The organism is uncultured Veillonella sp. (assembly GCF_937981445.1).
Classification (GTDB): Bacteria; Bacillota; Negativicutes; order Veillonellales; family Veillonellaceae; genus Veillonella_A.
Map to the genome: position 1 here is coordinate 1 of NZ_CALJON010000036.1, position 42,762 is coordinate 42,762.

A 42,762-nucleotide genomic window follows, 5' to 3' on the forward strand; every position below is an offset into this window, starting at 1 on the left:
ATCCCGCATTAGTGCCTTGACTCCATATATATAGGCCTCTCTGCCATTTATATTATATGTAATTCTCCTACAAGTCAGATAAGACCATTAAAAATCTAGATAAATCCGGTATTCATTAAACTGTAAGTCTCATCAATAATTCATTTATGACAACGAATAATTACACGATAAGTGTAATTACAAAATAAAAAAACAGTTGCGAATATGACTATCACAACTGCTTTTTATAAAATATCTATATTTTATTATTACTATTGACATAAAATACACTTATTTTTAAGTGTATTAAAAGCATTATATCACTTATATTATCTTAATCAAACCTAATTGATCATCTTAACATATCCTCGGCACCTGGTCTTCTCCCAGTTCATCTAGCAATCGTATGCCTCCCAAGGTGGTTTTCAATCCTACTTTGCCAGCATTGGCGCTTAACACCTCGCCTATGCACGCGGCTTCTTTACCATATGGTTGGTTGTGTAATATATGAAGCACCTCATCTACAGCGACTTCCTCAACTACAAAAACAGCCTTGCCTTCATTAGCTAAGTACAAAGGATCATAGCCTAGGATATTGCATACGGATTGTACTTCATCATGGATGGGTAGCCGCACTTCATCTACACGAATGCCTACTTCACTTTGGTTGGCAATTTCATGCAATGTAGTCGCTAAGCCCCCACGGGTTGGGTCACGCATGAGTGCCACTTTGGGTCCTACAGCCTCTAGTACAGCCATAACCATGTGATTAAGGGGGGCACAATCTGTTTTAATACTAGCCGGCAAAGTCAAATCATAGCGACTACCCATAACGGCAATAGCATGGTCACCAAGGGACCCAGAAAGAATGATTTTCATGCCAGGCTTAACCCGTACTGGGTCAATATCAATAGCATGTGGAATACAACCTACGCCAGATGTATTAATATAAATGCCGTCAACGGCGCCTTTTTCAACGACCTTAGTATCCCCCGTTACAATGGACACGCCCGCTTCTTCAGCCATCTGTGCCATTGTTGTTAACACAGTGTCTAAGGTAGCAAGCCCTAAGCCTTCCTCTAAAATGAGTCCACAGCTTAGATACAAGGGTTTCGCCCCATTCATGGCTAAGTCATTAACTGTGCCACATACGGCCAATTTACCAATATTGCCACCAGGAAAGAATTGCGGTGTTACTACATAGGAGTCTGTTGTAAATGCCATGCGACCTGCCGGCACTTCAAACTGAGCACCATCATGTAATTTAGCTAACACATCATTTTTAAAATGTGGCATAATATATTGCTTCATCAATTCATGACTGAAACGACCGCCATTACCATGGACTAAGCGAATTGACTCTTCCATACAAACTCCTTACTTTTTATATTACTCCATTACTCTTCCCACGTAAGACCGCCACTAGAACGGCCATATTTATACCACGCAGCGCAGCTTCCTTCAACGGATACCATGCAGGCTCCTACGGGATGGTCTGCTGTGCAAAGGGTACCAAAAAGACCACATTCATCTGGGCGAATTAAGCCTTGAAGAACGCGACCACATTGGCAACCTTTAGGGGCGCCACCACTTTCAATAGGTCCTAAGGGAATCATTTGTTCTACATCATACTTAGCATATTCACCTTTAAGACGAAGTCCCGAATTAGGGATGGTCCCGATGCCACGCCATGTATCATCAATGGGTTCATATAGTTCATGCATTAAGGCAACGGCCACAGGATTCCCTGTTTTAGCCACCACTGATTTATATTGATTGCCCACATAATACTGACCACTCTTACGCTGCTGCAAAATGTCTCGTATAGCGGCTAAAATCTCTAAACCATCAAAGCCAGCTATACAAGAAGGCATTTTACATTCGGCAGGAAGAAATTGATACGGCTCTTCCCCAATAATTACACTTACATGGCCAGGCAGGATAAAGCCGTCTAAGCGACTTTCCTCTTGATTAGCCAAGGCTCTAAGAGCTGGTGGCACTAATTTATGAGACACTAAGAAAAAGACATTCGTCACCCCTGACATAGCCACCGCTTTAACTGCTGCCGCTATGACCGCAATGGTTGTTTCAAAGCCAATGGCTAAGAACACTATCATTTTATCTGGATGGGCTTTGCCTAGTTCAATAATCTCAAGGGGACTATAGATAATATGAATCTGTGCCCCCTTGCTCTTCGCTTCCCACAAATTACTATGCGTGCCTGGCACTTTTAGCATGTCCCCAAAGGTGGCAATGATTACATTATCCATGGCCGCATAAGCCAAGGCTTTATCCATATATACTTGGTCAGTCACACACACAGGGCAGCCGGGGCCGCTCACAAGTTCAATGCCCTTAGGTAAGACTTGGCGAATCCCTTCTCTAAAAATAGCCACCGTATGAGTGCCACATACTTCCATGAGTCGAACTGTTTCCCCTTCCTTATGAAGGGCTTTTATATCCTCAAGCAGTTCTTTAGCGATCTGCGATTTTTCCTCTAAAGTAATCTTGTTCAAGTTCTTCCAGCTCCTTAAATGCCTCCATAGTGGCCTTCGCTTCTTCTTCATCTACGACTTGCACTGCACAACCGGCATGAACAAGTACAAAATCGCCTACCTTAGCTTCTGGTACTAGCATGAGATTCACATCCCGTGTTACCCCAGTAAGCTCTATAGTGCCAACAAATTCATTGACTGCCACTAATTGCGCTGGTACAGCTAAACACATTTTACTTGCCTCCTAACTTCTGGTGGCCTAGCCACAATTGTCCTAAAGCCAATCCACCATCATTGGTCGATACATGTTTAGGTCTTAATATATCATGTACTTCATTGAGAAGGATTAATCCTTTTACAAGGCGATGGTTCTGAAATACACCGCCGCTTAATACGACTTTCTTAATGCCATAAATACCACATAAATGATCCATCACTTCACTTATACCATATGTTAAGGTGCGATGGAATGATGCGGCTAATACCCGCTTAGACACCCCTTGGGCCAATTGTTCCACCAGACATGCAATGGCTGGTGAAAAATCTAGTTCATTGCCATTATAGGTAAACTCTAATAAATTACCGCGTTCGCCATAAGCTAATTGTTCAAGTCCCATGGCCACTTGACCATCAAAGGAATGACTATAACCTAAGCCCAATAATGATCCTACAGCATCAAAAAGACGTCCACCGCTACTTGCCTGTATCATGGAAACACCTTTTATTAAATGCGTTTCTAGTTCTGGTACATCAAAGCTTTCTCGTAAAGGTCCTTCTAATTTACCTTCTGGTTTAGCAGCTTCTTTCTTTTTATAATCTATTAAATGTTCATGTATGACTTGGTCTAAAATCTGCCATTGTGGTGGCAATCCTGCTAGCCAAGGATCTAATACGGAAGGAATGTGATCCCCATACAAATAGCGCAAATACCAAAGGGCTTGGCGCCAAGGCTCCCGTGCTGCGATTTCACCACCTGGCAAAGGTACTGATGTAATGTGGGCGAGTCGCTTCATGCCTACACCTTGGCAAAGCAAGAATTCACCGCCCCAAATCGTTCCGTCTGTACCATAGCCAGTACCATCAAAACAAATTCCTAGAACTGGTTCAGTTACATTATGTTCTGCCATTACTGCGGCAATATGAGCATGATGATGCTGCACGTCTACATAGGGAATCCCATGAGCTGCAGCATATTCCTTACCATACTGAGAGGAGTAATAATTAGGATGGTAATCACCTATGACAGCCTCTGGCACAACACCAAATAAATCAGTAAACCGGTCAATATTATGACGCAATGATTCATTCATGGCCGCATTAGCTAAATCACCAATATGAGGCCCCATTAACACATCAGTGCCCCTATTCATGGCAAAGGCATTTTTTAAATCACTGCCCATAGCAAGCAAAGAATGTGCCCCTTTATTAGGTAAGGCTACAGAAAATGAAGTAGGCACATAGCCTCTGCTGCGGCGAATAAAATGAGGTTCTTCTTCTATAATTTGAACTACTGAGTCATCTACGGAAGCCACAATATGGCGATTATGCACCAAAAAGGCATCTGCCACATCAGCTAATTCCTCAAAAGCACGGGCTTCTTCATAAATCACAGGGTCTCCACTGCGGTTCCCACTGGTCATAACCCAGATACTGTTTTTAGGAAGTAATACATAGTGAATCGGCGCATAAGGAAGCATAATACCAATATAATGATTTTGAGGTGTTACCCCATCCCAAGCGACCGGTCCCTCTTCACGGCGTGGCACTAGCACAATAGGGCGTGCCGGTGAGGTCAACTGCTCTATGGCCGTATCCGAAAGCTCACCAATTAACGCCGCTGTTTCTATAGAATCAACCATAACAGCTAACGGCTTTTTAGGTCTATTTTTACGAGTCCGAAGACGTGCCACAGCCTCGCCATTGGTGGCATCGCAAGCGAGATGATAGCCGCCAATCCCTTTAATAGCTATAATTTGCCCTGCCGCTATAAGCCGTTGCGTCTCGTCTATAACAACTTGGGCCGTTCTATCTATATCCTGCCCTAAAGCCTCTCTCAGTACCTCTGTTACGCTAGGTAATACTTCGTCATGCTTTGACACCAAGCGATACTGAGGGCCACATACAGAACAAGCATTAGGTTCTGCGTGATAGCGCCGATTGGCCTCATCATGATATTCCTTAGCGCACTCAGGACACATGGGGAATTCCTTCATGGAAGTAAATTTTCTATCATAAGGAACTTGTTCCACTATGGTATAGCGAGGACCACAATGGGTACAATTAATAAAACTATAATGATACCTACGATTGTCTGAGTTTATCAGTTCTTTTACGCAAGCCTCGCAAGGTGCTGTATCAGGACCAATAAAGGTGGCCGGTACAGTCCCGTCTGGAGACGGGGCAATCACAAAGTCCATTTCCTCCTCTATAAGGGGGCGAGATGAAACTGATGCAGAATCAATACGACATATAGGGGCTTTACAAGATTCTAACAATGGAATAAATTGACTTAGATTATCTGGTGTACCCTGTATTTCTACATATACGCCTTGGCTGTCATTATATACATATCCAGTCAAATTAAGCTCACGAGCTATAATAGCAACAAGGGGGCGAAAACCTACCCCCTGTACAATGCCCGTAAATCGAATACCTTGTCTCTCCATACATAATCCTTTCTGATGAAATATGGTGAAGTACAAACGAATTCCTTACATCCAATTATGTTGTTTTCGCTCTTGGAAGGCTGGATCGTCTTTTGGAACTACGCCTTGTTCACGAAGTTCATCAAGTTCAGCCTGAATCATAATGGCACATTCAATGCGTTTTTTCTGTAATTCACAGCCTAGTGCATAAGGCTCGTGAATGGTACCGCTAAATGTTTCATTATTGGCATGGCAACCACCGGAGCAGAAGAACTTAGCCCAGCAAGCAGCACAAGTTGGTTTAGTAAATACATGGGTATTTCTAAATTCACGAGGAATATCAAAGTTTTTAAGCCCTTCATACACATTGCCTAATACATAGCCATCGCGACCAACAAATTGGTGACATGGATAAATATCACCATTTGGAACCACTGCCATATATTCATGACCAGCACCGCAGCCACGCAAACGTTTAGCCATACATGGGCCACGATATAAATCCATGCGGAAATGGAAGAAGTTAAACTTCTCACCCCAACCAGCTTTTTGACGCTCTAAGTACAAATCAGCTAATTTTTCGTATTCTTTCATAAGCGCTGGTAAGTCTTCTTCGCGAAGAACATAGTCCCCTTCTTCACCGACTACCGGCTCCATAGATAGATGTTCAAAGCCAAGGTCAGACATGGCAATGACATCTTTTGTAAAATCTAAATTGTTGTGCGTATAGGTGCCACGAGCATAATACTCAAGACCATTACGTTGTTTTACAGCATTAACTAAATTCTTAGCCACTGTTTTATACGTATCAGTGCCACCTGCACTAGGACGCATATGATTGTGAACTTCTTCACGACCATCAATGGAAAGAACCATGCTCAATTTATGTTCATTTAAATAATCAATTTTTTCTTGCGTTAAGAGCATACCATTTGTAGTCATGGTCATTTTGAAAATCTTGCCATGCTTTGCACCCTGCTCTTCAGCATACTCAATAGTTTGTTTTACTACGTCCCAGTTCATAAGTGGTTCGCCGCCAAAGAAGTCGATTTCTAAATGCTTACGTGGACCACTCATAGAAATAAGAAAGTCTACAGCGCGCTTTGCCACATCAAAGCTCATCATTTCTCGTTTGACTCCGCCGTAATCACCTTGGCTAGCAAAACAATATTTACAAGCTAAATTGCAGTCATGAGCAATATTTAAACAAAGAGCTTTTACGATAGGCTCTTCCGATGCTACCAATTTAAAATCTTCTGACATTGGTGCGTAGAGCATTTCGTCTTTAATTAACTGATCTAATTCATCCAGTAATTCGTCAATCTCTGCTGGTGACTCCACCCCATCAAATGCTGTATGTACAGCTTCACGATTGGTGCCATCATAAATATCTAATACTTTATCTGTAAATTCATCAATTACATGAATAATTCCGCTATTAACATCTAAGCAAAAATACTTATCTTTTAACTTAAACTTATGAATCATTGGTTTTAATTCTAACATGGTACCTCCATATCTTTACTAGTTCTTACTATCCTATATTATACAACATTTATCACATTTTATCCTAAAAAAAAGATTATATTATATATGTAAGAAAGGTATATTAAAAAGCCCGATGCCAATGCATCGGGCTTCATTACTAAACTTTTATTTCTGTTTGCAAACTTGGTTACCAACAGTGCAGCTTGTTTTGCAAGCGGATTGGCAGGAAGTTTGGCATTCGCCACAACCACCAGTTTTTGCAGTTTTTTGTAAAGATTCAGTATTAATTGTACGAATTCGTTTGGACATGTAAGTCGACCTCCTTTACCTTGCTTCTCGTGTGAATATTTTACCATAAGTTATACAATTTCGGCAAGTATTAGGACCAAGAAAAGCCTTATAGCAAGCCTATTGATAAGCATTTTCACATTTATAAATTTCGATATTTTTCGAAATTTTATAACTACTGCGCTAACGCTTTTTTCAAAGTCTCTAGATTGGTCTCCATTATAGTTAAGTATGTATCCCCTGCTTTCATTTGTTCCTCAGTGAGGCCTTCTACAGGATTTAAGGTATAAATAGTAACACCCGTTTCCTTTGCCATGGCATTGGCTAATTTAGGATTGACTAACGCTTCACTAAAAATGGCCTTTACTTCATGTGTTTTAATAAAATTTACTAAACTTGCCATTTTTTCAGGCGTAGGCTCTGCATCAGGAGACAAGCCCATAATACCTTCTTGTTTAAATCCATATTGATCCGCTAAATAGCCAAAAGCCTCATGGGTAACTACCAAGTTATTATTACTTATTGTTTGGGCAAATTCTTTATACTTAGTATCTAATGCTTGGAGCTTTTCTTTGTAGGCCTTACCATTGGCTTCATAATAGGCCTTATTTGCTGGATCTACTTCACTCAAAGTAGCCACCACAAGGTCTACTTCTTTCATTACATTTTCTGGATTTAACCATATATGGGGATCCACGGAACCGGGCTCATGAGTATGTCCATCGTGATGATGGGCTTTTTCTTCACCTTCATGGTGATGGGCATCTTCTTCACCCTCATGATGATGGGCGTCTTCTTCACCAACATAGCGAAGGTCTACAACCTTGGCTAATTCCACGGGCTTAGCTTTTTGCAAAATATCAGGAGTCAATAATTTTTCCGTAGGCTCTAGGCCGGCACCATTATAAAAGAATACTTTAGCCTTACCAATGCTCTTTAAATCACTCACTGTAGGTTCCCAATCATGAGGTTCTGCACCGGGAGGCACAAGCAATTGTACGTCCACCTTATCACCACCCACAACTTTCGCCACATCGTAAGCAGGATATACGGTAGCCACTACTTGTAATTTTTCACTATCCCCACGAGAACCCGCACTGCCACAACCGACCAGACCTACGGTGGCCAATGCCACTAAGCCTAGTACTAGACCTTTTTTTAAATTAAACATAATCTCATCCTTTCTCTTATATTACATAAAAGTATATTCATATGTCCATATATACATTTCATACAGTAAAAAGCCCCGACATTTTGTCGGGGCCTCACTTGATGCTAACTTAATCTTATATTGATACTAATTTAATGTTAACTTGATGTTAACTTAATGCTAACTTGATGCTAACTTAATGCTAACGCTAAATAAGTACATATCATGCTCTATTATTTTTTAAGTTTAGCCCGTAATGCTACAACGATTGGTGTACCTACGAGAACGGCCCCAAGGGCTTCAATAGGACCATGGAAAATGGCCACACCGAGGACAATATTCAATACATTTTCCACTGGAATATTGCTAGCCTGAGCATAGGGCTCAGCGTAAATTATATAAATTAGGCCCATAACCATAATGGTATGCATCATAGTGCCTAAAAATAAACCAAGTACAATACGAATCACTTCGCTCTTAAGCGGTAATAAGCGATACACATAATAGCAAATCGGCCCAATTAACATACGTGGTAACACCGACACAATAGGGTTTAAAAATGCAAAAGACATAACATTTGGCGCCATAATGTTTTGCACAATGCTATAGCCACCAAAGATAGTCCCTACAATCATACCTACTCGTGGACCTTCTACTAAGGCGCCGATTAAAGTAGGAATATGCAAAATCGTAAAGTTAATAGGCGGGATACGAATAAATCCAAAGCCGGTTATGCCCAATATAACCGTAATAGCAGCTAACAAGCCAACAACTGTTAGTTGCCTCACATTAAAACGCTTGCGCGCATATGGCGATGCCGTAGGCTTACTACTGTTCGCGCGTTCTGCGTTTTTTATATCTATATTGTTTTCTTTATCTGCCATGTGTACTTCCTCCGTTCTTATTCCCTGCGGATATAAGTCGAACAAAAAAATAGATGGTCTATCTTGCTATCATCGTTCTGTTCACTCGATACAGACTGTCATAGGCTAATAAACCATCTATTATATTAAATTATTACTATCTTGCTGTCAAGATTTCTCTAATTATTTATTTTTTGCTCCTGATTGTTTCTTTTGTGCCTTTTTCTCTGCTTTGCGCTTTGCTTTAGCTTCCGCTGCTTCACGAATATCATCAGACTCAGGTGCATTAGTCTTCATTACCTCTTCTACCTTATTGCGCACTAAATCTTCTTGAGATTTAAAACGACTTTGCAAGGCTGTTAATGCTTTTTCAGCGCCCATACCTACACCATTGGCCACGCCGATAATAATAAGTTGAATCAACGCCGGCGTTACATAGACTAGAGGATTGCCTCTAAAGGCAGGGAAAATATAATCTGCCGAGTTTTTAACGAACTCTGGCAACCACCCACCAGCAAAGATATGACCATTAATAGCCAACCACGCAAAGGCTGTAATTAAAATACGAAGTAAGCGGAAGGCTTTACGTACCTCGTGGCGAGGGAATAAGTAAAAGGCAATGGAGCCCATTGTCCACACCACTAACAAAAGAATGAATAAGTTGAGCGTATCTAATATCATAGCCTGTGTTTCTACAGATACACTGAGACCGCCCAAGTTCATAAATAAAATATCGCCAATTAATAACAAAGGAATTGGCAAGGCATATACAGCAATGTCTAAAGTTTCATCAAGCCAAGTATTAATTCGTGGACGATTAAAGAAGGCCGTTAAAATAGCCGCCGTAAGTCCCATGCCAATATAGCCAGCCAAGAAAATGCCCCCCCAGATTAAGAGCAATTCACTCATTGTTTGGCCTGCCATTTTAATAGGCGCTACCCGTTCGCCCATATAAAAGAAAATAAACCAACCAAACCAGCTATAAAAATAGAGGCCGCCACGCCATGGATAGGTAACATACGGTTTTAATCGCTCTTGACGGCGAAGCCAAAATGGCATAAATAAAGCTAAACCTACATACAATGGAATACCGGTTAACATACCACCCACTGCCATAGCAATGATAGAAATAGGAACTACTATGAGCGCTCCCAGCAGAGTTATACGTAATAGATTTTTCAATTCAGTTCCCCTTTCTAAGGATACGTGTTAAACAATAGCTAAAGGATAAAGATAATACCACTTGTATATACATAACTAAAATAAAGGCCACATCACGACCAATGGTCGGCAAATTCCATAAAAAGGAAAAATCACCTACAAAAAATGATTTATATGTAAAAATCTGCACAGCCAACCAAGCCACAACATATAACACACGACCAATGCGCTTTTGCTCAGGCCCAAACCCACTTTTCGAAGACGATAAATAGCAAAGTGGGATGAATACCGATAAAAACAAATAGCTAACGAGCGCAACCATAGCACTAGAGCCATTATGTATTGTATAGGCTCCTAAGGGAACTAATAAAATAAAAAAGCTCATATATAAAGTACGCCCCATAATATCGGCAAGGACTTTCATAATCTAACCTCCTAGTAAATCAACTCAATAGTTTTATTCTACTATAGGTACGGCTAAAACTCAATAAAAAAGACCTCTTAAAGTCAGTGTTACCAACTTAAGAGGTCTTGTATTAGTATTAAGCTACTGTAGTAGCTTCTACAGTAATAGCATCATCATTACCAACTAGCGACGTATTCTTCGCCTTAGGTAATAAAGGCGTCATACTGCGAAGGCCAATGACCAATGTAAATATATTATGCATCCAAGCTGTTGTACTAGGCGTTAAAATTTGGAATAAACCAAGCCCAACTAGGCCACCATTTACACCAACAATGGAATTATAATTAAACTGAATGCGGTCCATAAGCTTCATAGCAATGCGACGTAAATCAACGATGCTTGTTAAATCATCCGAAGACACCGTTATATTGGCAATTTTTTGTGCAATAGGAGCCCCTTCATTCATAGCGACGCCTACATGTGCTTCAGATAAAGCTGGGGAGTCATTAATACCATCCCCTACCATCATCACCGTATAGCCTTCACTCTTAGCTTGCTTTACATAAGCCGCTTTGTCGCCAGGCAATACTTCAGCATGCACTTCATCTATGCCAATTTCACGAGCAACCCGTTCTGCATTGCGTTTACTGTCTCCCGTCATCATGACAATTTTCTTAACACCTAACTCATGTAATTCCTCAACTACTTGAGCCGCTTCTTCGCGCACTGGATCTTTAATGCAAAGCACTGCTGCCAAGCGACCACTAATAGCTAAGTATAAATGAGATGATGAATCTGGTAAATTATTAAACGTATCCATTTCATCTGGTGGTATTACTGTTTTTTCATCGTCAAAAATAAAATGCGCACTGCCGATACGGCATTTACGATTGCCCACTTTAGAGGCAATGCCATGAGCTACGATATATTCTAATTTAGAAGAATGTTTTTCCTTATGAGGTAAATTGTGCTGTTCCGCTGCATTCACAACAGCTTTCGCCATGGAATGAGGGAAATGCTCTTCTAAACAAGCGGCGAGCATTAACATGTCATCAGGATCATGACCTTCAAAAGTAATAATCTGTTCAAACACAGGCTCTGCCTTAGTTAAAGTACCGGTTTTATCAAATACGATAACATCCGCTGCAGCAATCTGTTCCAAGAATTTGCCGCCCTTAACTGTAATGCCTCGTTTAGACGCTTCTTCCATAGCCGATAATACAGCTAATGGAATACTCAATTTTAAAGCACAAGAGAAATCAACCATCAAGAAAGACAAGGCTTTCATAGTGTTACGGGTTAACAAATATGTTAAGGCTGTACCAGCAAAAGTGATAGGCACTAATTTGTCTGCCATATGGAAGGCTTTTTGTTCCATACCTGATTTCATTTGCTCTGATTCTTCAATGAGACTTACAATTTGTTCATATCGAGAGGATTTAGAATTACCACGCACTTCGATGATACAGGATCCTTCATCTACAACAGTACCGGCATATACAGCGGTACCTTCATCGCGACGAACAGGTTCCGGTTCACCTGTCATGGAGCTTTCATTTACAAGGACGACACCCTCTACTACAATGCCGTCTAAAGGAACGACTTCGCCTTGACGTAAAACGACTTGGTCTCCTTCTTTTACCTCAGCCACTGGACGACTTACTTCTACACCATCCACTTTAACCCATACTTTGTCAACATTTAATGACATGCTTTCTGCTAGGTTAAGAACCGATTTGCGAAGAGTCCACTCTTCAAGAGTTTCACCAATGCCTAATAAGTACATAATAGCACCAGCTGTTGAGAAATCACCGCGAAGCATGGATACGGTAATCGCCACGCCATCTAGGACTTCTACAGTCAACTTGCGATGCCATAACATAGTAACTGCTTGTTTTACAAATTTTACTGCACTTACCCAATTCCATGCTATCCTAACAGGCATTGGCAAGAAAACGCGTTTACCAATGTATAATAAGGTTTGACCAATCATGGATTCACGATACTTGCGATTTACAAGTCGTGGGGAATATTCCGTCAATGCAGGGGCTGCCGTTAAGTCAAGGGAACGAAGTGCTAATAAGGCATCGCGCACGGCAAGTTCATCGCCATTATGAGTGATGATTAAGTCGCGCGAGCGAGTGAAAAATTTCACCTTAGTAATCGCCGCGCATTTCATGAGCTCTTCTTCAACATATGCAGCCTGTGCATCGTCAAATAACCATCCTGATACTTTTACGTGAAGTCGTTTCGATAATCTTTGACTAACCGAAAACTTCAACATTATTTTTCTTCACTTTCTTCCACTTCTAATAATGCGTCTTCTTGACGGCGTTTTTCATTAATTTCTTGTGCATCAGCTAAAATGCTATCGCTAGAAGCTTGTACTTTTTCAGCTGTTTGCATAATGCTGTCTTTAGCGCGAATACCAGCAGCTACTACATTAGCATATACTTTCTTAGCATCTTTGCTTGTTAATACTTTTAAACCTACAGTACCAAGAGCTAAACCAGCAGCGAATAAGTTTGCATTTTTTACTTTTGTTTTGTCTACGTTAAACATACTAAATCAACCTTTCTTTTGGGAATTAAATGTAATAAAACTGTAAAACACCTTAATTTATAAAAATAGCCAAGGATCAAAGAACAATGAACCTTGGCTACTTACACCATATCTCAAAACGATTTACGCTTTTTTATCTGGCATAGCACCACTGCAGCAACCACAGCCCACGCTAGCAGTATTAACCGTATTTTTACCGCCTTTACCACCACAGCCACAACTACAACCACCTTTACCAGTCATAGTTTTATACGCTTTTTTTACAACAAATAGTACTGCAATTAATCCAATGAGATATACTATTAGGTTCTCCATTATCATACACCATCCTTCTAGTTTTATCAATAGCATTCTCTATGCAAATATCACCAAACAACGCTCCACTACTGAATTCTCAATGAATTATCATAAATCTATTATCATTTAGAATTTGTATTTTACATTGTGGATTCTCAATATCCATAAAGAGTTCTACATTACTCAATTTATCGATAATCCCATAATACGGGCATTATACTTTGTAATAAATGAGTAAAATATTAGTAAAGCTCCAAAAGGGTATTTGATATACATTCTTACCCTATATTACTAAAAATTTTTTTAAATTTATGCAAGAAAGACCTATGCATCACGCATAGGCCTTTACTCTACCTAATTAAATAGGAACTCATAATTGCTCTTACGAGCAGGCCCTATTCAATTATTGAAATCCTAATAAATGACCTACATGATATACCAAGAAGGCCGCACCCCACGCAAGAGCACAGGAGTAAAGAATGAAGAAGCTAAGCCATGCCCAGCCGCCTGCCTCACGTTTAAATACTGCCATTGCCGCAAAACATGGAGGGTAAATAAGTACGAACATCATTAAACCTACCGCTACTAATGGCGTGAAGGATTCATCTTGACGTAAGTATTCTTGTAATGGTTGTTCATTGTCTTCGTCAGCTGTTACAGCATAAATTGTACCTAATGTACTTACCATAACTTCTTTAGCAGCTAATGCTGTGATTAAAGATACACTCATCTTCCAGTCAAAGCCAAGTGGACGCATAATTGGTTCAATAGTACGACCAATCATAGCAGCATAAGAACCTTGGATTTTTTCAGATGCTTCTTGTTCATCAATTTGACCTAACTCTTCATCTCTTAGAAGATCATTTTGGTAAACAGACCAAGCTACTGGGAAGAGATTTGCATTGCCCGCTTCTAATTGTTTGAAGTAGTCTGGTACTTCTAATGCATCAGCACCAGTAGCCTGAGCGGCATCTTCATTAGCATTGGCTTCATTAGTTGTAGCCTCTGCTGTCGTTGCTTCAGCAGCTTCTTCAGGTGCTTCCTCTTCAGCTGCGTCTTGTTCTTCTTGAATCGCTGCCATTTGATCAACTAAATCCATTACTGGTTGTTTTTGTTCATCACTAGTCAAACCAGCTTGTGCTAAAATGGCATCAGCTTTTGCATCATAGCTTTCTGTCACGGTAGCACGAGCCGCATCAAAATCTTGAGAATATTGTACATCTTGTGGATAGGATGCAAGGAACCAAATAATAACAGACGCTGCTAAAATGAATGTACCTGCTTTCTTTAAGTACAATACAGCGCGCTCCCACATATGAAGAAGTACACTCTTTAAAGTTGGCATATGATATGGTGGTAATTCCATAACAAATGGTTCGGATTCACCAGGGAATAAGAATTTGCGGAATACTTTAGCCATGATTACAGCTAACACAATACCGGCCAAGTAAATGGCAAATAAAGCGGTACCACGCTGCCCTACTGGGAAGAAGGCACCGATAAACAAGGTGTATACCGGCAAACGAGCACTACATGTCATAAATTGGGATACCAATATAGTAATCATGCGGTCGCGACGATTATCTAAGATACGAGCCCCCATGATGGCTGGAATACTACAACCATAACCAATCAATAAAGGAATGAAAGATTTACCATGCAAACCACAAGCGCGCATCACACGGTCCATGACGAACGCTGCACGAGCCATATAACCAGTGTCTTCTAAGAAGGCAATGCCTAAGAATAAGAGCACAATAAGAGGTACGAAACTCATTACGGCGCCCACACCGGCAATAATACCATCCACAACTAAGGATTGTAATTGACCTTCCGGGATTACTGTTGCAGCCCATTCGCCTAAGGCTGTAAAGCCATCTTCAATCCAACCTTGTGGATAGGCCCCTAATTCGTTTACGAAGTTGAATAGGAGCCACATAATACCCAAGAAAATAGGAAGGCCGAAAACGCGATGAGTTAAAATCTTATCAATGCGATCTGATTTAGTTTCAAGTTCTTTAGGTTCTCCTTGCAAGCTAGCATTAAAAGTCGCTACAGCAAAACGATGGCGGTATTCTTGGAAAATAATATCTAAATCTACTTTGCCTTCTAGTTCGCTGCGAAGTTTTTCTGCTTCCGCAAGAACAGTCTGTGTATTTTCAAATGCTTTTACTTTGTTAACTACATCAGGGTCATTTTCTAATAATTTAATAGCTACCCAGCGCAATGGATATGTAATGGTGCCAGCGTCCTCGATTTTTTGAACTAAATCAGCGATGGCCGGCTCAAGAATTTCACCATAATCAACTGTTGCTAGTTGAATCTCTTCTTTTTTTGTTACATCCACTACGGCTTGAAGTAATTCACTAGTACCTACATTGTTACGACCTACTGTTTTAACAATGCTTGCACCAGTTAATTCGCTGAGCTTTTTCACGTCAATATTAACGCCCATTTCTTCTGCAATATCAGACATGTTAAGGGCCAATACGAGAGGTCGCTCAAGTTCAAGCAATTGAGCTGCTAAGTATAAATTACGCTCTAAATTAGAAGCATCTAATACATTAACAATTACATCAGGTTCATCATTGATAATCGTATTACGTGCTACTAATTCATCTAATGAACGAGCTGTTAAGCTATATGTACCTGGTAAGTCAATGAATAGTAAATCACTACCATTAAACTTACATTCCCCTTCTTTTTTTTCTACCGTAGCACCTGGATAGTTACCAACATGTTGTTTTGATCCGGTAATATTATTAAAAATTGTTGTTTTACCACAGTTCGGATTCCCTGCTAAGGCAATACGAATGGTAGTGGCAGTTTGGTCACTCATTCTAAGCCTCCTGACTTGTATCTACGTCTATTGTTGCTGCTTCACTTACACGTAAAGCTAAGTCAAAGTTTTTCACTTTAATTTCCACAGGGTCTCCTAGTGGAGCAAATTTCATTACACGCACCGCTGTGCCCGGTACTAATCCCATATCGATTAAGCGGTGTTTAATATTCCCAGTTCCTCGTAGGTTGGTAATAACACCAGCTTCGCCTGGCTTAAGTTGCGCCAATTGTTTTATCATCCCTACACCTCCTTGTTGGCAAAACGCAATACGGTTCATCCCTAAACTTATAGGTATTACATTTTCACTATGCCAATAATGATAAATAATTACATTTTGATTATAGCACAAAGGGCCATAAATTCAATAACCACTTTCATTTTCGCCATTTTGAGGCTATATCGAATTCTATAAATTTTCATTCTCAATCTCTTATACCGCAACAGTTTAATATGTGAAAAGGGTTCAGGTTATTTTCATTTTCATTTGAGATTTCTTATCTATTGAGAATGGAGTAATGAAAATTACAAGATTTATCAAAATAGACTATAACAAATAGTCATTTTCAATACATTTTCAATATACAAATTTCACAAAACATATATCACTTTTAGTAAATCATGGCCATATACATGAAATTTTCTGCCTATAAATCATAATTTTTATAGTATACAGTTTTAAACTATATACCTTTAACTGCCTATCTTGTTTCTATATATGTTATAATGATAGAGATAATATTGATACATATAAATATAGTGAAATATAGCAAATTCGGTAATATGAGCAACACTACTGCATTGCTACCTATAGAAAGGACAATACTATGAAATCATTTAAAACATTAGGCGTCACAGAGAGCCTTATTGACTTATTAGCCAAGCAAGGCATCAAAGAACCTACGCCGATTCAAGAAGAAGCGATTCCACCTGCCTTTAAAGGGGTGGATTTAATTGCCAAAGCTCAAACAGGTACTGGTAAGACCTTAGCCTTCTTACTACCAATTCTCCAACGTATACATACGGATGTATTCCAAGAACAAGCTTTAATCATCGCCCCTACGAGAGAGCTAGTAAAACAAATCTCTGACACCGCTAAAGGTTTAGGCGATGCATTAGGCGTTGATATTTTACCACTCATTGGTGGTCGCACCATTGAAGGCCAATTACAGCAATTAGGACGCCGTCCTCATGTCATCCTAGGTACACCAGGTCGTCTTCTCGACCATGTAAGCCGTGGCTCGTTGCAATTAGAAAATGTACGCCGCGTGGTGCTAGACGAAGCGGATCAAATGCTACACATGGGATTCCTTCCCGATGTAGAATCCCTCATTGAACATACCAATCCAAATCGCCAACTACTCCTCTTCTCGGCTACCATTCCAGACCGTATTCGTGCGTTAGCAAAAACCTATATGAATAAACCCATGTCTGTAACAATCAAAGGAGCCAATGTAACCTTAGACTCCATTGAGCAACGCGTACTCATGGTATCACCAGAGGAAAAACTTAAGCGCTTAATCACTCAATTACAAGAAGACAATCCGTACTTAGCCATTGTTTTCTGTAATAAAAAAGAAGGGGCTATTCGCCTCTCCTATGAATTAACTGCCGCTGGTTTTAATATTGGTGAACTCCATGGCGATTTAAGCCAAGGACGGCGCACACAAATTTTAAAAGACTTTGCTCGCGCTCGTACACAAATCCTAGTAGCTACAGATATTGCCGCCCGTGGCATTGATATTGAAGGCATTAGTCATGTATACAACTATGATGTGCCTCATGATGTGGACTACTATATTCATCGCATTGGCCGCACTGGCCGCGCTGGTACCTCTGGTATCGCCATTACATTTGCAACGCCAGCTGATGAAAGTTGGTTGCGTCGTATTGAACGTGCCATTGAAGCCACCTTGACCAAATATACAGCCGATGGTCAGGTAAAAACAAAAGGTAAAGCCAAAGCACCTAAGAAGGAAACGGTTTCTAAAAAACCAAAAATCACGTCTAACTACCAAGCAACTAAGGCTAAACGCCACAAGGCAACAGGTCATAAAGGCGCTAACACACGTCAACGTCGCTCTAGATAACCGTATTACATAAATAATCTACATAAAAATAAAGCAGTCTCCTCAACAAGCTTAGCTGGCTTTCTTGAAGAAGGGACTGCTTTTTTTATATTTAAAGGACCGCTCTTTTTATATTTTATTTTTTTATATTTTATTTTTTTATATTTTATTTTTTTATAGTAACTTAATTTTACTTAGACCCATGGTAAATGCTTGGTTGCCCCTCTACATCAGCAACACTGGTTCTACAATTTGGAAAATTACTACAACGCCAAGTAGATCTACCTTGTTCATTCGTATTAACAAGTTGTCCTGTTTTACATCTTGGACAGGTGTAATTAGGCTGATCTGTTTGCTTTTGTGTTTGCGCCGCATCAGCAATGGCCTTTGCTACACGATCTTCTTGAGCACTCGTGTATTCCTCAGGATTAAATGTACTGCCTAAATTGCGTCCTCTTCCCCCATCAACAGGTTTTGTAAAACGGCAATTAGGATAATTAGTACAGCCATAGAAGGCCCCGAATTTACCATTACGCTTTTGCAAAATTCCTTTGCCACATTTTGGACAGGGCTCTGCTGGACCGGTCTGTTCATCCGAAACTCCACCAAAACGAGCCGCATTGGCCTCCATGCCATGCTGACTACTCTGCTGATTCTCACGCTTTACAACGCGCACTGTATTGGCAATATTAAAACCATCTGTATCAAGGCCTTCCGCTTGTCCCCAAAGGCCAGTAGCATTAGCTTTTTGAATTAAACGGCGCAAAAAGTCGACTTGGTCCTTTAAAAAGGAATCTAAGGTACCTTCCCCTTCACTCATGGCAGCCAATCGCTCTTCCCAAACGGCCGTTTCATCAGGATATAGCATCTCCTCTGGCAAGGCATCAACGAGTAAATAGCCTAAATCTGTAGGTTGAATAACTTTTTTCTTGCCTTTTACAGACATAAATTTGCGATTAATTAACTCATCAATAATGGTTGCTCTGGTGGCTTCTGTACCGATACCTGATACAGCTTTCAATTGCTTTTTAAGGTCTTCATTTTTTACATATTTATGAATTTCCTTCATGGCCTGTAATAAGGTTGCTGCTGTAAAACGACTTGGCGGCTTAGTTTGCTTCGCATCAATGGCAATATTTTCAACTGTAACTGTATCGCCTTTTTTTACTGCAGGTAATTCGCCACTCTCTTCGATAGGTTGTTGCTTTCGACTTCTCTTAGTGCTCCCCTCGTTAGTCTCGCCGAGAGTGCCGCCTTCATGTGTATCATCACCGAGAACCATTTCATCTGCATCAGTAGAATCACCTGCTTCATCAGCACCTGAAGAAGTACTCTTCTTGGACTTTTGGAACAATTCCTTCCATCCCAATACAGTGACTACACGGCCATGAGCAACAAAATGTTCCTCATTTTGCAATACGGTCAATTTCGTTTGCTCATATTCATGTTCAGGATAAAATTGAGCAATATAGGACTGTGCTATAAGAAAGTAAATATTGCGTTCCATTGGCGGTAAGGTATCCACCTTGCAAGGCACAGTCGTGGGTATAATGGCATGGTGAGCCGTAATTTTCTTATCATTCCATGCCCGCGACTTTATAGTTAAGTCCGCCTTACTAGCCCAAGTTCCCAATTTACCGGCATTATGACTTAAATTACCTATGATTGTCTTTTTATCAGCATATTGGTTCTGTGGCAAATAATCACAATCTGAACGAGGATAGGTAGTCAATTTTTTCTCATAGAGCTTTTGTGCCGTATCAAGTACTTGTTGCGGATCATAGCCATAGGCCTTGCCTGCTGCTACTTGGAGCGCCGATAAAGATAAAGGTAAACGCTGGGCTTCCTTTTTCTTATTCTTTTCCCGCTTTTCAATAATACCCTCGTGACTATCCATCAAGCGATTAGCAAGCTCTTGGGCTATCTCTCGTTTTAAAAGACGACCTTCCGGATCTAACCCAACCTGCTCGTCCTTTGGCTGCCAGGTAGCCCAAAACTGCCCCTTTTCATGACCATATAAAACCTTTAAGGTGTAATAGTCAAGGGGTACGAAATTCTCTAGTTCACGCTCTCTTCGCACTACTAAGGCCAAAGTAGGCGTTTTAACGCGCCCAATAGGAAAGGTTACTTTATGCCCCATGCGGCGCTGTGCCAATGTATAAGCACGAGATAGATTCATGCCAATGAGCCAATCAGCGCGAGCTCTGGCTAAAGCCGATTGTTGTAAATTATAAAAATCTTTATTATCACGCAAATCATCTAAGGCGGCTCGAATTGATTTCTCGTCTAGTGCATTTAACAAAATACGCTGTACGGGCTTATTATTATTCACATAGAGTAAAATTTCATCAATTAAAAGCTGCCCTTCTCGGTCCGGGTCACCTGCATTGACAATGACATCGGCCTTTTCAATGAGGTCTTTGATGGTATGAAATTGCTTTTCACTGCTTTTAGTAATGAGCAACTTCCACTCATCCGGCACAATTGGTAAATCAGCGGCATTCCATCGCTTATAGCGCGGATTATAATCACCTGGTTCCGCCTGTTCTAGTACATGACCAAAGGCCCAAGTTACTACATCATCACCTTGTATGATATAGCCATCACGGCGCTGTACACGCTGTTGCTCTGGCAAATATTTACTTATTTCTCGCCCCATACTTGGTTTTTCTGCAATAAATAATCTCATAGGACCTCCTTTGTATCCTATTTATTATACAATAAAGTGCTCTGAAACGTAACAAAAAAGTACGCTGAAACGCATCAAAAGATTTATAAACTCCCTGTTCTTTGTAATGACAAACACCGCCTAGGTAGTATATAATTTTAAAGATAGATATTTATAATTTGAGGTGACAACATGACATTTTTAGATGAAGTAAAACGTCGTCGTACGTTTGCTATTATATCTCACCCGGATGCGGGTAAAACAACCTTAACAGAAAAACTCTTGCTATACGGTGGTGCCATTCACTTAGCAGGTTCTGTTAAGTCTCGTAAAACTCAAAAATATGCAGTGTCCGACTGGATGGAAATTGAAAAGCAACGCGGTATTTCCGTTACCAGTTCCGTGCTTCAATTTGACTATGACGGCTGTCGTGTCAATATTCTAGACACCCCTGGTCACCAAGACTTCTCTGAAGATACATATCGTACGCTCATGGCTGCAGACAGTGCGGTCATGCTCATCGACGTGGCTAAAGGTGTGGAAGCACAAACAAAAAAACTCTTTGCTGTTTGTAAAGAGCGTGGTATTCCTATCTTCACTTTTGTCAACAAAATTGACCATTTTGGTCGCAATCCTTTTGATTTGATGGAAGAAATTGAAAACTCCCTTGGCATTCGCGCCGTTCCTATGAACTGGCCTGTAGGGATTAATGGTGAATACCAAGGCATTTATGACCGTGAAACCCATACGGTTGATCTATTTGCCAAAGATGAAACTCATGGTCAAAAGAAATTAGCCTCCACAAAAGAGTCTGTTGATGATCCCGCATTCAGGGAGCTCCTCGGCGAAGAAGTTCATCAATCCCTTATTGATGACATTGAGCTTCTCGATGTCGCAGGCGATGAATTTGATTTTGACAAAGTACGCGCTGGTGAATTAACCCCTATGTTCTTTGGCTCTGCTATGACAAATTTTGGCGTTAAGCCATTTCTAGAAAAATTCTTGGACCTCGCGCCGGCCCCAGCACCTCGCCAAGCTTTAGAGGAAACTGTGGAGGCTACAGGTGAAGACTTCTCTGCCTTCGTATTCAAAATCCAGGCCAATATGAATCCTAATCACCATGATCGCATTGTATTTATGCGCATCTGTTCTGGTAAGTTTGAAAAAGGTATGTCCGTACTACACCGTCAATCCGGCAAATCCATTCGTTTGGCCAGCCACAACAATTCCTGGCTACGGAACGGACCATTATTGATGAGGCCTATCCTGGCGATATAATTGGTGTCTTTGATGCTGGTACTATGGGCGTGGGCGACACACTATGTGCATCGAATCACAAAGTAACATTCAGCGATTTCCCTGTATTCCCACCAGAATTTTTTGCCCGCGTAAGTCCTAAGGATACGATGAAGCGCAAACAATTCCAAAAAGGCATGACTCAATTGGCACAAGAAGGGGCCGTCCAAATTTTTGAACAGCCTCATTCCCTCGATTCTTTCATTGTAGGCGCCGTAGGTATGCTCCAGTTTGAAGTATTACAATATCGCCTTCGCAATGAATATGGTGTAGAACCTATTACAGATTCTCTCCCTTATAGCGTAGCTCGTTGGGTAAAAGGCAATGTAGATATTAAATCCCTAAAGGGTTTAGACAATGCCATGGCTGTAAAAGACAATCGGGATCGCACGGTTATCCTCATCAGCAATGAATGGCAAATGGGCTGGGTTGAAGAACGTAACCCAGACGTAACATTCTTAAAAACACCATCCCTTAACGAACATTTAGAAAACGAATAATTCACAACAAAAAGCCCCAGTGCTCTTAATGCTGTGCGACTTAAGATTAGATTTCATTAATCTAATCTTAAAAGACTCGCAACAGCTCCAGGAACACTGGGGTATTTTTTATTAAAATAAAGGAACAAGATTAGCTAGGCGCGTATAGCCATTATCTCGCAAATTGTCGCGCAAGTTCCAACTCGCCTCAATCAATTCAATATAATGTAATCGCCACGTAAAGCTCGTGTAGGAATTCATGCCTTCAAAAACAGCTACGCGCGGTAGATTATACATATTCTCGCCACGCTTCGCATTACCTGCTTCCACAGTAACGGCCATTTTATAACCAGCTGCTTTAGTAAAATTTTCAATTCTACCATCACTAAAACCACATGGAAAGGCAATATACTCGATAGGATGATGCAATGTAGCCTCTAAAATTTGCTTAGACAAGGTCAATTCCTTCTGCACATCACTATCAGACAATTGACGTAAATCCTTATGCGAATATGTATGAGACTCTACAGTCATCCCCGCTGCTTCTAAGGCTTGTAATTGGTCAGCATTCATAAATCGTGGCTGTCCAATGGAGTCCGCAATCATGAAAAATGTAGCCTTCATGCCATACTTTTGCAGTATGGGCAAGGCATTTTTATAATTATCTTCATAACCATCGTCAAAGGTAATGAGCACGGGCTTATCTGGTAACGCCGTCCCCTGAGATAGATAGGCATTTAATTGGTCCATAGTTATCGTATGGTAGCCATTATTTTTTAAATACGCCATTTGATCATCAAAATCCCAAGTACGCATAGTCAAAGGTGATAATAGGTCATCATTGACTTGGTGATAATTTAGTACTGGCACGCCGCGTATGGCATAGCTTGTAGCCGTTGTCCAGCAAAATGATAAATATGTGCCTATGCAAATAATAAGTCCTAATACGGCACAGGAAAGACCTATAATTATATTTTGTTTCTTCATGAGTTACCTAACTCCAATATGACTCCATTCAAAATGTAATGAATTGACTTTGATACTTGGCTATTATGTCTTTGCCTTTATCACTTTTCCTTTAGCACTTGCCCTTTAATTCACTCCAAGCATTGGCAATATGGGCAAATTCTTGTAAATCAAAGGTTTCACCACGGCGATTGCCATCAATTTGAGCTCGATTTAAAATCGCTTCAATCTCTTCTTTTTTAAGCCCCGTGGTCTTCATTGTATTGCTAAAGGTTTTGCGACGCTGCGCAAAAGCCGCCTTGATAACTCTAAATAAAATGGCCTCATCAGCTACTGATACTGGTGGCTCCTTGCGAAGCTTACAGCGTACTACTGAACTCGTCACCTCAGGTGCTGGTAAAAAGGACTTCGGCAATACATCCAATACAATCTCCGGTTCAGTATAATACTGCACAGCCACTGATAAAGCACCATAGGCTTTTGTTCCTGGTGTAGCTACCATGCGCTGGGCCACTTCTTTTTGCACCATCACAACTAAGCGCTCAATGGGTAATTTCATTTCTAATAATGACATAATAATAGGAGTTGTAATATAGTATGGCAAATTAGCCACTACTTTAAAAGGCTTGTGGTTCATAATCTCAGGAATATTTACTTTTAAAATATCGCCATGAATAATACGCACATTGTCATAACCTTCTAATGTGTGATCTAATACGTCTAACAGACGACGGTCTAATTCTACGGCCGTCACATCAGCACCACTTTGTGCGAGTCCTTGGGTCAATGTACCAATGCCAGGACCTACTTCCAGTACTGGTTCCCCCGGCTCCAATTGGGCGGCTTTAACAATATCGTCCACTACACGGCGAGATATGAGAAAATTCTGCCCTAACTTTTTACTCATGTGAATGCCAAATCGTTTGCAAATATAATGCACCACTTCCGGACTGGCAATAACTGACTCTAATATGCTCAATGCTATCTCCTTTTACTTATAGTTATAACTCCAATATGGCCGCTTCAAATTCATCACGGCTGATGCCATAATGATTTAAGCGATATAAAAATTGCTTACTATTGCCATAGCCAATGCCCAGTAGGGCTCCTAGCTTATCCCGTTGGGCCACACTATTAGGGCGACCTGATAAGCCATGACGAATTATGTCTTGTATGGTAAATTCATTGGACGATTCCATCGTATGCGTATGAAGGCTTTCTAAGGCTTTACGAATAGCCTCAGGAGAGGCTTGTTCTACCCCTAAATCATTATTGGCAATGGCTTCTTCACGGGGAATAAAGGCATGTTGAGCATTAGGAAATCGTTTACTTAAAAACCGGCGAATCCGCTCACCTGCTGTATCAGGATCCGTAAGAATAATGATACCTCTTTTTTCATAGGCATATTGGATTTGCTTTAGCACTGCTTTACGTAGGGTAAATCCTTCTGTCATAATGCAATCCGCTTCCATAGCTTTAGCTATTTGTTGCACATCAGATTTACCTTCTACTACTAATACTTCTTTTAACATAGCCCTATCCTTTCTCTATTACATCCATACTATTTTACCAAATAATAAAGGAGCGGTAAACCATAATAGTTTACCGCTCCTTTATGCATTTAAATTAACGTGGAAATATATGTAAGTGTCGTATCATTACCTACACTTACCTAAATATACTTATATAAATATATTTAGCTAAGCGTAGTAATTCATCCAACTTATTGCAATACATATACTTCTATGGACTGTCTACCAAATTCCATTGCTTCACTATAGGAGTCCATCAGTAAATCAATGCGATGTCCTGAAATGGCGCCCCCTGTATCCGCTGCTATGGCCATGCCATAACCAGGAATGTATAGACGTGTTCCTAATGGAATTACATCAGGATCCACTGCCACTACACCACGTCTTGCTACCATGCCTGTAGCTGTGATGCCTCGACCATCACCATCAGTAGGTAAATACGCGCTCGCTTCCATTGTAAGCACCTCGCGGTAGCGTACTGTGCCTCGAGATGTTTCTACAACTGTTTCTCGAGAGCCCACTTTAATAATAGTCGGTACCATCTGTTTAATTGCCTTCTGATTAAGAAGTTGTCGTTTTATTTCTTTACCATCTTGATAGAAAATTTCTTCTTCTACTGATTCCACGCCAGCAACGCCTTCTTGAACAACTTGTTCTTCGCCCATTGCCATGGTGTCATCACGTTGTCGAATGACCTGTGGTTCTACAGGTCGTTCATAATTTTTTACAGAACGACTGGTTACTCGAGCAATGGCCACTTCACTATTAGCAGTAATGTGTGTATTGCCATCCTCTAATGGTACATAATTAGGTGCCTTATATCCCAACTCATCAGCTAAGCCTTGGGCTGTTGTTTGTACAGTCATAACAGTGTTTGTTTGACCATCAACAGTTACTTTTACAGGAAATGCTCTGACTACAGTTACTACTGTGCCGTTCTCTAACGATGTGGTACTAAGAAGTATAGCATCTTTAGGATTGAGCGAAATCTTGGCATCGCGTAAAATTCCCTCCGCTGAGTTGAGGTGTGTCTTAACAATCTGTGTTTGACCATCAACATTAATAGTCACTGTCTTTTCGTTCCAAGCAAAACCTGAAACACTGACGAACACGACTGCTAAGAGTATCAGAAACAGGAACATGTGACGCTTTGCAAGAGTCACAATATTACTCTTCTGAATTACTAGATATTTTGTCATCTAATCCCTCCTGCTTTGCCATTCTACCACAAGAGGATATATTAAGTCAAACAAACGAACTAGTATAAAGAAACTATCAAGCATTTACCGCCTTCTTCATAATTTTCATAATTTATTTTCTAACGGCCTATGTCTTTTTACAAGAGACACTTTTTTCAGTCGTTTCTTTTTTTCATTATTTTTTCTAACTCATCTCATTCACTTGTTATTCACTTTAGTAATAATAGAGGACATACTGAGTCTACTATCTCAAAAGCTAGTCTCTCACTTACTTAACAGGACCTATGAAAATTATAAAAAAAGAGAGCTAAGAAAAATTCTTCTTAACTCTCTTATAACTTTTTATTTGTTAACCTAGCAATATTTTTGATAAGTCGAAAAACGAGATTAAAACCGCATTAAAATGAAGCAATCCTCTTCAACCATCTTCAATGTCATTTAATATATGTTTTTCAACGAATCGTTAATTTTCGACACTCCATTTAAGATTGCGCTTAGATTTTTTTGTACATTGGTTGCATCTGCTCAATGACTGTAAGCTTTGGCTTTTCACTGGCTTGCTTAGCTACTTTCATTAACAAACTTTGAGCCGAAATAGGATTTTCACGAGCAACAATTTTACGATATGAACCATCAGTATTCATAATATGAGCCTTTTGATTATCCGCTAAATAGATTTTCAAAATCCCCACAATGCGCTCTTTATGGCGTTTTTCTTCAATAGGAATCATCAATTCCACCCGTTCATTCAGATTCCGTGGCATCCAGTCAGCACTAGATAAGAACACTTCATCCTTCCCACCATGACGGAAATAGAATAATCTGTGATGCTCCAAGAAGCGCCCAATAATGGAGCGCACTTGAATCGTATCACTAACGCCCGGAATGCCAGGGCGAAGTGTACAGATGCCGCGCACGATAAGATCGATTTTAACACCTTGGGACGAGGCTTCGTACAGCTTGGCCACCACTTCTTTATCTAATAAAGAGTTCATTTTACCAATAATATAGGCCTCTTCGCCACGTTTAGCACATTCAATTTCTTCATCAATATGAGCTAAAATCTTCTCTCTTAAATTAAGCGGTGCCACAATAAATTTATTCCACATTGGTGGATCAGAATAACCAGAAATAAGGTTAAAGAATGACGATGCGTCTTCACCATATTGATCATTACAAGTAAAAATACCACAGTCTGTATATAGACGAGCTGTTTTACCATTGTAATTGCCTGTAGCCAAATGCACATACCGACGAATGGCATCATCTTCACGGCGTACAACCATAGTAATCTTAGAATGTGTTTTAAGACCTTTTAAACCATATATAACATGACAGCCCGCCTTTTCTAAGCGTCGAGCCATGAGAATATTATTGGCTTCATCAAATCGCGCTTTAACTTCCATGAGCACAGTGACTTGCTTGCCATTATCAGCGGCCTTAATTAAGGACGAGATAATCGGTGAATTACCACTCACGCGATACAAGGTTTGCTTAATGGCTAACACTTGTGGATCTTGCGCTGCCTGTGCTACAAAGTCTTCCACAGCCTTAAAGGTTTCAAATGGATGATGCACAAAAATATCTTCTCTGCGGATGACATCAAATACACTTTCTTCTTCATGACCTACTAAATCAGCTGGTTCACATGGCTCAAATGGAGTGTAACGCAAATGGTCATACCCATCAATGTCGCAGAAGCCAAAATACATACACAAATCTAATGGACCATTTAATTTAAAAGCATCCTGTGGCTTTAACTGCAAGCTATTTAAAATAAACTCCAATAAGCCTTCATCGCCCTCTCCAGCTACTTCTAAGCGGACAGAGGCCCCACGACGACGGCGACGCAACGATTCTTCCATTTCGCGAAGCAAATCCTGTGCTTCTTCTTCATCGATTTCAAGGTCCGCATCACGAGTCACACGGAAGGTCATGCTTTTTAAAATTTCATAGCCCACGAAAAAGGCTTCAGAATAGTACGTAATAATATCTTCTAAGTAAATAAAATAACGTTTTTCTGTATAAGTTGGTACTTCCACAATGCGATTTAGCACTGAAGGAATAGGTAAAATGGCAATCTTAACCTCTTTGTCTTCTTCCGATTCCTCCACGGCACGTTTGATCTGTACCACTGTATTCATCGTCTTATTAGCCAAAAATGGGAATGGATGCCCCGAATCCACCGCTAATGGCGTTACTACAGGATATATAACTTGTTCAAAATACTGGTGAAGCCAATCCAATTGAGTGCTCGTTAGGTCGGCTGGTTTTACGAAGAATATATTTTCTTCTTCTAATTGCTTTAATACATGCTGTAAATACGTATATTGCACGCGCACTAAGCGCTTAGCGGATTCATCAATGGCTTTTAATTGCGCCTTTGCATCCATGTGAGCAGCATCATATTTTACAATGCCATTCTCTTCTTGATGTCTTAAGCCAGCCACGCGAATCATAAAAAATTCGTCTAAATTAGAGCTCGTAATGGCTAGAAAACGTAAGCGTTCTAACAATGGATTGGTTGTATCAATGGATTCTTGTAATACTCTTTGATTAAATTTTAACCAAGATAATTCTCGATTAAAATAATATGTATGGTCTTGGAACATCATTATTTGCCTCCCACTTTGAGTTTTACTTGAAGCCCAAAGATTTCACTAAAATATTCTGTTTCTCGTTCAAATGTCCAGCTTTCTAAAGAAATATCTTGATCCGTATGTGCTTCAATGACGAGTGCTTTCTCCTTATGTTTTATAGATATGCGACTGATTTTATACTTGTGACTTACATCAAGGGCCCGCGCTAAACGCAAGATAGCTACCAATTTAGTAACCCAGATTTTTTGAATTTCTTTCAAATATCTAAAGTTTTCATCATCATTATCTGGTCGACCCTTGTAATGATAATACACAACATTAGCGACTACTTCTTTTTCCTTGTCTGATAAGCCGAATAAATCCGTGCCCATAATAATGTGGTAAGCATGTTCGCTATGATTGCGAAGACTAACAAATTTCCCCACCTCTGCCAAAATAGCCGCAATGCGCATCATAAAGGACATGCGGTCTGTAATGCCATGTTCGACTAAGGCATCACAAAGCTGGAGTGAAAAGCGTTCCACTTCGCGTGCATGATGTTCATCCACTTGAAAGCGTCTCGCAATGGCGCGAGCTAATTGCATATTTTGTTCCCGCATCATATACAAATAATTATTCGGATAGGTTTCCGAGCCATAATACAAAATAACCCCATCTACAAAGCTAGACGAGCTAACTAGCAAACATTGAGGCTGTACCATCTTAAGAAGCTCTTTATAAAGGACAATCGTAGGCATAAGGATATTAGCACGAAACTCTGGTATATGATAGCGATTTACTAATTTCGTAGCTGAAATACCATGGAAGCTTTCCACAAATTCATCAAATTGTTTTGGCAATAAGGACAAGGTTTCTTTGCCCTGTGCCACAAAGCCCATGAGGCCCGCCACTTCCCGCGCTTCATCACCAGATAAGACTAGGTATTTTACATTAAATCGACTCACTTCTTCTTGTACAGGCGATAACATACTGTGCAAATATTCCCCTACAGCATCAGGGAAACTTAAAGAAGACCGTTGATTGCGATTAAAGGATTCCATTACGCGCAATGTGCCGAGATGCACATTCTCTTGGAAGAGCAAAGCACCGCCCTTCCACACAGTAATGCCGACCCCACCAGAGGTAATATCTAAGAATAAAGCCGCATCTTCTGTGTCAGTAAGGCCTTGGCGCATCATATGATAATATAGGCCAAAGTATTTGTAATAAATTTCCTTTGGCATATCCACTACTTCTACTTTAAAACCGGTTTGAATGAATATTTGATCTAAAATACTCAAGCGATTTTCTGCTTCTCTTACAATGGCGGTGGCATATACCTTATATTCAGTAACCCCATATTCTTCCATTAAGCGTTTATAACCTTTTAATAAACGGCATAATTCCTCGATAGTATTAAAGGATAGTCGTTTATTGTGAAATAATTCCTCCCCAAAGGTTACATTTTTCGAAGCATATTCAATGACTTTTACTTCGTCTATTGATGTATATTCAACAATGGTAATGCTCATACTACTTGCGCCTAAATGGATAATACCAAATAAGTGCGATTTACTTTTGCCCATACGATACCCTCCTTATAGGGACTCGTGCCACCTTACTACTAAATTCTTTTTGAAATCTTTTTTACATTGTTTGTTGAGCTTTGAAATCATCACCTCAGCCATAGACATATTATTATTGGCCTTAGTCCATACATTGACTATAATATCTTTCGCCGTAAACTCTGTATTTACAGACACCGCTGCTTGTTCATGGCTTTCGTCAATCGCTTCAGCAATGGCTAATAAAAGAGACACTTGATTCAATATCACTATATCATCGCCTTGTAATAAACGACCATAAGGTGAGTTTTTAATGTATTTATTATTAGATCCATGAGAGCTAGACGCCATAAAACCGCAAATAGCTTGTTCTCGATGAGTTAAGCCATATAAATTGCTATTGGCGATAATATAGGCACTATGACGGGCATGGCTATAATAATTAACTACTTTACCTATATCATGCAAGAGGGCGGTAACGCGCAATAAATCACGCATGCGTTGTGGCCAATTATACTCCTGACTCCATTGATCAAATAAGGCATCACTCAAACGAGCAATATATTTAGAATGAATTAAATCAATCTTGTTCATACCTAAAAGAATATTTTCAGCGGAATGAATTAAAATATTATCCATAATGCCATTAGGATTGAGATAATGTTCGCCATAATATCGATAGAATAAACCATCGCGAAGACCGCAGCCACTCACAATCATAACATCGGAGTCCGTATATAACATGAGTTCACGAACTACAGCCGCACCGGCAATGATAATGTCCGCGCGTTCTTGGGAGAGGCCATTAATTTTCTTGCGTTGTGCCAAAGTCTTAGAACATACTGAATTATAAATCTCTTCTAAACGTGTAAAAGATAATTCATAATTATGAAGCTTTGCAATAGGATAATTATGGGCTCGTTGGTCAATTTTAGCTAAGTTACGAGCTGTACCACCAATGCCAATAAGCGGTAATTTCTTATCCTTAAGCCATTTCTGTTCTTTTAATAAGGCCTGTATATGTGTCAACATGGATTTTAATTCCTTGTCGGACATTTCAGCTCCTTCTTGGTAAAGACCTGTCAAAGTCAAAGCCCCCATAGGTAAGCTAACAGACTCTACAATGGAGCGATTATTGACCAAGGTTACTTCCACGCTGGCACCACCTAAGTCAAAGAGAATAAAATCATCTAAGCCAATTGTATTGACAACGCCTAAAAAGCCCAAATGTGCTTCTTCTAAACCATCAATACACACTAAATTAATACCCGTTTGTTTTTTTACTAATTCAATAAATTCCGCACCATTCGTTGCCAAGCGCACCGCTGCGGTCGCTACGGCAATAATCTCATCACTCTCCATGGCGCTGGCCATATGCGAAAAAGCATTTAAAGTCTTAATGGCCCGATTAATCGCTTCATCCGTAAGGCGATTGTGATCCCACATATTTTCACTTAAACGAATGCTCTCTTTTTGTTGATAAATTAGCTGGTAACTGCCACTATCTTTAATTTCCGTAATAACAAAACGTACGGAGTTTGAGCCCAAATCTATAAATGAAACACGTTTCATGTTAACATCCTCTCATTTAAAATAATATATACTCTAATCTTACATAAAGTATTCTATTATTTCAAGGTAAAAAGCTCTCTTACCTTTATAGTAAAGTCTTGGCTTTTTGTACAGTAAATTTTTAGTAAGTTCTTGTAATATTTTTGTAAATGGTAATAATCAATTATAATAAAAAGCGCATGGTTCTTACGCTTTCATAAGACAGCTTGTTTAGCCACGTGCTGCTCCTATCTTAGCATATAACCATGCGCCTCACGTACTGCTCTTCTACTTAGCGTACCATGCGCTTCATATTCAATTATAAATCGACCTATAAACCTTCACATCTGACCTACACATGAGTCAGTTGGCCATGTTTTACATCAATAGTCCCAATCTACTCAATATGGAAAATTCGTTTGCCATTTTCTAATGCCATAGCTGCAAACTCGTCCACATCCATGCCTTTTAACTTAGCAATTTCTTCTGCCACAAATTGCGTTTTGCTAGGGTCATTGCGGCGCCCTCTAAAAGGTGGTGGCGTTAAGTAAGGCGAATCAGTTTCTATCAAGATGCGATCTAAGGGCACTTCCTTGGCCACTTCCTTTAATTTTGTTGACTTAGGGAATACAACGGGCCCTGCAAAGGAAATGTAATAACCTAATTTAATACATTCTTTAGCCATTTCCCAACTTCCCGAATAGCAATGGAAAATACCAAAATTTCCCTTACCATGTTCTTTTAAAGTGACTAAAATATCACCATGAGCATCGCGGTCATGAATAATAATTGGTAAATTCACTTCACGAGCTAATTCCAATTGATATATGAACTCACGCATCTGTGTTTCTTTATCGGAAAAATCATAGTAATAATCTAAACCAATCTCCCCAATAGCTTTTACCTTTGGATTATGTAAGGCTTGTTCTTTAAAATAGTCATAGTCATCCGCTGTTACATCTTTTGATTCGTGAGGATGCACGCCTACTGCTGCATATACTTGATCATATTTAGCCGCCAAAGCAATGGCCGATTCTGCTGTACCGCGATCTACAGCAGGGCACATAATATACTCTACGCCAGCATCAACGCAAAGCTGTAACATCTCTTCGCGATCATTATCAAAGCGTCCATCATTAATATGGGCGTGCGTGTCAAATAAACGCATTATTTCACCAAACTTCCTGGAATTAATGATTGAATTTGAGTCACTTCTAAATTATCGGCAAAATCAAAGGCAGATAAAATCATGCCATACGATTCTATGCCCATCAATTTTTTAGGTGCTAAATTAGCTAGGTAAATTACTTTTTTGCCAATCATCTCTTCTGGCTCATAATACTGAGAAATACCACTTACTACAGTGCGTTCTTCTACACCTACATTGAGGACAAATTTTAATAATTTTTTAGATTTCTTAACTTTTTCACAAGAAATAACTTCTGCTACACGAAGGTCAAGACGAGCAAAATCATCATACTCAATATTTTCTTTAATCGGTGGAATCTCTTGTTCAGCACCTGCCTTATTGTCTGCTCCTTGACCTTCGGCAGTAGGAGATTCACCAGTAGTGGCACTAGCGCCTTTACCTGCGACTGCAGATGCATCAGCTGGTTTAGCACCTTCTTTTGCAGTATCTGCTTGCGGTGCTTCAATCATTTCAGGCATATCAAAGCGAGGGTAAATGGGAGCCCCTTTAACTACCTTAGTGCCATCATGAAGACCGCCCCAAGTGCGTACATCATCGAGTTTTGCCTCAGCAAAGCCACTGATGCCCAATTGCTCCCAAATCTTAGGAGCCCCTGTTGGAATCACTGGGGCAACTAATACAGCAATGATGCGAAGGGCTTCAGCTAAATGGTACATAACCGCCTGTAAACGTGCTTCATCACCGGCTTGTTGCTTCTTAGCCAAAATCCATGGCATCGTTTCATCAATATATTTATTGGTGCGACCAATAAATTGCCATACTGCTTTTAATGCTTTATTGAGCTCATAGCTTTCCATATACGTTTCATAGTCTTTCACAGTTTGTTCTGCGAGCTTAACTAAATCAGTGTCATATGGACCTTCAGAAGCTGTTTTCGTAATAATGCCACCATGATATTTTTCAATCATTGCAATGGTGCGGTTCAATAAATTACCTAGGTCATTAGCCAAGTCAGAATTGACACGTTGCACAAAATTAGGCAAAGTGAAATTGCCATCATTGCCCAAGTGAATTTCACTTAATAAGTAATAACGAAGCGCATCAGAGCCATACGTTTCAATCAATGGAATTGGGTCAATTACATTGCCTAAGGATTTACTCATCTTAGTGCCATCTACAATTAACCAGCCATGACCAAATACCTTCTTAGGTAATGGCAAGCCTAGGCTCATGAGCATAATAGGCCAAATAATTGTATGGAAACGCACGATTTCCTTGCCCACTAAATGTAAATCAGCAGGCCAGAAGCGTTCATATAAACTCTTGTCATCATCCAGTGGCCCTAGAGCACTAATATAATTTACAAGTGCATCAAACCATACATACACAACATGCTCTTTATCAAATGGCACCTGAATGCCCCAGTCAAAGCTTGTACGGGACACACAAAGATCTTCAAGGCCTTGCTTTACGAACTGAATCATTTCATTACGGCGTGATTCTGGTTGAATAAAATCAGGATTCTCTTCAATGAATTGTAACCAACGATCAGCATATTTACTCATCTTGAAGAAATAGGCATCTTCTTCAATGCGTTCTACAGGGCGACCACAATCTGGGCACGTGTGATTAGGACCTAGTTTCTGCTCAGTCCAGAAAGATTCATCTGGTGTGCAGTACCAGCCGGTATATTTCCCCTTATAAATGTCGCCATTATCATAAGCTTTTTGGAATAAGTCCTGTACGACCTTTTCATGACGCTTATCAGTAGTACGAATAAAATCATCATTAGAGATATTCATAATCTCCCACAAATGTTTAAAGCCATCTACGATTTTAGTTGTATATTCTAATGGTGTAATTCCCATGTCCTTAGCAATGCGTTCAATTTTTTGACCATGTTCATCAGAACCAGTCAAAAATCGTACATCATAGCCAGCACGGCGTTTAAAGCGCGCAATTGTATCAGCAATGGCTGTACAATAGGTATGACCAATGTGCAATTTAGCACTTGGATAATAAATTGGTGTTGTAATATAGTAAGACTTTCTCTTAGTGTCTGTCATTCATATTCCTCCTCCATAACACCATACTATGTATATATTGTATAATGTATCACTTTGTTTCTACAGAAACTACCTAAGCTGAAGCGATTCACCTAATTTTTATACAAATTAAGTCCTCTACAGAATTAAAGTAATTCCTCTACAGCATTATATACCAAACGGCGCGAAACACCTAATTTTTTAGCTATTTCGCGGATTGCTTCTTTTTTATGTACGCCCTGTTCCATTAATTGTCCTACAAGCTGAGCATAGTCATTAGGCGTTGCTCCATGAGTCACGCCTAGAGTTATACCCACCTCAGCCTCCAAGGCGCCATGAATCGCCGCATCATAGCCGCCCACTAATAATACGAATTCGCCTTTTTGCGTTATAAGACTTTCAAAATCACGAGTTACCGTTTCTAAATCAGTGCGCACAAATTCCTCAAAACGCTTTGTAAGCTCTCGCGCTAATACCAACGAACGATTGCCTAATCCTTCGTATAAAGCTCGTAAGGTACTCTCTAAGCGATGAGGAGCCTCATAAAAAATGAGCGTCCCTTCATAGCCTCTAATGCGCTGCAATACTTCGTTTTGATGGGCACTTTTTTTAGGCAAAAATCCAATAAAGGTAAACTCTCTAGCTGGTAAACCCGATGCAATTAAAGCAGTCAGTGCCGCATTAGGCCCTGGCAAAGGAACAACTGGCACTTGCGCCTCAATAGCTAGTTCCACAAGCTCCGCCCCAGGGTCTGAAATGGCGGGCATCCCCGCATCACTCACAAGGGCTACATCATTACCTTGTAATAATTCCCCTACAAGCTGAGGGCCTTTGACGAGTTTATTATGTTCATGATAGGAAATAAGAGGCCTATTAATGCCTAAATGCTTCAACAATACGCCTGTATGACGTGTATCTTCTGCAGCGATAAGAGCTGCCTCTTGTAAAATGCGCACCGCCCGATATGTAATATCTTCTAAATTGCCTATAGGTGTTGGTACTAAATACAAAGTACCTATATCCTTTGTTATATTATTTGCCATACCAAGTACGCACCTCCTCACTATACACATTAAGATCTTCATAAATATATAAAGGTGGCATAGTCTGTAAGCCCCCTCGACCACCTTTACGGGCTTCAATGAGAACTAATTTTGCATCTCGGTGTGAAAAACTATGTACAAAGCGCAGGCGCTTAGGCGTCAATTTTGCCGTCTCTAATGCCATAAGAGCCTTCATAAGTCGCTCCGCACCATATATCATGCAAAACATACCACCAAATTTCACTAAACGACTGGCTGCTTGCGCTACTTCCTCTATAGTAGTATGACTCTCATGAAGAGCCACTTGCCGATCCTTTGACATTGGTGCCTTACCATGTTCTACATCAAAATAGGGTGGATTTGCTACGATACAATCAAAGGCTCCATTATATGTGGTCATAGGTAATTGACAATAATCACCTTGCACAATCGTAATGGAGTCCTCTTTTTTATTAAGTCGTCTATTGCGCTCCGCTAAATCTGCCGTAATGGGATTGAGCTCAAAGCCCACCACTTGTTTGGCCCCCCGTGCCGTTAAAATCAAAGGCAACACGCCCGTACCAGTGCCTAAATCAGCATAAGTAAAACGCTGTTTAATAGGTACAAAATGGGCCAATATGACGGCATCGATGGAAAAACAAAATTGATCAGTTCGCTGCCAAAGTTTCATGTCATCTAGAATTAAATTATCTAAACGCTCTAAGGGGTGCTGAGGCAAGAAAGGCTCAGAATCAATAGTGTTATCTTTAGCAGAATCAATAGTGTTATCTTTACCAAAATCAATAGTGTTATCTTTAGCAGAAACCTCTTTAGTCTTCATCAGGTAATACAATCTCCGACCATGGTAAATCAATAGTACGCCCTTCATCAAGCTGTACTTTTACCATTTTCTTATTACGATTAATTTTTAATACCTTGCCAAGACCTTCATCCGTAACAACTTCACGGCCAATTCCTGGTGGTTCTACCACAATAGGTGCCGCTTTTTCTTTTTGTACATATAAATCGCCGCCCTTAGTGTATAAATCATTTTCATAATTTAAGCAACACATAAGGCGTCCACATACGCCGGAAATTTTAGTTGGATTTAAACTTAAATTTTGGTCCTTTGCCATGCGAATGGATACAGGTGAAAAATCACCTAAAAATGTGGCACAGCATAAAGGTCGGCCACAGGCACCAATACCATTTAAAATCTTAGCCTCATCGCGCACACCCACTTGTCTAAGTTCGATACGCGTACGGAATACAGTGGCTAAGTCTTTAACTAAATCTCTAAAATCAATGCGTCCATCAGCGGTAAAGAAAAAAATAATTTTATTCATATCAAATGTATATTCCACATTGATAAGCTTCATAGGTAATTTGCGATTGGCAATTTTTTCTAAGCAAATATCAAAGGCTTTTTCTTCCCTCTGCTTATTTTTCTCTACTTGCTTATAATCCTTTGGCGTAGCCTTGCGAATTACGCTTTTTAAAGGTTGCACTACAGAGTCTTCTTCCACTTGACGTGGGGCAATCACAACATCGCCAAACTCAAGGCCGCGCGCTGTTTCAACAATAACGCCGTCCCCTAACTCAAGGGTAGCGCCGCCAGGGGCAAAATAATATATTTTACCAGCTTTTTTAAAACGAATACCGACTATGGTAATCACTGGGTATCCTCCTTTATAATTTGTCTTAGTGCAATTAATACACCATCCATAACTAAATTAGCTTTTATATATAAACGAAGTGCCTCTTCTGCATTGAGGGTCTCACTTTGCACCTTTAATAGGGCACGAGCACTCCACTTCGGCAATAAACGCAACATGCGCTCTTTAAATAGTACACATTGCAATACATCATCACCACTGCCAAACCGCAGCGCCATCATATCGCGACTAAGTAGTCGCATCCAACTCATGAGCTCTTTTAATTCATCACGAGTAAGCTGTTCTGTTAAAAAGGATCCTTTAGAGAAAAACAAAGGCTCTGGCAATAGTTCTAATAAGTCCATAGCCAGATGTAACAAAGGCACCGTACTTTCTGTTGCAAATTGTCGCACCATTTTAGGATTTCCCTGTCCCGCCCCTAAGGCTAGACTTAAATCTCCCGTGATACCCTCTTTGCGCAGTGCCGCTTCAATGACGGCATCTTCCACAGGACCAAAAGAAAGGCTCATACACCGCGATAAAATCGTAGGCAATACATTGGCAATCTGATTGGTAATAATAATAAAATATGTATTCCGTGGTGGTTCTTCTATAGTCTTCAACATAGCATTAGCCATAACAGCATTGGCCGTTTGAAAATCCTCTACAATAACCACTCGATTGTTATCACTGACTTTATTTAAATATTCGCTAAGTAATTCATACCATTGCTCAACTTTTAGACTCGCCTTCATAGGGCGTAACCAAAACGCATCGCCCTTGTCCATATAAATGGGTAAGCCTTGCGCTTCACTGGCCTTTTCGGACTCGCCATCCATCATACGCGCCTGCTTTACAGCATCTAAATAAGTCTGACCATTGTCAGGCGAAAACACAGGCCGTCCAATCAATAATGATGCTAGGCCTATAGCAACTTGTAATTTGCCTAAACCAGATTCACCATAAAAAAGCAAGCTATGAGGTAAGGTTTGCCGTTTTACTAGGTCACTTACATGGGCAATAATATCTTGTTGTCCTATGACTTGTTCAAAATACGACATATCCCTCTCCTATTATAAAATAATGCAGTATAACATAATTATTATACGGCATATAGCGGTTCTATGTCTAATAATTGTCGGACTTTTGTAAGACTGTTGTCTAATGACTGTTATTTTTTTTGTCTAATGATTATTCACCGTTTGTCTGACAATTATTCACCGTTTGTCTGACGATTATTAACTATTTGCCTGACACAGCATAACCGTATGTCTGACGATTATTCACCATTTGCCTGATTTTATTCACCGTTTGTCTCACGATTGTTACTCTTTTACTTCATAAGTAGTAAGCTTGTCTCTGAGGACAATTAAATTTTATCTAGCGATAGCTTTATTAATATCAAATTCTTTGTACGCCTAGGGTCATACTCGTAAGATGCTCATTACTATATAAAAATAAGGCAGTTGTAGCCTCCCATATCTTTGTAGAAACTACAAGCGCCTTATATAACTCTGTACTTTGTTTAGTCAAAATATGATTCTTGATTTATTGGGTAAAAATATGCTTCTTAATCTATTTTGATAAAATATACCTCTTACTTTATTTTGCCAAAATATGCCTCTTAATTTATTTTGTTAAAAGGGGTTTTATAGCCTCATACACATCTTCGTGAATGCTAGCTATAGAGCGTAACTGTCCGTCATCATCAACACATGATACACGCTTCCAATCATAGGCCTTAACTAACTCATCATAGGCTGCATGCACACGATGCAAATATTCATGGTCATGTTCGTGAATATCCCCCGTTGCACCTCCTGTTTTATGTGCTCGCTCCTTCATCAAAGCTTCGCTTGTGCGCAAGGGCATATCCAATAAGCAAACACAGTCTGGACGAGGTAAACCAAATTTTTCAAACTCTAAATCTTCTAGCCATTTTAAGAAATCTTGGCGCCCTTCTTGATCATCATATTTTACCATTTGATGGATCATATTAGAGGTTGTATACCGATCAGCTAATATAATGCCCCCTTCTTGGTAAAATGCTTCCCAGTCCATCCGATAAGACGCAAAGCGATCTACAGCATATAAAGTACTAGCTACAAAAGGATTCACATCTGATGGCTGTTTACCAAAATCACCAGCTAAATACATTTTTACGGGCATAGCAGCAGGGCTGTCATAATTTGGAAAACTCACTGTTCGCACCTTATATCCTTCATGTAAAAGGCGCGCTTCCAAAGCCTTTGTTTGGGTCGCTTTACCACTACCATCGCCGCCTTCAATAATAATTAATGTTCCCATCATAGCTCCTTATTAACTTTAACTACTACGCCTTAAAAGTATCTACAAAGTAATGACGTAATTCCTGCCCTTTTTCACTAGACTCTTGAATATTTTCTAAAGCCTTACGCAAAGAATCTTGTAGGCGATATTTATAAAATTCGCTCGGTTTCACCCACGCAAAATCAGTATGCTCATCTGAAAGCACTACTTCTTTACTTTTAGCCTTAGCTATAAAGATTAGGCCTGTCAAAAACTGTAACTTACTGCGCTTATATGACCAAAGGCCAGCTACATCTAATATTTCTACAGTAAGTCCCGTTTCTTCTCGTACTTCCCGAAGGGCTGCATCCTGTAAATCTTCCCCAAATTCTAGGCCGCCACCAGGAAACTCCCAAGGTCTTAACCCTTCTCGGTCTTTCTTTTGTAATAATAATATATCACCATCACAAAATACCATACATTTTACGGACATCCCCATACGTTCCGTTGGGTAACGCCGATTCGTAAGTGTTCGTGTTTTTCTTTGCTTATTATTAGATGATCTTGCGAACATGAAGGCCTCCCTCTCTATAAAAAAAGAGACTATACTCCGTATAGTCTCTTTGTAGTTCTACACTCGCTTATTTACTATAAGCAGCCGCAAATTGCGTGCCAAGTGTTACATATTTTTCCATTTGACTGATAACATGACGTAGCTGTTTGCCACTTAATGTTGTCAATTGTTTGCCGCCAGCGGCATTATTAATAATGTGAGAAATCTCGAAACCACTATATCCCAGCACCGATAAGCGGTTCGATAAACTTTTAATCTTGTTCATAATCGAACCTCCTTGTAATTAAATAACTACAGTGGTTGGGTCAAACCTACTGTCAAAAAGTGGTTGGGTTATTACCACCTACCCTTTTCGATTGTAGAGACTCAAGTTCAGATTATGACATTTTGGGCTTATAAGTTCATCCTCCTCAGCATTTACTCTAACAATCTAATACGGATAATAGAGTAATTATAACAAAGTTGAGATTTCTTGTCAATAACTTTATGGCCAATGTATAAACTTAGCGTGGACGACGTTTAGGATTATATAAATTCATTCCTCGATCAATCCCCACTTCTAAGGTTCCTACAATAGCGTTAGCCATAGACTTAATACCTGATTCCACTTTATCTTGCTGATCTTCAGGAAATGGTGTAAGCACATGGTCAATAACAGTCCATTGTGGTAAAGGTCGTCCTATACCAAAACGAAAATGAGGAAACTCATTTGTTCCCATATGAGCTATTAAGGATTTTATACCATTATGCCCACCAGCACTACCATTCGGACGAATACGAATCTTCCCTACTGGCAAATCCATATCATCATATACGCAATACACATCGTCTGGCGCTACTTTGTAATAACGCATTAAAGGACCTACAGATTCACCACTATTGTTCATAAATGTCTGCGGCTTTACAAGCAAGACTTTTTCACCAGCAACTTGAATCGTTGTAATTAGGGCTTTAAAATCTTCTTTCCATGGTGTATGTGTATGTGCCTCAGCAATGGCATCTATGACCATAAAGCCAATATTGTGTTTTGTTACTTCATATTCTTTCCCTGGATTACCAAGGCCTACAACAATTTTCACAGATTCCTACCTAATAATTTATTTGTCAAATAAATTACTTACCGATACTTCATGAAAAATACGCATAATGGCTTCGCCCAATAATGGAGCTACGGATAAAGACGTAATATTAGGCAATTTATGCTCTTCTGGTAAGCTAATTGTATTTGTAATAATTAATTCTTTAATATTAGAATTAGCAATGCGTTCACAAGCAGGGTCAGTTAATACTGCATGAGTTACGCAAGCCATAACAGATTTAGCACCAAATTCTTTTAATGCTTTAGCCCCTTCCACTAAAGAACCAGCTGTATCAACAATGTCATCGATAATAATGCAGTTTTTACCTTCTACATTACCGATCAAATTCATTACTTTAGCCACACCTGGTTGAGGGCGTTTCTTTTCAATAATAGCAATAGGTGCACCAATGCGGTCTGCTAAATCGCGTGCACGAGTTACACCACCAAGGTCTGGTGATACAACGATCAAATCTTCCATTTTCTTTTCATTAATGTATTTAGCGATAATAGAGGCACCAAATAAATGGTCCACTGGCACATTAAAGAAACCTTGAATTTGACCTGCATGCAAGTCTACAGTTACTAAGCGAGTAATACCTGCAGTTTGCATTAAATCAGCCACTAATTTAGCTGTAATAGGCTCACGACCACGAGTTTTGCGGTCTTGACGCGCATAGCCATAGTAAGGTACTACAGCTGTAATATGACGTGCAGAAGCACGTTTTAGTGCATCAGCCATAACCAACAATTCAACTAAATTGTCGTTAACGGGATAGCTAGTAGGTTGTACGATAAATACATCCTTCCCACGCACACTTTCATCAATCATAATCTGTACTTCGCCATTGTTAAAGCGTCCTACAAATGCTTCGCCTAAAGGTAAGCCTAAG

At 39.9% G+C, this 42,762-nt stretch carries 35 protein-coding genes and 1 pseudogene; 2 read left to right on the top strand and 34 right to left on the bottom strand.

The annotated features are described in order from the left end of the window. Nucleotides 1-336: 336 nt before the first annotated feature. The 15 genes from hypE to Q0376_RS05985 form a co-directional block, all read right to left on the bottom strand. Nucleotides 337-1,347 (bottom strand): hydrogenase expression/formation protein HypE, encoded by a 1,011-nt coding sequence (gene hypE / locus Q0376_RS05915; protein ID WP_298705187.1) that lies wholly within the window; start codon nt 1,345-1,347, stop codon nt 337-339. A gap of 29 nt (nt 1,348-1,376) precedes the next feature. Beyond that, the gene (gene hypD, locus Q0376_RS05920) at nt 1,377-2,495 is read right to left on the bottom strand and encodes a hydrogenase formation protein HypD (protein ID WP_298705189.1); all 1,119 of its coding nucleotides are present in this window, start codon (nt 2,493-2,495) and stop codon (nt 1,377-1,379) included. Further along, nucleotides 2,455-2,706: a HypC/HybG/HupF family hydrogenase formation chaperone gene (locus tag Q0376_RS05925; RefSeq protein WP_298705191.1), complete on the bottom strand. Its 252-nt coding sequence runs from the start codon at nt 2,704-2,706 to the stop codon at nt 2,455-2,457. Before Q0376_RS05925 ends, hypD begins: the two co-directional genes overlap by 41 nt. Before the next feature lies 1 nt (nt 2,707). After that, a complete protein-coding gene (gene hypF, locus Q0376_RS05930; protein ID WP_298705193.1) occupies nt 2,708-5,140 on the bottom strand; it encodes a carbamoyltransferase HypF in 2,433 nt (810 codons plus the stop codon). A gap of 45 nt (nt 5,141-5,185) precedes the next feature. Continuing rightward, nucleotides 5,186-6,625, bottom strand: coding sequence for a thioether cross-link-forming SCIFF peptide maturase (scfB, locus tag Q0376_RS05935; protein ID WP_298705195.1), 1,440 nt, complete (start codon nt 6,623-6,625; stop codon nt 5,186-5,188). A gap of 147 nt (nt 6,626-6,772) precedes the next feature. Next, the gene (scfA, locus tag Q0376_RS05940; protein ID WP_009353042.1) at nt 6,773-6,916 is read right to left on the bottom strand and encodes a six-cysteine ranthipeptide SCIFF; all 144 of its coding nucleotides are present in this window, start codon (nt 6,914-6,916) and stop codon (nt 6,773-6,775) included. Nucleotides 6,917-7,070: 154 nt separating this feature from the next. Next, nucleotides 7,071-8,066 carry a metal ABC transporter substrate-binding protein gene (locus Q0376_RS05945; protein WP_298705197.1) on the bottom strand — a complete coding sequence of 332 codons (996 nt, stop codon included), beginning with the start codon at nt 8,064-8,066 and terminating at the stop codon, nt 7,071-7,073. A 212-nt stretch (nt 8,067-8,278) separates the two neighbouring features. Continuing rightward, nucleotides 8,279-8,929 (bottom strand): ECF transporter S component, encoded by a 651-nt coding sequence (locus Q0376_RS05950; protein WP_298705199.1) that lies wholly within the window; start codon nt 8,927-8,929, stop codon nt 8,279-8,281. Nucleotides 8,930-9,091: 162 nt separating this feature from the next. Then, a complete protein-coding gene (locus tag Q0376_RS05955; protein WP_298705201.1) occupies nt 9,092-10,024 on the bottom strand; it encodes a hypothetical protein in 933 nt (310 codons plus the stop codon). Nucleotides 10,025-10,091: 67 nt separating this feature from the next. Further along, entirely contained in the window at nt 10,092-10,493 is a 402-nt protein-coding gene (locus Q0376_RS05960; protein WP_298705203.1) for a hypothetical protein, read from the bottom strand. 118 nt (nt 10,494-10,611) lie between these two features. Then, a complete protein-coding gene (locus tag Q0376_RS05965) occupies nt 10,612-12,759 on the bottom strand; it encodes a heavy metal translocating P-type ATPase (RefSeq protein WP_298705205.1) in 2,148 nt (715 codons plus the stop codon). Then, nucleotides 12,759-13,037, bottom strand: a complete 279-nt coding sequence (locus tag Q0376_RS05970) for a DUF6110 family protein (protein ID WP_298705207.1) — start codon at nt 13,035-13,037, stop codon at nt 12,759-12,761. Before Q0376_RS05970 ends, Q0376_RS05965 begins: the two co-directional genes overlap by 1 nt. Before the next feature lie 123 nt (nt 13,038-13,160). After that, nucleotides 13,161-13,352: a FeoB-associated Cys-rich membrane protein gene (locus Q0376_RS05975; protein WP_298705209.1), complete on the bottom strand. Its 192-nt coding sequence runs from the start codon at nt 13,350-13,352 to the stop codon at nt 13,161-13,163. 385 nt (nt 13,353-13,737) lie between these two features. Next, complete coding sequence (gene feoB / locus Q0376_RS05980) at nt 13,738-16,173, bottom strand: ferrous iron transport protein B (RefSeq protein ID WP_298705211.1); 2,436 nt, start codon at nt 16,171-16,173, stop codon at nt 13,738-13,740. A 1-nt stretch (nt 16,174) separates the two neighbouring features. Beyond that, complete coding sequence (locus tag Q0376_RS05985; RefSeq protein WP_298705213.1) at nt 16,175-16,414, bottom strand: ferrous iron transport protein A; 240 nt, start codon at nt 16,412-16,414, stop codon at nt 16,175-16,177. A gap of 586 nt (nt 16,415-17,000) precedes the next feature. Here Q0376_RS05985 and Q0376_RS05990 point away from each other — a divergent pair. Beyond that, on the top strand, nt 17,001-18,263 hold the full coding sequence (locus Q0376_RS05990) for a DEAD/DEAH box helicase (protein WP_298705215.1): 1,263 nt from the start codon (nt 17,001-17,003) through the stop codon (nt 18,261-18,263). A gap of 169 nt (nt 18,264-18,432) precedes the next feature. Here Q0376_RS05990 and Q0376_RS05995 read toward each other — a convergent pair whose 3' ends face one another. After that, complete coding sequence (locus Q0376_RS05995; protein WP_298705217.1) at nt 18,433-20,931, bottom strand: DNA topoisomerase 3; 2,499 nt, start codon at nt 20,929-20,931, stop codon at nt 18,433-18,435. A gap of 171 nt (nt 20,932-21,102) precedes the next feature. Here Q0376_RS05995 and Q0376_RS06000 point away from each other — a divergent pair. Beyond that, a pseudogene (locus Q0376_RS06000) lies at nt 21,103-22,706 on the top strand (peptide chain release factor 3). A 111-nt stretch (nt 22,707-22,817) separates the two neighbouring features. Here the strand turns inward: Q0376_RS06000 and Q0376_RS06005 are convergent. The 18 genes from Q0376_RS06005 to Q0376_RS06090 all read right to left on the bottom strand — a co-directional run. Further along, nucleotides 22,818-23,672 (bottom strand): polysaccharide deacetylase family protein, encoded by an 855-nt coding sequence (locus Q0376_RS06005; RefSeq protein WP_298705219.1) that lies wholly within the window; start codon nt 23,670-23,672, stop codon nt 22,818-22,820. Nucleotides 23,673-23,763: 91 nt separating this feature from the next. Next, entirely contained in the window at nt 23,764-24,624 is an 861-nt protein-coding gene (rsmA, locus tag Q0376_RS06010; RefSeq protein WP_298705247.1) for a 16S rRNA (adenine(1518)-N(6)/adenine(1519)-N(6))-dimethyltransferase RsmA, read from the bottom strand. Nucleotides 24,625-24,652: 28 nt separating this feature from the next. Next, the gene (gene rnmV / locus Q0376_RS06015; protein WP_298705220.1) at nt 24,653-25,183 is read right to left on the bottom strand and encodes a ribonuclease M5; all 531 of its coding nucleotides are present in this window, start codon (nt 25,181-25,183) and stop codon (nt 24,653-24,655) included. Nucleotides 25,184-25,374: 191 nt separating this feature from the next. Next, the gene (locus Q0376_RS06020) at nt 25,375-26,382 is read right to left on the bottom strand and encodes a 3D domain-containing protein (protein WP_298705222.1); all 1,008 of its coding nucleotides are present in this window, start codon (nt 26,380-26,382) and stop codon (nt 25,375-25,377) included. Nucleotides 26,383-26,876: 494 nt separating this feature from the next. Beyond that, nucleotides 26,877-28,994: an RNA degradosome polyphosphate kinase gene (locus Q0376_RS06025; RefSeq protein WP_298705249.1), complete on the bottom strand. Its 2,118-nt coding sequence runs from the start codon at nt 28,992-28,994 to the stop codon at nt 26,877-26,879. Between the two features lie 2 nt (nt 28,995-28,996). Then, nucleotides 28,997-30,547 (bottom strand): phosphatase, encoded by a 1,551-nt coding sequence (locus tag Q0376_RS06030; RefSeq protein WP_298705224.1) that lies wholly within the window; start codon nt 30,545-30,547, stop codon nt 28,997-28,999. A gap of 12 nt (nt 30,548-30,559) precedes the next feature. Further along, nucleotides 30,560-32,098 carry a Ppx/GppA phosphatase family protein gene (locus Q0376_RS06035; protein ID WP_298705226.1) on the bottom strand — a complete coding sequence of 513 codons (1,539 nt, stop codon included), beginning with the start codon at nt 32,096-32,098 and terminating at the stop codon, nt 30,560-30,562. A gap of 376 nt (nt 32,099-32,474) precedes the next feature. After that, nucleotides 32,475-33,245, bottom strand: coding sequence for a TatD family hydrolase (locus Q0376_RS06040; protein WP_298705227.1), 771 nt, complete (start codon nt 33,243-33,245; stop codon nt 32,475-32,477). Continuing rightward, a complete protein-coding gene (gene metG, locus Q0376_RS06045; protein ID WP_298705229.1) occupies nt 33,245-35,293 on the bottom strand; it encodes a methionine--tRNA ligase in 2,049 nt (682 codons plus the stop codon). Before metG ends, Q0376_RS06040 begins: the two co-directional genes overlap by 1 nt. A 125-nt stretch (nt 35,294-35,418) precedes the next feature. Beyond that, a complete protein-coding gene (rsmI, locus tag Q0376_RS06050) occupies nt 35,419-36,315 on the bottom strand; it encodes a 16S rRNA (cytidine(1402)-2'-O)-methyltransferase (protein ID WP_298705231.1) in 897 nt (298 codons plus the stop codon). Then, nucleotides 36,305-37,135, bottom strand: coding sequence for a tRNA1(Val) (adenine(37)-N6)-methyltransferase (locus Q0376_RS06055; protein WP_298705233.1), 831 nt, complete (start codon nt 37,133-37,135; stop codon nt 36,305-36,307). Before Q0376_RS06055 ends, rsmI begins: the two co-directional genes overlap by 11 nt. Beyond that, nucleotides 37,125-37,970, bottom strand: a complete 846-nt coding sequence (locus Q0376_RS06060) for a stage 0 sporulation family protein (RefSeq protein WP_298705235.1) — start codon at nt 37,968-37,970, stop codon at nt 37,125-37,127. Before Q0376_RS06060 ends, Q0376_RS06055 begins: the two co-directional genes overlap by 11 nt. Further along, the gene (locus Q0376_RS06065; RefSeq protein WP_298705236.1) at nt 37,967-39,010 is read right to left on the bottom strand and encodes a DNA polymerase III subunit delta'; all 1,044 of its coding nucleotides are present in this window, start codon (nt 39,008-39,010) and stop codon (nt 37,967-37,969) included. Before Q0376_RS06065 ends, Q0376_RS06060 begins: the two co-directional genes overlap by 4 nt. Nucleotides 39,011-39,578: 568 nt before the next feature. After that, the gene (locus Q0376_RS06070) at nt 39,579-40,256 is read right to left on the bottom strand and encodes a thymidylate kinase (RefSeq protein WP_298705251.1); all 678 of its coding nucleotides are present in this window, start codon (nt 40,254-40,256) and stop codon (nt 39,579-39,581) included. Nucleotides 40,257-40,281: 25 nt separating this feature from the next. Further along, nucleotides 40,282-40,791: an NUDIX domain-containing protein gene (locus Q0376_RS06075; RefSeq protein ID WP_298705239.1), complete on the bottom strand. Its 510-nt coding sequence runs from the start codon at nt 40,789-40,791 to the stop codon at nt 40,282-40,284. A 67-nt stretch (nt 40,792-40,858) separates the two neighbouring features. Then, nucleotides 40,859-41,056 carry a hypothetical protein gene (locus Q0376_RS06080; RefSeq protein ID WP_298705241.1) on the bottom strand — a complete coding sequence of 66 codons (198 nt, stop codon included), beginning with the start codon at nt 41,054-41,056 and terminating at the stop codon, nt 40,859-40,861. Nucleotides 41,057-41,294: 238 nt separating this feature from the next. Then, on the bottom strand, nt 41,295-41,870 hold the full coding sequence (pth, locus tag Q0376_RS06085; protein WP_298705243.1) for an aminoacyl-tRNA hydrolase: 576 nt from the start codon (nt 41,868-41,870) through the stop codon (nt 41,295-41,297). 18 nt (nt 41,871-41,888) lie between these two features. After that, the coding region (locus tag Q0376_RS06090; RefSeq protein WP_298705245.1) for a ribose-phosphate pyrophosphokinase at nt 41,889-42,762 on the bottom strand (874 nt) is incomplete at its 5' end.

Bases quoted from the DNA above. Each gene is read 5' to 3' on its own strand.
- Q0376_RS06025 (WP_298705249.1), bottom strand. From the start codon at position 28,994: ATGTTCCAAGACCATACATATTATTTTAATCGAGAATTATCTTGGTTA.
- Q0376_RS05955 (WP_298705201.1), bottom strand. From the start codon at position 10,024: ATGGCAGTGGGTGGTATGTTAACCGGTATTCCATTGTATGTAGGTTTA.
- Q0376_RS05970 (WP_298705207.1), bottom strand. From the start codon at position 13,037: ATGTTTAACGTAGACAAAACAAAAGTAAAAAATGCAAACTTATTCGCT.
- scfB (WP_298705195.1), bottom strand. From the start codon at position 6,625: ATGTTAGAATTAAAACCAATGATTCATAAGTTTAAGTTAAAAGATAAG.
- Q0376_RS06020 (WP_298705222.1), bottom strand. From the start codon at position 26,382: ATGACAAAATATCTAGTAATTCAGAAGAGTAATATTGTGACTCTTGCA.
- Q0376_RS05965 (WP_298705205.1), bottom strand. From the start codon at position 12,759: ATGTTGAAGTTTTCGGTTAGTCAAAGATTATCGAAACGACTTCACGTA.
- Q0376_RS05975 (WP_298705209.1), bottom strand. From the start codon at position 13,352: ATGGAGAACCTAATAGTATATCTCATTGGATTAATTGCAGTACTATTT.
- feoB (WP_298705211.1), bottom strand. From the start codon at position 16,173: ATGAGTGACCAAACTGCCACTACCATTCGTATTGCCTTAGCAGGGAAT.
- metG (WP_298705229.1), bottom strand. From the start codon at position 35,293: ATGACAGACACTAAGAGAAAGTCTTACTATATTACAACACCAATTTAT.
- Q0376_RS06030 (WP_298705224.1), bottom strand. From the start codon at position 30,547: ATGGGCAAAAGTAAATCGCACTTATTTGGTATTATCCATTTAGGCGCA.
- Q0376_RS05995 (WP_298705217.1), bottom strand. From the start codon at position 20,931: ATGAGATTATTTATTGCAGAAAAACCAAGTATGGGGCGAGAAATAAGT.
- Q0376_RS06065 (WP_298705236.1), bottom strand. From the start codon at position 39,010: ATGTCGTATTTTGAACAAGTCATAGGACAACAAGATATTATTGCCCAT.
- Q0376_RS05925 (WP_298705191.1), bottom strand. From the start codon at position 2,706: ATGTGTTTAGCTGTACCAGCGCAATTAGTGGCAGTCAATGAATTTGTT.
- scfA (WP_009353042.1), bottom strand. From the start codon at position 6,916: ATGTCCAAACGAATTCGTACAATTAATACTGAATCTTTACAAAAAACT.
- Q0376_RS05945 (WP_298705197.1), bottom strand. From the start codon at position 8,066: ATGTTTAATTTAAAAAAAGGTCTAGTACTAGGCTTAGTGGCATTGGCC.
- Q0376_RS05990 (WP_298705215.1), top strand. From the start codon at position 17,001: ATGAAATCATTTAAAACATTAGGCGTCACAGAGAGCCTTATTGACTTA.
- Q0376_RS05985 (WP_298705213.1), bottom strand. From the start codon at position 16,414: ATGATAAAACAATTGGCGCAACTTAAGCCAGGCGAAGCTGGTGTTATT.
- hypF (WP_298705193.1), bottom strand. From the start codon at position 5,140: ATGGAGAGACAAGGTATTCGATTTACGGGCATTGTACAGGGGGTAGGT.
- Q0376_RS06080 (WP_298705241.1), bottom strand. From the start codon at position 41,056: ATGAACAAGATTAAAAGTTTATCGAACCGCTTATCGGTGCTGGGATAT.
- Q0376_RS05950 (WP_298705199.1), bottom strand. From the start codon at position 8,929: ATGGCAGATAAAGAAAACAATATAGATATAAAAAACGCAGAACGCGCG.
- hypE (WP_298705187.1), bottom strand. From the start codon at position 1,347: ATGGAAGAGTCAATTCGCTTAGTCCATGGTAATGGCGGTCGTTTCAGT.
- Q0376_RS05960 (WP_298705203.1), bottom strand. From the start codon at position 10,493: ATGAAAGTCCTTGCCGATATTATGGGGCGTACTTTATATATGAGCTTT.
- Q0376_RS06055 (WP_298705233.1), bottom strand. From the start codon at position 37,135: ATGAAGACTAAAGAGGTTTCTGCTAAAGATAACACTATTGATTTTGGT.
- Q0376_RS06040 (WP_298705227.1), bottom strand. From the start codon at position 33,245: ATGCGTTTATTTGACACGCACGCCCATATTAATGATGGACGCTTTGAT.
- rnmV (WP_298705220.1), bottom strand. From the start codon at position 25,183: ATGTTAAAAGAAGTATTAGTAGTAGAAGGTAAATCTGATGTGCAACAA.
- Q0376_RS06070 (WP_298705251.1), bottom strand. From the start codon at position 40,256: ATGGGAACATTAATTATTATTGAAGGCGGCGATGGTAGTGGTAAAGCG.
- Q0376_RS06005 (WP_298705219.1), bottom strand. From the start codon at position 23,672: ATGAAGAAACAAAATATAATTATAGGTCTTTCCTGTGCCGTATTAGGA.
- rsmI (WP_298705231.1), bottom strand. From the start codon at position 36,315: ATGGCAAATAATATAACAAAGGATATAGGTACTTTGTATTTAGTACCA.
- Q0376_RS06075 (WP_298705239.1), bottom strand. From the start codon at position 40,791: ATGTTCGCAAGATCATCTAATAATAAGCAAAGAAAAACACGAACACTT.
- Q0376_RS06035 (WP_298705226.1), bottom strand. From the start codon at position 32,098: ATGAAACGTGTTTCATTTATAGATTTGGGCTCAAACTCCGTACGTTTT.